This is a genomic window from Pseudalkalibacillus sp. NRS-1564 (assembly GCF_050467905.1).
GTDB lineage: Bacteria > Bacillota > Bacilli > Bacillales > Guptibacillaceae > Guptibacillus > Guptibacillus hwajinpoensis_B.
The window spans coordinates 1-55,603 of the sequence record NZ_JBITPM010000041.1 but is presented as its reverse complement, the minus strand read 5'-3'; the positions used below and the strand labels follow the sequence as shown (position 1 = coordinate 55,603).

Sequence of the window (55,603 nt, the reverse complement as noted above, 5' to 3'; positions counted from 1 at the left end):
AATGAAAGCTCTTCTTCTAGTCATCAAGCTGGAGGAGCGAGCGCAAATACTCCTACACTAGATAGTCTTGCAAGAGATCTTACTGTGATCGCTCGAGACAACGGACTGGATCCTGTTATTGGTCGAAGCAAAGAAATTGAGCGAGTGATTGAAGTGCTTAGCCGACGTACAAAGAATAACCCTGTCCTAATCGGAGAGCCAGGAGTTGGTAAAACTGCAATTGCAGAAGGCCTTGCTCAGCAAATTATTAACAATGAAGTACCTGAAACGCTTCGTGATAAGCGCGTTATGACGCTAGATATGGGTACTGTCGTTGCAGGTACGAAATACCGCGGTGAATTTGAAGACCGTTTGAAGAAAGTAATGGATGAAATTCGTCAGGCAGGTAACATTATTCTGTTTATTGATGAACTTCATACACTAATTGGCGCTGGTGGTGCAGAAGGAGCAATTGATGCTTCAAATATTCTTAAACCTGCACTAGCAAGAGGAGAACTTCAATGTATTGGTGCTACTACTCTTGATGAGTATCGTAAATACATTGAGAAGGATGCTGCACTTGAACGTCGCTTCCAACCAATTCAAGTTAACGAACCGACAAGTGATGAGTCCGCTCTTATTTTAAAGGGACTTAGAGATCGTTATGAAGCTCATCACCGCGTTACGATTACTGACGATGCGATCGAAGCCGCGGTTAAACTTTCAGATCGTTACATTTCGGATCGTTTCTTACCGGATAAAGCAATTGATTTAATTGACGAAGCCGCTTCGAAAGTTCGCCTTCGTTCTTATACTGCACCACCAAATTTAAAAGAACTTGATAAGAAGCTTGAAGAGGTTCGAAAAGAAAAGGATGCTTCTGTTCAAAGCCAGGAGTTTGAGAAAGCCGCTTCTCTTCGTGATTCTGAACAACGCTTACGCGAGCAGCTAGAGCAGACGAAGAAAGAATGGAAAGAAAAGCAAGGAAAAGAGAATCAAGAGGTTACACCGGAGGATATTGCGATTGTCGTTGCCAATTGGACCGGTATCCCGGTTTCCAAGCTAGAAGAGCAGGAAACAGAACGTCTATTGAAAATGGAAGAGATTCTTCATAATCGCCTGATCGGTCAAGAAGAAGCCGTAAAATCTATTTCAAAAGCAGTACGACGTGCTCGTGCTGGATTGAAGGATCCTAAGCGCCCAATTGGTTCATTTATTTTCCTTGGGCCAACAGGGGTAGGTAAAACTGAACTAGCTCGTGCTGTTGCTGAAACACTATTCGGTGAAGAAGATTCTGTTATCCGAATTGATATGTCTGAGTACATGGAGAAACACTCAACGTCACGTCTTGTTGGTTCACCTCCAGGTTACGTTGGATATGAAGAAGGCGGCCAGTTAACTGAGAAGGTAAGACGCAAACCTTATTCTGTTATCTTGCTAGATGAAATTGAGAAAGCACATCCAGATGTCTTTAATATTCTTCTTCAAGTACTAGAAGATGGACGATTGACTGATTCTAAAGGTCGCGTAGTCGATTTCCGTAATACTGTCGTTATTATGACTTCAAACGTTGGAGCTAGCACGCTTAAACGTAATAAATACGTTGGCTTTTCGACAGGCTCTGAAGGTCAGGAATATAGCGATATGAAAGGTAAAGTGATGGATGATCTTAAGAAGACTTTCCGTCCAGAGTTCCTAAACCGAATTGATGAGACGATTGTATTCCATTCGCTTGAAAAGAAACACTTGAAGGAAATCATTGTTCTGATGGCCAACCAGCTTAAAGCTCGTCTATCAGATCATGGTATTGATTTTGAATTAACGGATACGGCTCTCGATAAGATCTCTGAAGAAGGTTATGATCCAGAGTATGGTGCTCGACCGCTTAGAAGAGCTCTACAGCGCCATATTGAAGATCGCCTTTCTGAAGAGTTGCTTAGAGGTAACATCGAAAAAGGCCAACGAGTGAAAATCGATTATAAAGAAAATGATTTTGTTGTCGAGACCCTTTCTGAAGCAACTTCATCTTAAGAATAACAACCGGAAGGCAAATGTCTTCCGGTTTTTTTATATTTGAGGAGTGGTTTGAGATACTTAAGGGAAAGGTATTGAGATAATGACTATGTCTTATTTCGGAATGCTAGTGTAAAAGAGTTGAAAAGCAGGTTATTTCAATAAACAGGACGGTTTATTTGTCCTAGAAAACTTTTTGAATCTGCCAATCATTATGAGTTCATAGGAACTTATAAGTTGTGATAAAATAAAGACAGTAATTTGTTCGGTTGATCGTGAAGGTGAGGATGTTAAATGGCAAAGAAAAAAACGAAATTTATGTGTCAGGATTGTGGCTATGAATCTGCAAAATGGATGGGGAAATGTCCGGGGTGCCATCAATGGAATACTATGGTGGAAGAGGTTGTACCAGGTGACAATGACCGAAGACGCTTTGTTACTTCAAGTAATGAAACTGCAAGTAAACCGACGTCCATACGACGTATTCAAAAAGAAATGGAGCCTAGGATTTTAACTCATATTACAGAGCTTGATCGCGTGTTAGGCGGCGGAGTAGTACCAGGCTCCCTCGTGCTTGTTGGAGGGGACCCAGGCATTGGTAAGTCAACTCTTTTGCTCCAAACGTCATCAAAGCTTGCTGACCAAGATCATCCGGTTCTTTATATCTCTGGTGAAGAGTCGGTCAAGCAGACGAAGCTTCGTGCAGATCGTCTAGGGGTCGATGCAGAAAAATTATATGTATTAGCAGAGACTGATCTTGAGTATATTAGTAAAGCAATTGAAGAAATAAACCCCCAGCTTGTGATCATCGATTCGATTCAAACCATTTTCAGGTCAGAAGTTACGTCTGCACCAGGTAGTGTTTCACAAGTGCGGGAATGTACTTCTCAACTTATGCGTATAGCTAAAACAAGAGGAATAGCTATTTTCATTGTTGGACATGTGACAAAAGAGGGATCAATTGCTGGTCCGAGACTTTTAGAACATATGGTTGACGCTGTGCTTTATTTTGAAGGGGAACGTCATCATACGTTTCGAATTCTACGCGGAGTAAAGAACCGTTTTGGGTCAACAAATGAAATAGGTGTTTTTGAGATGAAGGAAGAGGGGCTTGAAGAAGTACTTAACCCTTCAGAAATCTTTCTAGAAGAACGATCATCTGGATCAGCTGGTTCAACAGTTGTTGCATCTATGGAGGGAACGAGAACTGTTCTAGTTGAGATCCAGGCATTAATATCACCAACAAGCTTTGGGAATCCACGAAGAACTGCGACAGGAATTGATCATAACCGCGTTTCTCTATTGATGGCAGTTCTTGAGAAAAGAGTAGGACTTCTCCTGCAAAATCAGGATGCCTATTTAAATGTTGCAGGTGGTGTGCGACTTGATGAGCCGGCAATTGATCTTGCTATTGCAGTATCAATCGCGTCCAGTTTTAGAGATCAACCAACACGTCCATCAGATATTGTGGTAGGAGAAATTGGACTAACAGGAGAAATCAGAAGGGTATCACGGATCGAACAACGAGTGATTGAAGCTGCCGAACTTGGTTTTGAGCGGGCTATTATTCCAAAGAAAAATATAGGTGGTTGGACTTTCCCTGAAGGTATTCAGGTTATTGGCGTTCAAACCGTAGATGAAGCATTAAATGAAGCGCTAGGAGGGTAGAAGATGGAGATCGATAAGCAGCAGGAAATCATAAATGAAATTCTAAAAATCGTTGCACCCGGTACGCAGTTAAGGCATGGAATCGATAATATACTACGAGCCAATACTGGCGGTTTAATCGTTGTGGGGTATGATGGGAAATTGCAGGATATTGTTGATGGTGGATTTTCAATAGAGTGTCGGTTTACCCCTGCTTACCTGTATGAGCTTGCGAAAATGGATGGAGCCATTATTTTGAACAAAGAAGCTTCTAAAATCCTTTATGCTAATACACAGTTAATACCTGAGACTTCGATCCCGTCTACAGAGACGGGTATCCGACATCGAACAGCGGAACGCGTCGCCAAGCGAACAGGTAATCTAGTGATCTCGATCTCACAACGTCGCAACGTTATTACACTTTATCAAGGAAGTATTCGTTATTCATTAAAGGAAATCGGCGTTATACTGACAAAAGCGAATCAGGCGATGCAAACACTTGAAAAATACAAATCAGTTCTTGATCAAGGGATTACCGATCTCGGAGCTCTTGAGTTTGAAGAACTCGTAACCCTTCAGGAAGTTGCTCAAGTTATCCATCGTATTGAGATGGTTTTGCGCATCAAAAAAGAGATCCTTAACTACATTAATGAGCTTGGTACGGAAGGTCGACTGATTAGTATGCAGATGGAAGAGCTTGTTTCGAATCTTGAATCGGAAGCAAAGTGGCTGATTGGAGATTACGTAAAAGATGTGGATGAATCTCCAGCTGATGTTATGAAACGTTTAAAGAAGCTTTCAAGTGATGATTTACTAGAAGACAATGCCATTATGAGAATTCTGGGTTATCATGATCAAAATGAGAATGTAGCACCGAGAGGGTATCGGATCTTGCATAAAATTCCGAGACTGCCATCAAATATAATTGAGAACTTGGTAGATAGTTTTGAAAACCTTAACGCTATTTCTAAAGCCTCTATTGAAGAACTCGATCATGTAGATGGAATTGGGGCCATTCGAGCTAAGAAAATTAAAGATGGATTGAAACGAATTCAGGAGCAACTCTTTGTAGATCGCCACATATAGGGCTGTGAAATAGACATTCCATAGGGGGTGTGCTAATCTATAATTAATTTATAGTCATGCAAGCTAACCTATAATCATACTATAAAATTCACAAACTTCAAGGATTTATGTTTCAATTCTGAGAATTTGTTTATAATGTTAAAAGGAGGTGAAAACGTCAATGATAAAGTGGATTGTACAGTTATTTTTTATCATTTTAGGCGGAGCACTGGGATTAGTATACTTACCAGATTTAATACAATTACTCAATATAGGGGACCTTCCAGCAGTATTTACTAATTCTTATGCAGGTGCTGTCATAGGAGCGGTGTTATTCTTTTTAGCAACTTTTTGGGTGACAGATTATATTGTCGATTTCATTCGTCTGGTTGAAGAAAAGGTTGTTAGTGCACCGGTTGGAGACGTACTATTTGGGGCAATTGGACTGATTATTGGACTTATAATTGCATTTTTACTAACCGTACCTCTGGCTGAGATTAACTTTCCAGTTGTGAGTAACATTCTGCCGATTTTCATTACCATTTTGCTTGGGTATTTTGGATTCCAGGTTGGATTTAAAAAGCGTGATGAGCTTATTAATCTTTTCTCGAACACCAAAGGAAAAGATAAGAAAAAGGATAACGATGAGGATGAGATTGATTCTGGTTCATCCAAATTGAAGATCCTTGATACAAGCGTAATTATTGATGGAAGAATTGCTGATATCTGTCAAACTGGTTTTCTTGAAGGAACACTCGTTATACCACAATTTGTACTAGAGGAATTGCAGCATATTGCTGATTCATCAGACGTTTTGAAACGAAACCGTGGTCGTCGAGGTCTTGATATACTAAACAAGATACAAAAAGAGCTTGCGGTGAATGTGGAAATATACGAAGGTGATTTTGAAGAAATTCAAGAAGTTGATAGTAAACTGGTTAAGCTTGCCAAGCTTGTTAATGGCATGGTTGTTACAAACGACTTTAACTTAAATAAAGTATGCGAACTTCAAAAGGTTCAAGTGTTGAACATCAACGATTTAGCCAATGCGGTTAAACCAGTCGTTCTCCCTGGTGAAGAGCTTAATGTTCAAGTCATCAAAGATGGAAAAGAATATAATCAGGGCGTAGCCTATCTAGACGATGGTACAATGATAGTAGTGGAAGAAGGTAGGAATTATATTGGTAAAACGATTGATGTTCTTGTAACGAGCGTATTGCAGACATCAGCTGGACGCATGATTTTTGCCAAACCCAAACTACTCGAAAAAGCACTTTAAGTGATAGGCGACGGGGGTTCTAGCTTTGAAATATTCAGTAGTCATTCCTGCTGCCGGACAGGGGAAAAGGATGAACGCAGGGAAAAACAAACAATTTATTATGCTTGAAGGAAAACCGATTATCGTTCATACGATATCGGTTTTTCAGAGTGACCCACATTGCGAGGAGATCGTGCTCGCTGTAAATGAACGTGAGCATGAAGATTTTCACTCGCTTATTCAGGAATATGGACTAACAAAGGTAAGTCATGTCGTAACAGGTGGCTATGAACGTCAGCAAAGTGTTTATGAAGGACTTAAAGCATTGCAAGGGGATAAAATTGTTTTAATTCACGATGGTGCCCGTCCATTTTTTACACATGAAGTTGCAAATCAAGCGGCGACAGCAGCTAAAGATTACGATGGTGCGATTGTAGCTGTTCCAGTTAAGGACACAGTGAAGCAAGTGGATGAACTGAAGGTGCAGAAAACCATTGATCGCTCAAGCTTGTGGGCCGTGCAAACTCCACAGGCTTTTCGTCTTTCGGTCATCAAAGGAGTTCATAAATGGGCTGAGGAGAACGGTGTGATTGGAACTGATGACGCCAGTTTAGTAGAGATGAATGGACGCTCAGTCCAAGTGATCCCGGGGGATTATTGGAATGTGAAATTAACAACACCTGAAGATTTAATTTTTGCGAGAGCGATCTTGCGAGAGAAGAGGGAGAGTGGAGTTTAATGCGAGTTGGTCATGGCTTTGATGTACATAAGTTAGTGGAAGACCGTCCGTGTATTATTGGAGGGGTTACCATTCCATTTGAGAAAGGTTTGCTTGGTCATTCCGATGCTGACGTACTCCTACATTCCGTTGCGGATGCTTGTCTTGGGGCTATTGGAGAAGGCGATATAGGAAAACATTTTCCCGATACAGATGAAGCTTTTAAAGATGCTGATTCAAAGGAACTTCTTCGACATGTATTTGGAATTGTGAAGGAAAAAGGCTTTACGCTCGGTAATGTGGATTGCACAATTATTGCGCAGCTTCCCAAAATGGCTCCTCATATTTCAGCTATGCGTGAAGTGATTGCTCATTTACTTGAGTGTGACATTAGCCAGGTAAATGTGAAGGCTACTACTTCAGAGAAGCTTGGATTTACTGGTAGAGGGGAAGGAATTGCGGCTGAAGTTGTCGTGTTGCTTCAAAAAGCTTGACCGATAATTTGACGGTAATGGTAAAATAATAAGACAGTTAAAGATAATAATTAATGGTGGTGGATATAATGGGAAACGAAGTACGCGTACGTTATGCGCCGAGCCCAACAGGTTATTTACATATTGGGAATGCAAGAACGGCGTTATTTAATTATTTGTTTGCTAGAAATCAAGGCGGTAAGTTCATCATTCGTATTGAAGATACGGACCAGTCTCGTAATGTTGAAGGTGGCGTTGAGAATCAGCTTGATTACTTAAAGTGGCTAGGAATGGATTGGGATGAGAGTATCGATAAAGAGGGAGAATACGGTCCATATACTCAAATGGAACGTCTAGATATTTATACTGAACATACAAAAGAGCTTTTGAATAAAGAACTTGCATATAAATGTTATTGTACAGAAGATGAGCTTGAGGCAGAGCGAGAAGCACAGCGTGCGCGAGGAGAAATGCCGCGATATTCTGGAAAATGTCGACATCTTACAGAAGACCAGCGTGAAAAGTTAGAAGCAGAAGGTAGAGAACCGAGCATTCGTTTTGCAGTTCCACGTGATAAAGAATATTCGTTTGACGATGTTGTAAAAGACCGCGTATCCTTTGAATCGAATGGAATTGGCGACTTTGTTATCGTTAAGAAGAACGGTATTCCGACTTACAACTATGCCGTTGCTCTCGATGATCACCATATGAAGATTTCTCACGTTCTTCGTGGGGATGATCATATCTCAAACACACCTAAGCAGTTAATGATCTACGAAGCATTTGGTTTTGAACCACCTAAATTTGGTCATATGACACTGATCGTTAATGATCAGAAGAAGAAGCTTAGTAAGCGGGATAAATCAATTGTGCAGTATATTGAACAGTACCATGACTTAGGTTTTCTTCCAGAAGCGTTATTTAATTTTGTGACACTACTTGGTTGGTCGCCTAAGGGAGAAGAAGAGCTGTTTACGAAAGAGCAATTGATCGAAATCTTTGATCCAGAACGCTTGTCCACTTCGCCGGCAGTTTTTGATTCACAAAAACTCTACTGGATGAATAATCAATATATTAAACAGGCGAGTCTTGATCGAGTGGTTGAACTGACTCTTCCACATCTTGTTGAAGCAGGAAGGTTCCCTCTTGAAATGACAGCGGAACAAAAGGAATGGGCTCAAGAACTAATCGCCCTTTATCAAGAACAACTTCACTATGGTAGAGAAATTGTTGAGCTTACTGAGTTGTTCTTTAAGCAAGAAATTCAGTATAATGAAGAGGCAATGACAGTACTAAACGAAGAGCAAATTCCTGAAGTGATGCAAGGATTCTTAGACCAACTTAAAGAAGTTGAAGAATTTGAGCCAGCTGCAATTAAATCAGCTATCAAGGCTACTCAAAAGGCAACTGGTCATAAAGGGAAGAAACTCTTTATGCCAATCCGTGTGGCTACGACAGGTGAAACACATGGTCCTGAACTTCCACAGGCGATTGCCTTACTTGGAAGGGAAGCAGTTAATGCTCGTTTGAATCAAGTTCTTGCGATGAGTAAAGCATAATAATAAGCGAATTGACAACAAACGTTGAAGAGGAAAAGTAAATGAGTGTAATTCTTTATAGAGAGAGCTGTCCTCGGCTGAAAGCAGCTTAAGTATTTACTCATTGAAATGCCCCTCTGAGTCTTCTACAGAAAGCCTTTATGGTTATTAGGTAGGAGCGGTGCCGCCGTTATCGGTGATAGGAACATTTGTAAAAATGTTCGAAGCAGAGTGGAACCACGCAAATAGCGTCTCTGTGTGATGGAGTCATCACACAGGGGCGCTTTTTTTAATAATTATTATTCTTTGGAACGCAGAGATGGTGAACCTACATTCTAGTTGATCTTATGGGAGTATACGGAGAGAGGTGAAGACATGTGGAAGACGTTGAAGCAGGATATCGATGTGGTCTTTGATCAAGATCCAGCAGCACGAAGTTATTTTGAGGTTATTCTAACTTATGCTGGCCTTCACGCAATATGGTCACATCGAGTGGCACACTGGTTTTGGAAAAAGAAGTTTTTCTTTCTTGCTAGAGCAGTATCGCAAATCAGTCGATTTTTCACAGGTATCGAAATTCATCCAGGAGCAACAATTGGAGAACGTTGTTTTATTGATCACGGTATGGGTGTTGTTATTGGAGAAACATGTGAGATTGGAAATAATGTGACGTTATTCCAAGGCGTAACACTTGGGGGAACTGGTAAAGAAAAAGGGAAACGTCATCCAACTCTTGGGGATAATACGCTTGTTGCGACGGGAGCGAAGGTGCTAGGCTCCATCACGATAGGAGAGAATTCCAAAGTAGGTGCCGGGTCAGTTGTTTTGCAGGATGTGCCTGTTAATTCAACTGTGGTAGGTATACCTGGAAGAGTCGTTATCCAAAATGGAGTGAAAGTTCCACATAATCTTGACCATCATAAGATGCCGGATCCAGTGGCTGATAAATTTAAGCAAATGGAACAAGAATTGCGAGAGTTAACAGAGGAAGTCCGAACGTTAAGGAAGAGGAGTGAAAGTTATGGCGATTAAGCTATATAATACATTGACACAGAAAAAAGAAACGTTTCAACCAATTGAAGAAGGTAAAGTACGGATGTACGTGTGCGGTCCGACCGTATACAACTATATTCATATTGGTAACGCGCGCCCTGCTATTGTCTTTGATGTTGTCCGTCGTTATCTTCAATACAGAGATTATGATGTGCAGTATGTTTCTAACTTTACGGATGTAGATGATAAATTGATTCGAGCGGCCAATGAATTGGGTGAAGATGTACCGGCAGTGGCTGAACGATTTATCGGTGCTTATCATGAAGATACGGGTGCGCTTGGCGTTAAGAAAGCAGACGAACATCCAAGAGTAACAGAGAACATGCAGGAAATCATTGATTTTATCACAGCTCTTATTGAAAAGAACTACGCATATGAGTCTGAAGGAGATGTGTACTTTAGAACTCGTCAATTCGAAGGTTATGGAAAACTTTCACACCAGTCCATCGATGAGCTTAAGCTCGGTTCTCGAATTGTGGTGGGTGAAAAGAAAGAAGACCCTCTTGATTTTACACTTTGGAAATCTGCAAAAGAAGGTGAAATTTCATGGGCGAGTCCATGGGGAGAGGGGCGACCAGGCTGGCACATTGAATGCTCGGCGATGGCGAAGAAATATTTAGGAGATACAATTGATATTCATGCGGGAGGAAAAGATCTGGCATTCCCTCACCATGAAAATGAAGTAGCGCAAACGGAAGCGTTAACTGGGCATACTTTTGCGAATTATTGGCTTCACAACGGGTATATCAATATTAACAACGAGAAAATGTCTAAATCACTAGGTAATTTTGTCCTTGTTCATGACTTGATTAAACAGCATGACCCAGAAGCGATTCGATTCTTTATGTTGTCTGTTCATTATCGTAATCCCATTAACTTTGACCATGAGCTCTTGGCAAGTGCTAAAACAGGACTTGATCGCATTAAGGATACGGTAGAAAACCTTGAGCACCGCCTTCAACACAGTGCTGACCTTGATGGAGAAGTTGAGAAATGGCAAGAGAGAATTGAGGGATATCGTGAACGCTTCGTTACAGAAATGGACGATGATTTTAATACGGCGAATGCGATCTCCATTTTATTTGAACTTTCTAAAGAAGCTAATCTCTACCTCCAGGGGACAAATTCATCCATGGAGATTCTTGAACTATTTATGGAGCGCTTTGAAGACTTTGGTTCCGTTCTTGGCATTTCCTTCAAAAGAGAAAAAGCTCTACTTGATGAAGATGTGGATCAACTGATAGAAGAACGAAATGAAGCAAGGAAGCAACGTGATTTTGGAAGAGCAGATGAAATTCGTGATGAATTAAAAGAACAGGGAATTCTTCTTGAGGATACACCTCAAGGCGTTCGCTGGAAAAGGATGTAGCGCATGAAGGAAATCGATGCAAAACAACTTAATTCACTTGCACTTGCTTATATGGGAGATTCTGTTATTGAAATTAACGTTCGGAAGCGGCTGCTTTCACTTGGTCACATTCGACCTAATCAGCTGCACCGAACAGCAACGACGTATGTTTCTGCAAAAGCACAGGCAGCGTTCCTGCACCATGTATTAAACAAAGAATGGCTGACAGAGGAAGAAGCTGGTGTTGTGCGCCGAGGAAGAAATGCTAAATCGGGAACTGTCCCAAAGAATACGAGCGTAAGTACGTACAAATATTCAACAGCCCTTGAAGCTTTGTTTGGGTACCATCATTTGAAGGGGAATGAAGAGAGAGTAAATGAATTGTTACAAAAGCTTTATGAATTCGTAGAACAACCGAAGAAAGAAGTGAAGTCAGATGGATAAAGAATTTATTGTAGGACGAAATTCGGTTCTTGAAGCATTACGATCGGGACACGAAATCAATAAAATTTGGATAAATGAAGGGTCTCAAAAAGGCCCTCTTCAAAACTTGATACAAAAAGCAAAGGAACAAAATGTACTCGTGCAGTTCGTGCCGAAACGAAAGCTAGAACAACTATCCGGGGAAAGTAACCATCAAGGTGTTGTCGCTTCAATTGCGGCTTATGAATATGCTGATCTTGAGGATTTATTTAAGAAAGCAGAGGATTCTGGGAAGCCGCCGTTTTTCCTTATTCTTGATGAAATTGAAGATCCTCATAATCTAGGATCTATATTAAGAACAGCGGATTCTGCAGGAGCTCATGGAGTTATTATTCCAAAAAGAAGAGCGGTTGGTTTAACTTCTACCGTTGCCAAATCTTCTACAGGAGCGATTGAGTATATCCCGGTTGCGCGAGTAACGAACCTTGCTAGAACAATGGACGAGTTGAAAGACCACGGCTTGTGGTTTGTGGGCACTGATGCAACCGGGGGACAGGACTATCGTCAGGCAGACTATGATATGGGGATCGGACTTGTCATCGGAAGTGAAGGTAAAGGGATGGGACGTCTTATTAAGGATAAATGTGATTTCTTAGTAAGTCTTCCAATGGCCGGAAAAGTAACCTCTCTCAACGCTTCAGTTGCTGCAGGGTTAATGATGTATGAGGTATACCGACAACGTCATCCTTTGGGGGAGTAAATAATGGACGTGCTGTTAGTTGATGGCTATAACATTATTGGTGCATGGCCAGAATTGCGAACACTTAAAGAGAGAGATTTCAGTAAAGCACGTGAGCTTCTAATTGAAAAAATGGCCGAATATCAAGCTTATACCGGGTATCAGGTGATCGTCGTTTTTGACGCTCACCTCTCTCATGGTATTGAAAAACGTCATAGCCAATACAGAATTGATGTTATTTATACGAGAGAAAATGAAACAGCAGATGAGCGGATTGAGAAAATGGCGAGGGAACTGAAGGGTATAAGAACGCAAATACATGTGGCAACATCAGATTTTACAGAGCAATGGGCTATCTTTGGCCAAGGTGCACTTAGGAAATCTGCGCGTGAACTTTACAACGAAATGCAAGGAATTGAAAAAGGAATTGAAAAAAGTGTAAATACTGAAAATCGTCGCAATCGTTCTGGTGGCCTGCATTTATCAGAAGAAATTAGCGAAATATTTGAAAAATGGCGAAGAGGCGGTAAATAGGCGGTTGACGATTTTTCGACACGTACTGTATAATATTTCTATATAGCGTACTGGTCGGGGGGAACGCATATTGAGTACAGTAGACCTCAAAGAAAGCACGGTAAATCAAGAACAACTGTCAGTAGACCAAAGACACCTGGAACACGTAGCATTCGATCAACTTGATGATGAAATGCTCGTCATCATGGTTCATGAAGGTCACAGTAGAGCGTTGGAACATTTGATTACGAAGTACAAAAATTTCGTACGCGCTAAGGCGAGGTCGTATTTTCTCATTGGAGCAGACCGAGAAGATATCATCCAAGAAGGGATGATCGGTCTCTACAAAGCCATTCGTGATTTTAGAGGAGACAAGTTCTCATCTTTTAAAGCGTTTGCCGAATTATGCATCACCCGGCAGATGATTACAGCTATCAAAACCGCTACAAGACAGAAGCATATTCCGCTTAACTCTTACGTATCGCTTGATAAGCCAATTTACGATGAAGAGTCTGATCGTACGCTTCTAGACGTTATATGCGGCACGAAAGTAACAGATCCTGAGGAATTAATTATTAATCAGGAAGAATTTGATGACATCGAACTTAAAATGTCAGAAATTTTGAGCGATTTAGAGAGAAAGGTGCTAATGCTCTATCTCGATGGACGTTCATACCAAGAAATTTCGGTTGATCTAAACCGTCACGTCAAGTCAATTGATAACGCATTGCAACGAGTGAAACGCAAGTTAGAGCGTTATCTCGAACTACGTGAAGTCAGCCTTTAATATGGACAAACCTAAGATGGTTAGGGAAAAGAACAGGGGCGAGTTCCCTGTTCTTTTCTTATGAGTACCTATCCGACGCTTTATTGACATGCTGAAACACGCTGTGATAAAGTGATAAAAGTAAGAATGTCAATTTTTTGTTAGGTTTGTAAGAACGTCACAGGGTAGCTGAACGTTTTTTTATTTTGCTCTTTTTTGAAATAATATAGCTTATATAAATTACAAACTTCACTACTGCGCGGCTTAGGAAGGTGTCATTATGCGAAAAAAGGCAGTACTAGCATGTGTTCAATGCAATAGCCGAAACTATACAACTATGAAAAACTCACAGACGAGCCCGGCCCGCATGGAAGTTAAGAAGTATTGCAAATACTGCGATGTTCACACTGTCCATCGTGAAACAAAGTAATGCCTCGAAGGGTGTTTGCTTCTTGAGGCAAACCTTATCAAAATAGATTCTCGGGGGAGTTTTCCACCAGATTAATTGGGGGTAACAAGTAATGGCAAGTATTGTTCAACGTTCTGGTAAGTTCTTTCGTAATGTCGCAAGTGAAATGAAGCGGGTAAGTTGGCCAACGCGTAAGGAATTAACACGCTATACGATTGTAACTGTTACAACGGTTATTTTTATAGCTGTTTTCTTCGCATTGATTGACCAGGGTATTTCCTCGATAATCCGCCTCATTTTAGGATAATTCGTTATAAATTTTCATTCAGAAGGTTAGAATGAGAGAGTAAATGAGCTGGGGAGGGAAGGACGCAGTCCTGCAAATATGGAAAAAAGATGGTATGTTGTTCATACGTACTCGGGGTATGAAAACAAAGTAAAAACCAACCTTGAGAAAAGGGTTGAGACAATGGGCATGACGGATAAGATCTTTCGTGTTCTCGTCCCGGTAGAAGAAGAAACAGAAGAGAAGAACGGCAAGAAAAAGACAGTTATGAAAAAAGTCTTTCTTGGCTATGTTATTACAGAAATGGTCATGACAGATGATTCATGGTATGTCGTTCGGAATACACCAGGTGTTACTGGATTCGTAGGGTCTAGTGGTGCTGGGTCTAAACCGACTGCATTGCTTCCGGAAGAAGTGGAATCACTTCTTAAGCAAATGGGTATGGAGCAACCAAAAGTAGATGTAGACTTTGAACTTAAAGAGAAAGTTAAAGTGAAAGAAGGTCCATTTGCTGATTTCGTAGGTTCTGTTGAAGGGATCGATACGGACAAAGGAAAGGTCAAAGTGCACGTAAATATGTTCGGCAGAGAAACGCCTGTTGAACTTAATTTCGGACAAGTTGAGAAGTTCTAATTGAAAAGTCCTTGCTTAACTTTTCGATTAATGATAGAATTTTAATGTTTCATGAGTCTCATACTAATCGAGACATTCAATTGATATATAAGGTGGGAGGGTGTAAAACACCCAAATACCACATCACGGACTTAAGGAGGTGTGTCGCGTGGCTAAAAAGGTAATCAAGGTTGTTAAATTGCAAATCCCGGCTGGGAAGGCGAATCCTGCACCGCCAGTAGGACCTGCACTAGGTCAAGCTGGAGTTAACATTATGGGATTCTGTAAAGAGTTTAATGCTCGTACTTCTGACCAAGCTGGTATGATCATTCCAGTAGAAATTACGGTTTTTGAAGACCGTTCATTTACATTTATCACTAAAACTCCACCAGCTGCAGTTCTTCTTAAGAAAGCAGCAGGTATCGAGTCAGGTTCTGGTGAACCAAACCGCAACAAAGTTGCGACTGTGAAGCGTGATAAAGTGCGTGAAATCGCTGAAACAAAAATGCCAGACCTTAACGCAGCGAATGTTGATTCTGCAATGCGTATGGTTGAAGGTACTGCACGTAGCATGGGAATTACGATCGAAGATTAATGTTACACAAGCCGTTGCGATTAAAAGGGATTCCTGCCTGTGTTATACAGGTTCGCAACTTTTATTATGATGTCGACATTTTGGCGTCATAAATAGTGGGAGGTTAATCCGCTAAACCACATTCAAGGAGGAACACAAAATGGCAAAAAGAGGTAAGAGATACCAGGAGGCTGCCAAGCTAGTTGAACGTACAACTTTCTATGAGCCTCAAGAAGCAGTTGAACTTGTGAAAAAGACATCTGTAGGAAACTTTGATGGAACAGTTGAAGCAGCAGTTCGTCTTGGAGTAGACCCTAAGAAAAACGACCAGCAGGTTCGTGGCGCGGTTGTACTTCCAAACGGAACTGGTAAAACACAACGCGTTCTTGTTTTCGCTAAAGGTGAAAAGGCTAAAGAAGCTGAAGCAGCTGGCGCTGACTATGTAGGAGAAGCAGACTATATCGCTAAAATCAACGAAGGTTGGTTTGAGTTTGACGTAATCGTTGCAACTCCAGACATGATGGGCGAAGTTGGTAAACTAGGTCGTGTACTTGGACCAAAAGGTTTAATGCCGAACCCGAAAACTGGAACAGTAACGTTCGACGTTGAAAAAGCTGTTAACGAAATCAAAGCTGGTAAAGTAGAGTACCGCGTTGATCGTGCTGGTAACGTCCATGCACCAATCGGTAAAGTATCTTTCGAAGCTGACAAGCTTGTTGAAAACTTAAACACACTTGTAGAAACACTTGTGAAAGTTAAGCCAGCAGCAGCTAAAGGTACGTACCTTAAAAACATTTCGGTTACATCTACAATGGGACCTGGTGTTAAAGTTAACGCATCAACTTACCGCTAATTAAATTAGCTGTTGACATTTGCGTAGCTATTAAATATACTTGTAAATGTTGTTTGATAAATTAATACTTTCTGTACCGTAGACAGCAGGGGTGTTCTTGCACTTAATATCCTGCCGAGGTGTGAAGTGATTCGATACGTATGTAATCGTAAAGCCTTCATGTCTTCGGATGTGAAGGCTTTTTATATGACCTCATATTCCAGGGCGGTATAGATACATCTCTTTAGGAGGCGGAACTATGAGCAGTATAGTTGAACAGAAGAAGCAACTAGTTACGGAAATTGCAGACAAACTACGTGATAGCCAATCAACAATTTTTGTTGATTATCGTGGACTTGATGTTTCTGAAGTAACTGAGCTTCGTAAGCAATTGCGTGATGCAAACGTTGAGTTCCGTGTTTACAAGAACACAATGACTCGTCGCGCGGCAGAAGAGCTTGAACTTACTGATTTGAATGAACACCTTGTCGGACCTACGGCAATCGCGTTCAGCAATGAAGATGTTGTTGCTCCTGCTAAAATTTTGAACAACTTCGCTAAGAATCACGAAGCTCTTGAAATCAAGACTGGCGTAATCGAAGGCGGCGTTGTATCAGTAGAAAAGATCAAAGAACTTGCGGACCTACCAAACCGCGATGGACTACTTTCTATGTTGCTATCTGTGCTTCAAGCACCTATGCGCAATATGGCACTTGCTACAAAAGCTGTGGCTGATCAAAAGGAAGAACAAGGCGCGTAAACGCACGGCCTATCAATTGGTATAAATAAAACAAAAATTAAGGAGGATTTACTCATGGGTAACGAGCAAATCATTGAAGCAATCAAAGAAATGACAGTTCTTGAGCTTAACGACCTAGTTAAAGCAATCGAAGAAGAATTTGGTGTAACTGCAGCAGCTCCAGTAGCAGCAGCAGGTGGCGCAGCAGAAGGTGCTGCTGAAGAGCAATCTGAATTTGACGTAGTTCTTGAAAGTGCTGGAAGCAGCAAAATCAAGGTCATCAAAGTTGTTCGCGAAATCACTGGTCTTGGCTTGAAAGAAGCTAAAGAACTAGTTGATGGCGCACCAAGCCCGATTAAAGAAGGCATTGCTAAAGAAGAAGCTGAAGAGCTTAAAGGCAAGCTTGAAGAAGTTGGCGCAGTAATCGAAGTTAAGTAGTCGTTTGAAACAAAAGCTCGCTTTTAAAAGCGAGCTTTTTGTTATTTGACGCTATTATTTTTGGTTTGGTTATAGGGGTTAGGCTTATAGAAATGACGTTGAAAAGAGGGAAAGCAATGGGTGAACATTATTATACGAAGAATCCGGGTGTGAAAAGCAGTCCGAACAAAATTGTTGCGGATTTACGGGGAAGTAAATTTCAATTCACGACTGATTCTGGTGTTTTTTCAAAGAAGGAAATCGATTTTGGGAGTAAACTTCTAATCGAATCATTTGAAGAACCTGAACTTGAAGGGGATATTGTTGATGTTGGATGTGGCTATGGCCCGATCGGCATTTCACTTGCTTCTGAATTTTCAAATCGTTATTTTTATATGCTAGACATAAATGAACGCGCAACAGAGCTTGCGATGAGCAATGCCATTAAGAATCGCGTTCATAATTTGAGCGTTATGGCAAGTGATCAGTTGAATGCCGTAAAAGATAAAACGTTCGCGTCTGTCCTTACGAACCCTCCTATACGTGCAGGTAAACAAGTTGTTCATGGAATTCTTGAAGAGGCCTATGACGTTTTAAAAAAAGGTGGGACGCTTTGGGTAGTGATCCAAAAGAAGCAAGGGGCCCCATCTGCAATAACCAGACTCGAAGAAATGTTTGAGCATGTTGAAACCGTCGTGAAAAAGAAAGGATACTATATTCTTAAAGCAGTCAAGTAAAATATGAAAATATCCTTTGACTTCATGGATGGCCTATGCTAATATAATATAATGCCAATGATGGATTTTCCAGGCCTTTTTCACATTCGTTTGCAAAGAGGTATAAAATGCCGTCGTCTGGAAAAACTAATATAATCGCTTATAGTTAAGGGGAATTTTTATCAATGCCCTTTTTCTTTTTTTGTCCAACGATAGATTCTTTTTAAAACAGAATATCATTGGGCTAAGAAAATAAATACGCTGGATTTGAGGGGTGAATCATTTGACAGGCCAACTAGTTCAGTATGGACGCCACCGCCAAAGAAGAAGCTACGCGCGAATCAAAGAAGTGTTGGATTTGCCAAATCTAATTGAGATTCAAACGGCTTCTTATCAATGGTTTCTTGATGAGGGTTTACGAGAAATGTTTCAGGATATTTCTCCAATCGAAGATTTCACTGGTAATCTTGTGCTGGAATTTATTGATTACAGCCTCGGTGAACCTAAGTATCCCGTGGAAGAAACCAAAGAGCGAGATGTGACCTATTCTGCGCCTTTACGTGTAAAAGTACGCTTGATCAATAAAGAAACAGGCGAAGTAAAGGAACAGGAAGTGTTCATGGGTGACTTCCCATTAATGACTGAAACAGGTACGTTTATTATTAATGGGGCAGAACGCGTAATCGTATCTCAGCTCGTGCGTTCTCCAAGTGTCTACTATAGTGAAAAGATCGATAAGAACGGCAAAAAAGGATATACAGCTACTGTCATTCCAAACCGAGGAGCATGGCTGGAATTTGAAACTGATGCCAAAGATATTGTCTATGTACGAATTGATCGTACTAGAAAGCTACCAATTACGGTGCTGCTCAGAGCGTTAGGGTTTGGGTCTGATCAAGAAATCATAGATCTCCTAGGTGAAGATGAGTATCTTCGCAATACCCTGGAAAAAGACAACACGGACGGCACGGAAAAAGCGCTTCTAGAAATCTACGAACGCTTACGTCCTGGCGAGCCTCCGACTGTCGATAACGCCAAAAGCTTACTTGATTCTCGCTTTTTTGATCCAAAGCGCTATGATCTTGCGAACGTAGGACGTTACAAGATTAACAAGAAGCTTCATATTAAAAATCGTCTATTCAATCAACGTCTTGCGGAAACGCTTGTTGATCCTGAAACAGGCGAAGTGATTGCAGAAGAAGGCGCGATCCTTGATCGTCGTCTACTGGACAGAATCCTTCCTGCTCTAGAGACTAACGTTGGATTTAAAGACGTTGAACCTCACGGTGGAGTAATTGAAGATGAGTCTATCGGTCTGCAATCCATTAAGGTATACGCACCTGATGATCCAGAAGGGGAAAGAGTCATTAATGTAATTGGTAATGGTGGAGTTGAAACAGGCGTGAAGAATATCACACCTGGCGACATCATTTCTTCTATTAACTATTTCTTTAACCTTCTACATCAAGTAGGTAACACAGATGACATTGATCACCTAGGTAACCGTCGTCTTCGTTCTGTAGGTGAACTACTTCAGAACCAATTCCGTATCGGTTTATCTCGTATGGAACGTGTCGTTCGTGAACGTATGTCTATTCAGGATACGAACGTTATTACGCCTCAGGCGCTTATCAACATTCGTCCTGTTATCGCTTCTATTAAAGAATTCTTTGGTAGCTCTCAGTTGTCCCAGTTTATGGATCAGACAAACCCGCTAGCTGAGTTAACTCACAAGCGTCGTTTATCTGCTCTAGGACCTGGTGGTTTAACACGTGAGCGTGCTGGCTTTGAAGTTCGTGACGTACATTACTCCCACTATGGCAGAATGTGTCCGATCGAAACTCCAGAGGGACCAAACATCGGACTTATTAACTCATTGTCTTCTTATGCGAGAGTTAATAAATTTGGCTTTATTGAAACGCCATACCGCAGAGTAGATCCTGAAACAGGTAAAGTGACGGAGTTTATTGACTACCTAACTGCTGATGAACAGGATAACTACGTTGTGGCACAGGCAAATGCTAAGCTACACGATGATGGTTCATTCCAAGACGAAGATATTGTTGCTCGTTTCCGTAGCGAAAACATTATCATCGCTCGTGAAAAAATTGATTACATGGACGTATCACCGAAACAGGTAGTTTCGGCCGCAACGGCTTGTATTCCGTTCCTTGAGAATGATGACTCCAACCGTGCGCTTATGGGTGCGAACATGCAGCGTCAAGCTGTACCTTTGATGGTTCCTGAAGCACCAATTGTCGGAACAGGTATGGAGCATGTTAACGGAAAAGATTCCGGTGCTGCTGTTATTTGTAAGCATGACGGTCTAGTCGAGTTTGCATCTGCTGCAGAAATTCATGTTCGTCGTATCTCCGTCATTGATGGACAGGAAGTGAAAGGCGATCTTGATCGTTACAAATTGCTTAAATTCATTCGTTCCAACCAGGGAACGTGCTATAACCAAAAGCCTATTGTTGTTGAAGGCGATCGCGTTGTAAAAGGAGAAATCCTTGGCGACGGACCTTCAATGGAAAAAGGTGAAATGGCCCTTGGGCGTAACGTCCTAGTCGGGTTTATGACATGGGAAGGTTACAACTACGAGGATGCTATTATTATGAGCGAACGTCTTGTAAAAGATGACGTTTATACCTCAATTCACATCGAAGAGTACGAATCAGAAGCTCGCGATACAAAGCTAGGACCTGAAGAAATCACTCGTGACATTCCGAATGTTGGGGAAGACGCATTGCGTAACCTTGATGAACGCGGAATTATTCGCATGGGTGCTGAAGTGAAAGACGGAGATATCCTTGTAGGTAAAGTTACTCCTAAAGGTGTAACAGAGCTAACTGCTGAAGAACGTCTACTTCATGCAATCTTTGGAGAAAAAGCTCGTGAAGTTCGTGATACTTCTCTACGTGTACCTCACGGCGGAGATGGTATTGTACTTGATGTGAAGATCTTTAACCGTGAAGACGGCGATGAGCTTCCTCCGGGAGTAAATCAACTTGTTCGTGTTTATATTGTACAGAAGCGTAAGATTCATGAAGGAGATAAAATGGCGGGACGTCATGGTAACAAAGGTGTAATCTCTAGGATTCTTCCTGAAGAAGATATGCCATACTTGCCTGATGGAACTCCGATCGATATCATGTTGAACCCTCTAGGTGTTCCTTCTCGTATGAACATTGGACAGGTACTAGAGTTGCATATCGGTATGGCCGCACGTGCACTTGGAATTCACGTAGCAACACCGGTATTTGATGGAGCTCGTGAAGAAGACGTATGGGAAACACTAGAAGAAGCAGGAATGCCACGTGATGGTAAAACTGTTCTTTACGATGGTCGCACAGGCGAACCATTTGATAACCGCATTTCTGTCGGTGTCATGTATATGATCAAACTTGCTCACATGGTCGATGACAAGCTTCACGCACGTTCTACTGGACCATATTCACTTGTTACGCAGCAACCGCTTGGTGGTAAAGCACAATTCGGTGGACAGCGTTTCGGTGAGATGGAAGTATGGGCACTCGAAGCATATGGTGCTGCATATACCCTTCAAGAGATTTTGACTGTGAAGTCGGATGATGTTGTTGGACGTGTTAAGACTTACGAAGCAATCGTAAAAGGTGAAAATGTTCCTGAGCCTGGTATTCCAGAATCGTTTAAAGTTCTAATCAAAGAATTGCAGTCGCTTGGTATGGATGTCAAAATGCTAGCAAGTGATGAGCAAGAAATTGAAATGAAAGAGTTAGACGATGAAGAAGACCAATCCAGTGAGAAATTAAACTTGAATGTTGGGTCAAATCAGGCGAGTGAGTAAGGGTTAAACCTGAATTCTAAAGGGAGGTAGGCCCCTTGATAGATGTCAATAAATTTGAGTATATGAAAATCGGTCTGGCGTCACCGGCTAAAATCCGCTCTTGGTCAAGAGGAGAAGTTAAGAAGCCAGAAACCATTAACTACCGTACCTTGAAGCCAGAGAAAGATGGTCTTTTCTGTGAGCGAATCTTTGGACCCACAAAAGACTGGGAATGTCATTGTGGGAAATACAAACGTATCCGTTATAAAGGAGTCGTTTGTGATCGCTGCGGTGTTGAAGTAACACGTGCAAAAGTCCGTCGTGAGAGAATGGGGCACATCGAGCTTGCTGCTCCTGTCTCTCACATCTGGTACTTTAAAGGCATTCCAAGTCGTATGGGACTTGTTCTCGACATGTCTCCGCGTGCACTAGAAGAAGTTATTTATTTTGCTTCTTATGTTGTCACTGAAGCTGGAGACACACCGCTTGAGAAGAAACAACTTCTTTCTGAAAAAGAATACCGTGCATACCGTGAAAAGTATGGTAAAACATTCTCTGCAGAAATGGGTGCGGAAGCAATCCGCAGACTACTGTTTGATATCGACCTTGATAAAGAAGTAGATATCCTTAAAGAAGAGCTTAAAACTGCACAAGGTCAACGTAGAACTCGTGCGATTAAACGTCTTGAAGTACTTGAGGCATTTCGTGGTTCAGGAAATAACCCGTCATGGATGATCTTAGATGTTCTTCCGGTTATTCCTCCAGAGCTTCGTCCTATGGTACAGCTTGACGGCGGACGATTTGCGACATCGGATTTAAACGATCTGTATCGTCGTGTAATTAACCGCAATAATCGTTTGAAACGTTTGTTAGATCTTGGTGCTCCTAGTATTATCGTGCAGAATGAGAAGCGTATGCTTCAAGAAGCTGTCGATGCCCTTATTGATAACGGCCGTCGTGGTCGTCCAGTAACAGGTCCTGGTAACCGTCCTTTGAAATCTCTTTCTCACATGCTGAAAGGGAAACAAGGTCGTTTCCGTCAGAATCTACTAGGTAAGCGTGTTGACTATTCAGGTCGTTCCGTTATCGTTGTAGGTCCTCACTTGAAGATGTATCAATGTGGACTTCCAAAAGAAATGGCGCTTGAATTGTTCAAACCTTTCGTAATGAAGGAGCTTGTATCAAAAGGTCTTGCACACAACATTAAGAGTGCGAAACGTAAAGTAGAAAAAGTTCACCCTGAAGTTTGGGACGTTTTGGAAAACGTAATTAAAGAACATCCAGTTCTTTTAAACCGTGCACCAACGCTTCACAGACTTGGAATTCAGGCGTTTGAACCCATTCTAGTTGAAGGGCGCGCGATTCGTCTTCACCCACTCGTATGTACAGCTTACAATGCTGACTTCGATGGTGACCAAATGGCCGTCCACGTACCGTTATCTGCTGAAGCACAAGCTGAAGCACGTATCTTAATGCTTGCAGCACAGAACATCCTTAACCCGAAAGATGGTAAACCAGTTGTTACGCCGTCACAGGATATGGTTCTAGGTAACTACTACCTTACTATGGAACGTGAAGGAGCAATCGGTGAGGGTTCTGTTTACAAAGATACAAATGAAGCATTAATTGCTTACCAGAATGGATTTGCACATCTTCATTCTCGCGTAGCAATCCCTGCTGCATCATTGAATAAATCTGCCTTTACTGAAGAGCAGAACAAGCAATTGCTTGTGACAACGGTTGGTAAGTTGATTTTCAACGAAATTCTTCCGGAGTCATTCCCATATATTAATGAACCGACGACAAATAACCTTGAAATCGCCACACCGGAAAATTACTTCCTTCCTCACGGAGTGAATGTGAAAGAAGAAATTGCTCAGCGCGAATTGATTTCACCATTTAAGAAAGGTATTCTTGGTAAAATCATCGCCGAGGTGTTTAAGCGATTCAAAGTGACTGAAACGTCTCGTATGCTTGACCGCATGAAAGATCTTGGTTTCAAATTCTCAACTAAAGCTGGTATTACCGTTGGTGTAGCTGACGTAGTGGTACTTGCTGAGAAACAAGAAATTGTTCATGAGGCTGAAGAGAAAGTCGAAAAAGTTCTTAAGCAATTCCGTCGTGGTCTTATTACTGACGACGAGCGATATGATCGTGTTATTGCGATTTGGAGTAGTGCGAAAGATCGTATCCAGGAAAAACTAATGAATCGACTCGAAAAAGATAACCCAATCTTTATGATGAGTGATTCAGGTGCTCGTGGTAACGCATCTAACTTTACTCAGCTCGCAGGTATGCGTGGATTGATGGCAAACCCATCTGGACAGATCATTGAACTTCCAATCAAATCCAGCTTCCGCGAAGGTCTAACAGTGCTTGAGTACTTTATTTCAACACACGGTGCTCGTAAAGGTCTTGCCGATACGGCCCTTAAAACAGCTGACTCAGGTTACCTTACTCGTCGTCTTGTTGACGTGGCACAGGATGTTATTGTTCGTGAAGACGATTGTGGTACGGATCGCGGCCTTGAAGTTAGTGCGATTAAGAATGGAAATGAATTAATCGAAGGGTTGTTTGACCGTCTTGTTGGCCGTGTTGCCTTTAAGAAAGTTAGACATCCTGAGACGAACGAAGTTCTTGTTGAGAAAAATAACCTAATTACAGAAGACATTGCTACTGAAATCGTAGAAGCTGGTATTGAGAACGTCTATATCCGCTCTGCCTTTACTTGTAGCACTAGTCATGGCGTTTGTAAGAAGTGTTATGGACGTAACCTTGCAACTGGTACTCGTGTAGAAGTTGGTGAAGCAGTTGGAATTATCGCTGCTCAATCAATCGGTGAACCAGGTACACAGTTGACAATGCGTACATTCCACACAGGTGGTGTTGCCGGAGACGATATTACTCAGGGTCTTCCTCGTATCCAGGAGCTATTTGAAGCACGTAACCCTAAAGGTCAGGCTGTTGTGTCTGAACTTGATGGTAAAGTGATTGATTTAGCTGAGGTGAAAGAGAAGAAAGAGATTGTCGTTCAAGGTGAAACTGAAACAAGAAACTACCCTGTTCCATACGGCGCTCGTTTGAAAATAGTTGTAGGAGATGAAGTGAAGGCTGGTCAACCTCTAACTGAAGGTTCGATTGACCCTAAACAACTTCTAACAATTAGTGGTATTGACGGCGTTCAAGAATACCTACTTGCAGAAGTGCAAAAGGTTTACCGTATGCAGGGTGTTGAAATTGGCGATAAACACGTTGAAGTTATGGTTCGTCAGATGATGCGTAAGATTCGTGTTATTGATGCGGGCGATACTGAAGTGTTGCCAGGATCCCTTATCGATATTCACCAGTTTAAAGGTGTTAACCGTAAAGTTCTTAAACAAGGTGGCTTACCTGCAACTGGTCGTCCGGTTCTTCTTGGTATTACTAAAGCGTCTCTTGAAACTGAATCATTCTTATCAGCAGCATCCTTCCAGGAAACAACTCGTGTCCTAACTGATGCAGCTATCAAAGGTAAGCGTGATGAGCTACTTGGTCTTAAGGAAAATGTTATTATCGGTAAACTTGTTCCGGCAGGTACTGGTATGCAACGTTACCGTAGAATCAACGTAGCAGGTGAAGCACAAGAGGCTGAAGAGCTTTTAGAACAAGAAGAAAGTGCGTTAGTTAGTCAAGAATAAACAGGGGAAGTGTTGACATCGGAAGTACAGGGTGATATTATATCCAAGGTGCTTCCGATAATCCTGTTACTTTGGAGGATATGTTCTTGTCTTATGAAAAAGTATCACAGGCAGATGAATTGATTATCGGAACGAAACAAACTCTAAAGGCCCTCCAGATTGGAGAAGCGAAGGAAGTTTTCATCGCTGACGACGCTGATCGCAGGGTAACTTCTAAAGTTGTTGCACTCGCCGAAGAGAAAAGCATACCAGTTTACCGAGTGGATTCTATGAAGAAGCTAGGTAAGGCATGTGGAATCGAAGTAGGCGCAGCAACAGTTACGATAAAAGCATAACCGTTTTTGCCGGGCAAGGCATGCCCTGTCAGGCAAAAACTTTCCTTTTATCTATACATGAACCACCTGGATGTGTGGGCTTGCTATTAACAAAAGAAGGGAGGAAAACAAAATGCCAACTATTAACCAACTTGTTCGCAAGGGACGCGTTTCTAGAACAAAGAAATCCGATTCTCCAGCATTGAACAAAGGATATAATAGCTTCAAAAAGTCTCATACTGATCTTTCATCTCCACAAAAACGTGGTGTGTGTACTCGTGTAGGTACGATGACTCCTAAGAAGCCGAACTCCGCATTGCGTAAATACGCTCGTGTTCGTCTTACTAACGGAATTGAAGTAACTGCTTATATCCCAGGTATCGGTCACAACCTTCAGGAGCACAGTGTAGTGCTAATCCGCGGAGGACGTGTTAAAGATTTACCAGGTGTACGTTACCACATTGTTCGTGGTGCGCTTGACACTGCAGGTGTTAACGATCGTAGACAAGGTCGTTCTAAATACGGTACTAAGAGACCGAAACCAGCTAAGAAATAATAGCTATTAATTAACTAAAACATGAAAGGGGGTTAACCCATGCCACGTAAAGGTCCAGTAGAACGTCGTGACGTATTACCAGATCCAATTTACAAATCCAAGCTAGTTACTCGCCTGATCAACCGCCTTATGGTAGACGGTCAGAAAGGTAAAGCTCAACAGGTGCTATACAAAGCATTTGATCTTATTCAGGAACGCACAAACACAGAGGCTATGGAAGTATTTGACCAAGCGATGAAGAACGTTATGCCAGTACTTGAAGTACGCGCTCGTCGTGTTGGTGGTGCAAACTACCAGGTTCCAGTTGAAGTACGTCCAGATCGTCGTACAACTCTAGGTCTTCGCTATCTTGTGAACTATTCCCGTCTTCGCGGTGAAAAGACAATGGTAGAAAGACTTGCTAACGAAATTATGGATGCTGCTAACAACACAGGTGCTTCTGTTAAGAAGCGTGAAGAACAGCACAAAATGGCTGAAGCTAACAAAGCGTTTGCTCACTACCGTTGGTAATCAGCACACAACCCAAATCCCTTTATAAAAGGAAGGAGAAATACTAATGGCAAGAGAATTCTCCTTAAGAGATACACGTAATATCGGTATCATGGCTCACATCGATGCTGGTAAAACAACAACTACTGAGCGTATTCTTTTCTACTCAGGGCGTATCCACAAAATCGGTGAAACTCACGAGGGTGGATCACAGATGGACTGGATGGAGCAGGAGCAGGAGCGTGGAATCACGATCACTTCTGCTGCTACCACTGCCCAGTGGAAAGACCACCGTGTTAACATCATTGACACGCCTGGTCACGTAGACTTCACAGTAGAAGTTGAACGTTCATTGCGTGTATTGGATGGAGCAGTTGCAGTACTTGATGCACAATCTGGTGTTGAACCACAAACAGAAACTGTTTGGCGTCAGGCTACTAACTACGGCGTACCGCGTATCGTATTCATTAACAAAATGGATAAACTCGGAGCAGACTTCCTATACTCCACAGGTACACTAACTGAGCGTTTACAAGCTAATGCACACCCTATTCAGCTACCAATCGGTGCTGAAGATGACTTCGAAGGAATCATTGATCTCATCACAATGGAAGCTTTCTATTATCTTGATGATCTTGGTTCACGTACAGAATCACGCGAAATTCCTGCTGAATACAAGGAACAAGCTGAAGAGTATCGCACGAAGCTTATTGAGGCTGTAGCTGAGCTTGAAGAAGACCTTATGATGAAATATCTTGAAGGTGAAGAATTGACAGTTGAAGAAATCAAAGCTGCAATCCGTAAAGGAACTTGTAACGTTGAATTCTATCCTGTACTTTGTGGTTCTGCATTTAAGAACAAAGGCGTTCAGCTTGTTCTTGATGCTGTACTTGACTACCTGCCTTCACCACTTGATGTTCCAGCAATTAAAGGTCATCTAAAAGATTCTGAAGAAGAAGTAATTCGCACAGCTGACGATAATGGTCCTTTCTCTGCACTTGCATTTAAAGTAATGACTGACCCTTACGTTGGTAAGCTTACATTCTTCCGTGTTTACTCAGGAACGCTTTCTTCTGGTTCTTATGTTAAGAACTCGACTAAAGATAAGCGCGAACGTGTAGGCCGTATTCTTCAGATGCACGCTAACTCCCGTGAAGAAATCTCAACTGTTTACGCAGGAGATATCGCAGCGGCAGTTGGTCTGAAAGATACTTCTACTGGTGACACTCTATGTGATGAAAAGGATACTGTTATCCTTGAGTCTATGGACTTCCCAGATCCGGTTATCTCAGTAGCAATCGAGCCTAAGACTAAGAGTGACCAGGATAAAATGGCTGTTGCTCTAGCTAAGCTTGCTGAAGAGGATCCAACTTTCAAAACTGAAACAAACGAAGAAACTGGCCAAACGATCATTTCTGGAATGGGTGAACTTCACCTTGATATCATCGTTGACCGTTTACGTCGTGAGTTTAAAGTTGAAGCAACTGTTGGTGCACCTCAGGTTGCTTATCGCGAATCAATCCGTAAAGCCGGTAAGGTTGAAGGTAAATTCGTACGTCAGTCCGGTGGTCGTGGACAATTCGGACACGTATGGGTTGAATTTGAACCTAACGAAGAAGGCGCTGGATTTGAATTTGAAAACAAAATTGTCGGTGGTGTTGTTCCACGTGAATATATCCCTGCAGTTGAAGCAGGACTTCGCGATTCAATGGCCAACGGTCTGCTTGCAGGCTACCCACTAATCGACGTGAAAGCTCGTCTTGTTGATGGATCTTACCATGACGTTGACTCAAACGAAATGGCATTTAAGATCGCAGCATCTATGGCTTTGAAAAAAGCTAAGACTGTTTGTGACCCTGCTCTTCTTGAGCCTATGATGAAAGTTGAAGTTGTAGTTCCAGAAGAATACTTGGGAGACATCATGGGCGATGTAACTAGCCGTCGTGGACGTGTTGAAGGTATGACTGCACGCGGAAACGCTCAGGTTATCAACGCGTTCGTACCACTATCAGAAATGTTTGGTTATGCAACTACGCTTCGCTCACGTACACAAGGTCGTGGTACTTATACAATGACTTTCGATCACTACGAGCAAGTACCTAAATCTATTTCTGAAGAAATCATTAAAAAAGCTACAGGCGAATAATTGTAGCAAACCAACTTTTGTTGTAATCTAAGATAGGCGAGATTGATTCATTCATACGCCTATCTTGGCATAGATAATTTCTTGGTAATCAAAGGAGGAAACACTAATGTCTAAAGAAAAATTCGACCGCTCCAAGCCCCATGTTAACGTTGGTACAGTTGGACACGTTGACCATGGTAAAACAACTCTAACAGCTGCGATCACTTCAGTGCTTCATAAGCGTTCAGGTAGCGGTACTGCTATGGCTTATGATCAAATTGATGGTGCTCCTGAAGAGCGCGAACGTGGAATTACAATCTCAACTGCACACGTTGAGTACGAAACTGAAAACCGTCACTATGCACACGTTGACTGCCCAGGTCACGCTGACTATGTTAAAAACATGATCACTGGTGCTGCACAAATGGACGGAGGAATCCTAGTAGTTTCTGCTGCTGACGGTCCAATGCCACAAACTCGTGAACACATCCTTCTTGCTCGTCAAGTTGGTGTACCAACTCTAGTTGTATTCTTGAACAAATGCGACATGGTTGACGACGAAGAACTACTTGAACTAGTTGAAATGGAAGTTCGTGATCTTCTTTCTGAATACGACTTCGATGGCGATGAAGTTCCAGTAATCAAAGGTTCTGCTCTTAAAGCTCTAGAAGGCGACGCTGACTACGAAGCTAAGATTTATGAACTTATGGACGCTGTTGATGAGTATATCCCAACTCCAACACGTGACACTGACAAGCCATTCATGATGCCAGTTGAGGACGTATTCTCAATCACTGGTCGTGGTACAGTAGCAACTGGCCGTGTTGAGCGTGGACAAATCAAAGTCGGTGACGAAGTTGAAATTCTTGGTCTTGCTGAAGAGAACAAGAAAACAACAGTTACTGGTGTTGAAATGTTCCGTAAGCTTCTTGACTATGCTGAAGCTGGTGACAACATTGGTGCACTTCTTCGTGGTGTATCCCGCGACGACATTCAGCGTGGACAAGTTCTTGTTAAGCCAGGAACTGTAAAAGCTCACACTAAGTTCCAAGCTGAAGTTTACGTTCTTTCTAAAGAAGAGGGTGGACGTCACACTCCATTCTTCGCTAACTACCGTCCTCAGTTCTACTTCCGTACAACTGACGTAACTGGTACAATCGCTCTTCCTGAAGGCGTAGAAATGGTTATGCCTGGAGACAACATCGAAATGACAGTTGAACTTATCGCTCCAATCGCAATCGAAGATGGAACTAAGTTCTCTATCCGTGAAGGTGGACGTACTGTAGGCGCAGGCGTTGTAGCAACAATCACTGAGTAATCTCATTGATTTAACAAAACACCCGGATTTTTCCGGGTGTTTTTTATTTTGAATCTATGTTAGATTAGACAAATGGGTTCGATCAGAACCATTTGAAATTACAACCGATTCATTGAATAGTCTGAAATTGCTTTTAGACCTTGCATTTTTCGGCGCAGGCCGTTATACTATCAAGAGTGTGCGATCGACATACTTTTCTAATTGAGCTTAACCTTGCATATAGGCGCTTAATTTAGTATAATAAGAATGTTGGTCATAAACAGCGATGATGTGGAAGGTTGCTGACACACCCGGCCCCTTTGCCATGGCGAGTGTGTTGGGTTTATTTTCACGGAGAACTGTCTATAACAATATGGGCGATAAAGGAGGGGAAATAATGGCAAAGCAAAAGATTCGTATTCGTTTAAAAGCATATGATCACCGTATTCTAGATCAGTCTGCTGAGAAAATTGTAGAAACAGCAAAACGTTCAGGTGCTCAAGTATCCGGACCAATCCCGTTGCCGACGGAAAAATCTGTTTACACAATTCTACGTGCTGTACACAAGTACAAAGATTCTCGTGAGCAGTTTGAAATGCGTACGCATAAGCGTCTTATCGACATCATCGAGCCTACACCACAAACGGTTGACTCGTTAATGCGTTTGGACCTACCGTCTGGCGTTGACATCGAAATTAAACTTTAATATAACGCTAAATAAATCATTTAAAAACAATTAGGAGGTGTGACGAATGACCAAAGGAATCTTAGGAAGAAAAGTAGGCATGACACAAGTTTTTGCTGACAACGGAGATATTATCCCGGTAACTGTTATTGAAGCAGAACCAAACGTTGTCCTTCAAAAGAAATTGGTTGATACAGACGGCTACGAAGCAATCCAAGTTGGTTTTGCTGACAAGAAGAAGTCTCGCTTCAACAAGCCTGAAGAAGGCCATGCTACAAAAGCTAGCACAACACCTAAGCGCTTCGTGAAAGAAATTCGTAACGCAGAAGGTAGTTACGAAATTGGTCAGGAAGTCAAGGTAGATATCTTTAACGAAGGTGACGTAGTTGATGTAACTGGTACGTCTAAAGGGAAAGGTTTCCAAGGTGCAATTAAGCGCCACAACCAATCTCGCGGACCAATGACTCACGGTTCTCGTTATCACCGTCGTCCAGGTTCAATGGGACCTATCGATCCAATGCGTGTTATGAAAGGTAAACTTCTACCTGGTCGCATGGGTGGCGAACGTGTAACTGTACAAAACCTTGAGATCGTTAAAGTAGATTTAGAACGTAACGTCATTCTAGTAAAAGGTAATGTACCTGGAGCTAAGAAGAGCTACGTAACTATCCAAAGCGCGGTTAAAGCAAAAGAAGCTAAGTAAGAAGGGAGGATATCCAAGTGCCTAAAGTAACAATGTTCAACCAAACCGGAGCACAGGTCGGCGACATCGAACTCGCTGAAGCAATCTTCGGCATCGAACCAAACGAAAGTGTTATGTATGATGCGGTTATCATGCAACAAGCATCTATGCGTCAAGGTAATCATGACGTAAAAAATCGTTCAGAAGTACGCGGTGGTGGAGCTAAACCATGGCGCCAAAAAGGAACAGGTCGTGCTCGTCGGGGCTCAATCCGTTCACCACAATGGGTTGGCGGTGGAGTAGTATTTGGTCCGACACCAAGAAGCTATTCTTACAAGCTACCTAAAAAAGTTCGCCGTTTGGCAATCCGTTCTGCTTTGTCTTCTAAAGTACAAACAGAGGATATGGTCATCGTGGACAGCATTTCTTTTGATGCTCCAAAAACAAAAGAAATGAAATCAGTACTATCAAGCTTATCTGCAGAAAACAAGGCGCTTATCGTTACAGGAGACTATAACGAAGCAGTTGCATTATCTGCACGCAATATTCCTGGTGTTACTGTTGTAACTTCAGCTGGACTTAACATCCTTGATGTCCTTAAAGCTGACAAACTAGTTATGACAAAAGACGCTGTGGAACAAGTAGAGGAGGTGCTAGCGTAATGAACGCTCGTGATATCATCAAGCGCCCCGTTATTACAGAAGCTACTACAGATGTAATGGCAGACAAAAAGTATACTTTCGAAGTTGATACTCGTGCTAACAAAACTCAAATCAAGAGTGCTCTAGAAGAAATCTTCGGAGTTAAAGTTGCAGGAGTTAACACTCAGAACTATATGGGTAAAAAGAAACGTGTTGGCCGCCACAGCGGATTTACACCACGTCGCAAAAAAGCTATCGTGACGCTTACACCAGAAAGCAAAGAATTGGACTTCTTTGAAGGCTAAAAATTAATAGTGAAGGAGGGAAATAAGAATGGCGATTAAAAAGTATAAACCGACCACAAACGGTCGTCGTGGTATGTCAGTATCTGATTTTGCTGAAATCACAACAGACCAGCCGGAAAAATCGTTGCTTGCACCGATTCATAGAAAAGGCGGTCGTAACAACCAAGGTCGCTTGACAGTTCGTCACCAAGGTGGCGGTCACAAGCGTAAATACCGTGTTATCGACTTTAAACGAGACAAAGATGGAATACCAGGACGCGTTGCTACGATCGAGTACGATCCAAACCGCTCTGCTAACATCGCTCTTATCAACTATGCTGATGGAGAGAAGCGTTACATTCTTGCTCCAAAAGGAATTAAAGTAGGAACTGAAATCATGTCTGGCGCTGAAGCTGACATTAAAGTAGGAAACGCTCTTCCACTAATCAACATCCCAGTTGGTACTACTATTCACAACATCGAACTTAAACCAGGCCGCGGCGGACAGCTTGTTCGTTCTGCTGGCGCAGAAGCTCAGCTTCTTGGTAAAGAAGGCAGATACGTACTAGTGCGTCTTCGTTCTGGAGAAACTCGTATGATTCTATCTACTTGCCGCGCTACTATCGGTCAGGTTGGTAACCTTGAGCACGAGCTTATCAATATTGGTAAAGCTGGTCGTTCTCGCTGGTTGGGCATTCGTCCTACAGTTCGTGGTTCTGTAATGAACCCAGTTGATCACCCACACGGTGGTGGTGAAGGTCGTGCGCCGATCGGACGTAAATCACCAATGTCACCATGGGGCAAACCAACCCTTGGATTTAAGACACGTAAGAAAAACAAAGACTCTGACAAGTACATTGTACGACGTCGTAAAAAATAACGAGATTTTCCTACGGTTCCATGGAGCCGTAGCATAATCTCAAAAGGGAGGTTCACAAATGGGTCGTAGTTTGAAAAAAGGACCTTTTGTCGACGATCATTTAATGAAAAAGGTCGAAGACTTAAATGAAAAGAGCGACAAAAAAGTTATCAAAACTTGGTCTCGTCGTTCAACAGTATTCCCAGAATTTATTGGACACACTTTTGCAGTATATGATGGACGCAAGCATGTACCGGTTTATGTTACTGAAGACATGGTCGGCCACAAACTTGGTGAATTTGCTCCAACTCGCACATATCGCGGGCACGCTGCAGATGACAAAAAAACTAGACGTTAATTTGAGGGGAGGTACAACGAATGCAAGCTAAAGCTGTTGCAAAACACGTGCGTATTGCTCCTCGTAAAGCACGCTTAGTCGTAGATCTCATTCGAGGAAAGCAAGTCGGTGAAGCTATTGCGATTTTGCGCAACACAAACAAAGCTGCTTCTCCAGTAGTTGAGAAAGTGCTTAACTCTGCGATCGCTAATGCAGAGCATAATCTTGAGCTAGAACCGAACAATCTTACGGTTTCTCAAGTGTTTGTGGACGAAGGAGTAACAATGAAACGTTTCCGCCCACGCGCTATGGGTAGAGCTAGCCGCATTAACAAGCGTACTAGCCATATCACAGTCGTGGTATCAGAAAAGAAGGAGGGATAACGAGTGGGTCAGAAAATTAATCCGGTAGGACTTCGAATTGGTGTCATTCGTGATTGGGAGTCTAAATGGTACGCAGACAAAGATTACGCTAACCTTTTACACGAAGATATTAAAATTCGTGAATATATTGAAAAACGTTTGAAAGATGCATCTGTTTCAGCTGTTGAAATCGAACGTGCAGCAAACCGAGTGAATGTTACAGTGAAAACTGCTAAACCTGGTATGGTAATCGGTAAAGGTGGTTCTGAAGTTGAGTCTCTTCGTAAGTCTCTCGCGGAACTAACAGGTAAGAAAGTTCACGTTAACATTTTCGAAATCAAACAAGCTGACATCGACGCAACTCTAGTTGCTGATAACGTCGCTCGTCAACTTGAAAACCGCGTTTCATTCCGTCGCGCTATGAAGCAAACAATTCAGCGTGCAATGAGATCCGGAGCAAAAGGTATTAAAACGCAAGTATCTGGCCGTCTAAACGGTGCTGATATTGCTCGTTCTGAATCATACAGTGAAGGTACTGTACCTCTTCACACACTTCGTGCTGACATCGATTATGGTACTGCAGAAGCAGATACTACTTACGGTAAGCTTGGTGTGAAGATTTGGATCTATCGTGGTGAAGTCCTTCCAACGAAAGGAACGCAAAAAGAGGAAGGGGGAAAATAAATCATGTTGTTACCTAAACGTGTTAAATACCGCAGAGAACATCGCGGAAAAATGCGCGGACGTGCTAAAGGTGGCACTGAAGTAGCATTTGGTGAATATGGTCTACAAGCTCTTGAAGCTAGCTGGATCACTAACCGTCAAATCGAAGCAGCTCGTATCGCTATGACTCGTTACATGAAACGTGGCGGTAAAGTTTGGATTAAAATTTTCCCATCAAAGCCTTACACTGCTAAACCACTTGAAGTACGAATGGGTTCCGGTAAAGGTGCTCCTGAAGGTTGGGTAGCTGTAGTAAAGCCAGGGAAAATCTGTTTTGAAATTGCAGGCGTATCTGAAGAAGTAGCGCGCGAAGCACTTCGTCTTGCTTCTCACAAATTGCCTATTAAAACTAAGTTCGTAAAACGCGAAGAAGTGGGTGGTGACACAAATGAAAGCTGAGGAAATTCGTAACTTGACCACTGCCGAAATCGAGCAGAAAGCGAAATCTTTTAAAGAAGAACTTTTCAATCTTCGCTTTCAACTTGCTACAGGTCAACTGGAAAACCCAGCCCGCATTCGTGAAGTCCGTAAATCAATCGCTCGCGCAAACACTGTTTTGCGTGAAAGAGAGTTAGGAATCACAAACGGTTAATATGAGGGGAGGTTTGCAAAATGAGCGAACGCAATAATCGCAAAGTATACACTGGGCGTGTAGTCTCTGACAAAATGGATAAGACAATTACTGTTATGGTTGAGACATACAAAATGCACCCGTTATACGGTAAACGCGTTAAGTATTCTAAGAAGTTTAAAGCACATGATGAAAACAACACTGCAAAAATCAACGACGTGGTAACTATCATGGAAACTCGTCCAGTTTCTAAAGATAAGCGTTTCCGTCTTATGGAAGTAGTTGTAGAAGCAGTTATTATCTAAATGAACTCGGATCATTGAATAATGTCCGAAGGGAGGTCTTTCTAGATGATTCAACAGGAATCTCGTTTGAAATCAGCAGACAACTCTGGTGCACGCGAATTGCTATGTATCAAAGTTCTTGGTGGCTCCGGTCGCAAAACTGCTAATATCGGTGACGTAATTGTTTGTTCGGTGAAACAGGCAACACCTGGAGGCGTTGTTAAGAAGGGTGAAGTCGTAAGAGCTGTTATTGTACGCAGTAAATCTGGCGTTCGTCGTCAAGATGGTTCATATATCAAATTTGACGAAAACGCAGCGGTTGTTATCCGTGATGACAAAGGACCGCGCGGAACACGTATTTTCGGACCAGTTGCTCGCGAACTACGCGACAACCAGTTCATGAAAATCGTTTCTCTTGCTCCAGAAGTTCTTTAATCATTTGAAAATAGATGCCTTGTAAGGAGGTGCGCGACCTTATGCACGTAAAAAAGGGAGATAAAGTAAAAGTTATTTCTGGTAAGGATAAAGGTAAACAAGGTGTGATCCTTGAAGCTTACCCGAAAAAAGATAGAGTTATCGTTGAAGGTGTCAACCTTGTTAAGAAACATTCGAAACCATCCCAGGCTAATCCTCAAGGTGGAATCATCGAACAGGAAGCTGCGGTTCATGTTTCTAACGTAATGGCGCTTGATCCGAAGTCTGGTGAACCTACTCGCGTTGGATACAAAGTAGACAACGGGAAGAAAGTTCGTATCTCAAAAAAATCCGGTGAAGTACTCGATAAGTAGTTCGTAGCGAAAGGAGGTCAATCCGATGAATCGTTTCCAAGAAAAGTATCAAAATGAAACTAAACCTGCATTGATGGAGAAATTTAACTATTCCTCTGTTATGGAAGTTCCAAAACTTGAGAAAATCGTAATCAACATGGGTGTTGGTGATGCTGTACAGAACCCGAAAGCTCTTGATACAGCTGTTGAAGAACTTGAGTTAATCTCAGGTCAAAAACCACTTATCACTCGTGCTAAGAAGTCTATCGCTGGCTTTAAGCTTCGTGAAGACATGCCGATTGGTGCAAAAGTTACATTGCGCGGAACTCGTATGTTTGAATTCCTAGATAAACTTATTTCTGTATCACTACCACGTGTACGTGACTTCAGAGGTATTTCTAAGAAAGCATTCGATGGTCGTGGTAACTACACACTTGGTATTAAAGAGCAGTTGATTTTCCCTGAAATTGATTACGATAAAGTAAATAAAGTACGCGGAATGGACATCGTTATCGTAACAACAGCTAATACGGACGAAGAGAGCCGTGAAATGTTGACTAACCTAGGTATGCCATTTCAAAAGTAAGTAAGGAGGGAAAATTGTGGCGAAAAAATCAATGATCGCGAAACAACAGCGTCAAGCTAAGTTTAAAGTTCAAGAATACACTCGTTGTGAACGTTGCGGACGTCCTCACTCTGTTATTCGTAAATTTAAACTTTGCCGTATTTGTTTCCGGGAACTTGCACACAAAGGTCAAATCCCAGGCGTTAAAAAGGCTAGCTGGTAAACCCGAAATAGGGAAGGAGGTAATTACTAATGGTCATGACTGATCCAATCGCAGATATGCTTACAAGAATTCGTAATGCGAACACTGTTCGTCACGAAAAACTTGAGTTTCCTGCATCTAATTCGAAAAGAAGCATCGCTGAAATCCTCAAACGTGAAGGTTTTGTGCGTGATGTTGAAATGATCGAAGACAGCAAACAAGGAATCATCCGTATCTTCTTAAAATACGGTTCAAATAACGAACGAGTTATCACTGGATTAAAGCGAATCAGTAAACCTGGTCTTCGCGTATACGCTAAAGCAGACGAAGTACCACGTGTACTTGGCGGTCTAGGAATCGCTCTTGTTTCTACTTCTAAAGGAATTATGACGGACAAAGAAGCTCGTCAACAGCAAGTAGGCGGAGAAGTTCTAGCGTACGTTTGGTAATTCTTAAAGCAGAATGGAGGTGTAATTATGTCACGTGTCGGACTTAAACCGATTGAAATCCCAAGTGGTGTAACAATTGATATCAAAGAAGACGTTGTAACGGTTAAAGGACCTAAAGGGGAACTTTCTCGTTCATTCAGCTCTGATATCAAAGTAAACATTGAAGAGAACGTGCTAACAGTAGCTCGTCCTTCAGATCATAAAGAGCACCGTGCACTTCACGGTACAACTCGCAGCCTGATCGCTAACATGGTTGAAGGTGTGACTAAAGGCTTTGAAAAAGGTCTTGAAATCATCGGGGTTGGTTACCGTGCTAGTAAATCCGGTCAGAAACTAATCCTTAACGTAGGGTACTCTCACCCAGTTGAGATGGTACCTGAAGAAGGTATTGACATTGAAGTTCCTTCAAACACAAAAGTTGTTGTTAAAGGAATCGATAAAGAACGCGTTGGAGCTGTTGCAGCAAACATCCGCGCTGTCCGTACTCCAGAACCTTATAAAGGCAAAGGAATTCGTTACGAAGGCGAATATGTACGTCGTAAAGAAGGTAAAACAGGTAAATAGGTAAAAACCTAGCGGAAAGGAGTGACTTTAATGATCACTAAGGCCGATAAAAACAAAGCGCGTCAAAAAAGACACGCTCGTGTTCGTCGCACAGTTACCGGTACTACTGAACGTCCGCGTCTAAACGTATTCCGTTCTAACAAGAACATCTATGCTCAGCTTATCGATGACACTAAAGGTGTTACAATCGTTGGAGCTTCAAGTATGGAAGAAGGAATTGACGTTAAACACGGCGGTAACACAGAAGCAGCTGTGAAGGTCGGAGAAACAATTGCAAAGCGTGCTGTAGAAGCAGGTTATTCTGTAGTGGTTTTCGACCGCGGAGGATACCTCTATCACGGACGTGTGAAAGCTCTTGCAGACGCAGCGCGTGAAGCAGGACTGAAATTTTAATAAAAAGGAGGTTAACTCATGCCTAGCATTGATGCTAACAAACTAGAACTTGAAGAACGCGTAGTTACCGTTAACCGCGTAGCGAAGGTTGTAAAAGGTGGACGTCGTTTCCGCTTTGCAGCAATCGTAGTTGTCGGAGATAAAAACGGTCACGTTGGATTCGGAACTGGTAAAGCACAGGAAGTTCCTGAAGCTATTCGCAAAGCTATTGAAGATGCGAAAAAGAACTTAATTACTGTTCCAGTCGTTGGAACAACAATTCCTCACCAAATCACAGGCCACTTCGGAGCTGGTAACGTATTATTGAAGCCTGCTTCTGAAGGTACAGGAGTTATCGCTGGCGGACCTGTTCGTGCGGTACTTGAACTCGCTGGTGTAGGTGACATTCTATCGAAGTCTCTTGGATCTAACAATCCGATTAACATGGTGCGTGCAACTCTTAATGGCCTTGAAAACCTTAAGCGTGCTGAAGACGTTGCGAAGCTTCGTGGAAAATCTGTAGAAGAGCTACTAGGTTAAGGGAGGGAAATTAGATGGCTAAGCAATTAGAAATCACCCTCACACGTAGTGTGATTGGTCGCCCTCAAGACCAACGCGTGACGGTAAAAACACTTGGACTTAAAAAGATGCATCACACGGTTGTTCATAGCGACAATCCTGCGATTCGCGGTATGATCAACAAGGTATCTCACCTTGTAACTGTTAACGAAATTGATGCGTAAAAAATCTATACATTGAGGAGGTGCCCACAATGAAACTACACGAACTAAAACCATCTGAAGGTTCTCGTAAAGAACGCAACAGACTTGGTCGCGGTATTGCTACTGGTAACGGTAAGACATCTGGCCGTGGTCAAAAGGGTCAAAAAGCTCGTTCTGGCGGCGGTGTACGCGTCGGTTTCGAAGGAGGACAGCTTCCAATCTTTAAACGTCTACCGAAACGTGGATTTACAAACATGAACCGTAAAGAGTTCGCGATTGTTAATCTTGATTCGTTGAACCGTTTTGAAGATGGAACTGAAGTCTCTCCAGAGCTTCTTTTAGAATCTGGCGTAGTTAGCAAAGAAAAAGCTGGAATTAAGATTCTGGGTAATGGTAAGCTTGAGAAAAAGCTTACCGTGAAAGCCCACAAGTTCTCTGCTTCTGCAAAAGAGGCGATTGAAGCGGCAGGCGGAAATACTGAGGTGATCTAATGTTCCAAGCAATCTCCAACATTATGCGCGTAGGTGATATTAGAAATAAAGTTATTTTCACCCTACTCATGCTTGTCGTGTTCCGTATCGGAACATTCATACCGGTTCCTGGTGTGAACAGAGATGTACTTCAATTTCAAGATCAAATGAGTCTCTTCGGAGTTCTCAACACCTTTGGCGGTGGAGCGTTGCAAAACTTCTCCATCTTTGCCATGGGAATTATGCCTTACATCACTGCTTCTATCATTGTGCAGCTTTTACAAATGGACGTCGTTCCTAAGTTTACCGAATGGTCTAAACAGGGCGAAGCCGGACGTAAAAAGCTAACACAAGTTACTCGTTATGGAACGATCGCACTTGGACTTGTCCAAGGTGTTGGACTTTCCATCGGGTTTAACAATATTGTTGGAGGTCAGTTGATTAGTAATCCCGGTGTACTAACGTATCTTAATATTTCTCTTGTTTTAACAGCCGGAACGGCTTTTTTGATGTGGTTAGGCGAACAAATCACTGCAAAAGGCGTTGGAAACGGAATTTCAATCATCATCTTTGCTGGGATTGTAGCTGCAATTCCTCCAGGGCTTAATCAGCTTTATGCTCAGATGTTTGAGGGTTCTCAGGATGAGTTGTTCATTAACATCGTTACACTTGTTATTATTGCACTAGCTGCACTTGCAATTGTTGTCGCTGTTATCTTTGTTCAACAAGGTCTTCGTAAAATTCCAATTCAATATGCAAAAAGAACTGTTAACCGCAGACAAGTTGGTGGTCAATCCACACACTTACCGATTAAAGTTAATGCAGCAGGTGTTATTCCAGTTATTTTTGCGATATCACTGATCATTACTCCACCAACGATCGCCAGGTTGTTCGGAGATAATTCGGTAACGGAATGGATCGTAAGGGTGTTTGACTATACACAGCCTATTGGTATGGTCGTGTATGCGTTACTCATCATTGGATTTACGTATTTTTATACGTTCGTCCAGGTAAATCCGGAGAAAATGGCTGAGAATCTGAAAAAACAGGGTGGATACATTCCTGGTATTCGTCCGGGTAATGCTACTGAAACGTACATTACACGAATTCTCTACCGTTTAACGTTTGTAGGAGCACTTTTCCTTGCTGTTATATCGATTATTCCGGTATTTTTCACAACCGTAGCAGGACTGCCGCAGACGCTGCAAATCGGCGGAACAAGCTTGCTGATCGTTGTTGGGGTAGCGCTTGATACGATGAAGCAAATTGAAAGTCAATTAATTAAACGTCATTATAAAGGCTTTATTAAATCTTGAGGATAAACCGGGAAGAGCTTTCTTCCCCTCCTTCATCCTCGATTGGGTGACGTGCGGAGGGATTAGATGAATCTAGTATTAATGGGGCTTCCGGGTGTCGGAAAAGGAACCCAGGCAGAAAAGATTGTCGAAAAGTATGGTATCCCTCATATCTCTACTGGAGATATGTTCCGAGCAGCGATCAAAGAAGGAACGCCTCTTGGTCTAAAAGCAAAAGAGTACATGGATTCTGGAAACCTCGTACCTGATGAAGTAACTATCGGTATAGTACGGGAGCGTTTAGGAAAAGATGATTGCGAAAAAGGATTTCTCCTCGATGGTTTTCCAAGAACCGTCGCACAGGCTGATGCGCTTGAAACGATCTTAGCCGATCTTGGTAAAAAACTTGACTACGTGGTAAACATTGCAGTCGAGGAAGATCAACTCATGCAGCGTTTGACTGGACGTCGCGTTTGCCGAAATTGTGGAGCAACCTATCACGTAATCTTTAATCCACCTAAAGAAGATGGAATTTGTGATAAGTGCGGTGGAGAACTTTATCAACGTGATGATGATAAGGAAGAAACTGTGCGAACTCGCCTCGAAGTCAACAAGCAGCAACAGCAGCCATTGTTGACCTTTTATGAAGGCAAGGGCTATCTTAAAACGATTGATGGCAACAGAGACATCAATGAGGTGTTTGAAGATGTCGACCAACTCCTAAAAGGGTTGTCGTAATGATTATTTGCAAGACTCCTCGTGAACTTGATATCATGCGAGAAGCAGGCAAAATTGTCGCGTTAACACATCAAGAACTACAGAAGCACATCAAGCCTGGAGTTACGACAAAAGAGCTGGATACGATTGCCGATCGGTTTATTCGTCAGCTTGGTGCAATTCCTTCCTTTAAGGGTTACAATGGATTTACTGGAAGTATATGCGCTTCAGTCAATGAAGAGCTTGTACATGGTATTCCAGGAGATCGCGTGTTGGCGGAGGGAGATATAATTAGCATTGATATTGGTGCTAAGTATAATGGTTATCATGGCGATTCAGCCTGGACCTATCCTGTTGGCACTATCTCAGAAGAAGACGAACGGTTGTTAAAAGTTACCGAGGAATCGTTATATAAAGGGTTGAATGAGACGAAGGCCGGTAGGAGGCTTTCTGATATTTCTCATGCGATCCAAGCATATGCCGAAGCTGAGGGTTTTTCGATTGTACGAGAATATGTTGGTCATGGTGTAGGTCAGGACCTTCATGAAGATCCTCAAATTCCCCATTACGGTCCTCCAGGAAAAGGACCGAGGCTTAAGCAGGGGATGGTCCTTGCAGTAGAGCCAATGGTGAATCTGGGCTCTCGCTACGTTCGAACACTTTCGGATAATTGGACTGTAGTAACAACTGACGGTAAGAACTGTGCTCATTTCGAGCATACGATTGCCGTTACAGAAGAAGGATATGAAATACTAACAAAAGCCTAAGTGAAGGTGATGGTTCGTGAAAGAGTCGGATACCGTTCCCGAGATCGGTCAGATCGTTTGGAATAGACGGGGAAGAGACGCTGATCAATATAGCGTGATTGTAGGGATTGTTGATGAACGTTATGTTTTCTTAGCCGATGGTGACAAACGAAAGTTTGATCGTCCTAAGCGGAAGAACCTCGCACACCTTGAGCTGGTAGAGTATATATCTCCTGAGGTAAAGCGAAGTCTTGAAGAAACGGGCCGTGTCACAAATGGCAAGCTACGTTTCGCGATCTCAAAGTATATGAATGAACACGTCATTGATTTAAAGGAGGGAGAGCAAGTAGATGGCTAAAGAAGAAGTAATTGAAATGGAAGGCACGGTTATCGAACCTCTACCGAATGCAATGTTTCGAGTAGAACTCGAAAACGGTCATAAGATTCTTGCTCACGTATCCGGAAAGATACGTATGCATTACATCCGTATTCTACCAGGTGACAAAGTAACTGTTGAGCTTTCTCCATATGACTTATCACGTGGTCGTATCACGTATCGATATAAATAAGAAATTAATCTCCGAATATAAGGAGGGTTAAAATAATGAAAGTAAGACCGTCAGTAAAACCAATGTGTGAAAAATGTAAAGTTATTCGCCGTAAAGGGAAAGTCATGGTTATCTGTGAAAATCCAAAGCATAAGCAAAAACAAGGCTAATATATAAGGAGGTGCAACGTAATGGCACGTATTGCTGGTATTGATGTTCCACGCGAAAAGCGCATCGTAATCGCGTTAACTTACGTTTATGGAATCGGTAAAACAACTGCGAAACAAGTTCTAGTTGACGCTGGTGTTTCTGAAGACACTCGTGTACGCGACTTAACTGAAGAAGAGCTCGGAAAAATCCGTGAAGTAGTAGACAAAATTAAGGTTGAGGGTGATCTTCGTCGTGAAATCTCACTTAACATTAAACGTCTAATTGAAATCGGTTCTTATCGTGGTATCCGCCACCGTCGTGGTCTTCCTGTGCGAGGTCAACATACGAAGAACAACTCTCGTACTCGTAAAGGCCCTCGCCGTACAGTAGCTAACAAGAAGAAGTAAGGGAGGTAATTAACAAATGGCTAAACAACGTAAAGCAAATACACGTAAAAAGCGCGTGAAAAAGAATGTTGAGAGTGGAGTAGCTCATATCCGTTCCACTTTTAACAACACAATCATTACGATTACTGATACTCACGGAAATGCGATTTCTTGGGCAACTTCCGGAAACATGGGCTTCAAAGGTTCTCGTAAGTCTACTCCATTCGCTGCTCAAATGGCTGCTGAAACTGCAGGTAAAACTGCACAGGAGCACGGCATGAAAACTGTAGAAGTTTCTGTTAAAGGCCCTGGTGCTGGTCGTGAAGCTGCAATTCGTGCACTTCAAGCTGTAGGTCTAGAGGTTACTGCGATCCGTGACGTAACTCCAGTACCTCATAACGGCTGCCGTCCGCCAAAACGTCGTAGAGTCTAAGGTAGTAGAGAGTTCAAAAACGTAGATGTTCCCTTCGGGAGAATGCCTGGTTTTGAACAATCTCTTATGGAAAGATTCAATCTATCGGTATACAATTGATGAACATGTCAATAATGATAATGTATAAATTGTTGACGGTTGACGAATCATAATTAGGTTGTTGGTATTTGAACCACCTAAGGGGATTATTCGGTTAGACAGCATGTCTAACCGAAGTTCGACGTTTTGAAGGAGGGTTTGTTGGATGATCGAAATCGAAAAGCCAAAAATTGAAGCGGTAGCTATCAACGAGGATGCAAAATACGGTAAGTTTGTTGTAGAACCATTAGAGCGTGGTTATGGAACTACCCTGGGTAACTCCCTTCGTCGTATCCTGTTATCTTCACTTCCTGGTGCTGCTGTCACATCCGTACAAATTGAAGGAGTACTCCATGAGTTCTCTACAATTGAAGGCGTACATGAAGATGTAACAACTATCATTCTCAATCTTAAGAAGTTAGCTATGAAAGTTTACTCTGAAGAAGAGAAGACATTGGTTGTTGATGTACAAGGACCAGGAACGGTAACAGCAGGAGATATTACTCATGACAGCGACGTGGAGATCTTAAACCCTGACCTTCATATTGCTACCCTTTCTGCTAGTGCGCGTTTCCAGATGCGAGTTACTGCAATTCGTGGAAGAGGCTATGTACAAGCGGAAGGAAACAAAAATGATGAACAGCCAATCGGTGTAATTCCGGTTGACTCGATCTTCACACCTGTTTCTCGTGTTAACTACCAGGTTGAAAACACTCGCGTTGGCCAGGTAACAAATTATGACAAACTAACCCTTGATGTTTGGACAGATGGAAGCATTCGTCCTGAAGAAGCTGTTTCGTTAGGTGCAAAGATTTTAAATGAACATTTAAACATTTTTGTTGGTTTAACGGACCAGGCTCAAAATGCTGAAATCATGGTCGAAAAAGAAGAGGATCAAAAAGAGAAAGTGCTTGAGATGACTATCGAAGAGCTTGATCTCTCAGTTCGTTCATACAATTGCCTGAAGCGTGCTGGCATTAATACAGTTCAAGAATTGACTCAGAAGTCTGAAGAAGACATGATGAAAGTTCGTAATCTTGGACGTAAGTCACTTGAAGAAGTACAAGAGAAGCTTGAAGAGCTTGGGCTTGGACTTCGTAACGAAGAATAGATATTTAAAGTTGTTGATTTTATAAACAACAAAGGAGGGAATACTTCATGGCATACCAAAAGTTAGGTCGTACTAGTGATACGCGTAAAGCGCTATTCCGTGACCTTGTTACAGATTTGATCATCAATGAACGTATTGAAACGACAGAATCAAAGGCGAAAGAACTTCGTTCTTTCATCGACAAAATGATTACGCTTGGTAAACGCGGAGATCTACACGCACGTCGTCAAGCAGCTTCTTTCATCCGTAACGAAGTAGCGGATCAAGAAAGCGGTCAAGATGCAGTTCAAAAACTATTCAGCGATATCGCTCCTCGTTATGCAGAGCGTCAAGGCGGTTACTCTCGTATCCGTAAACTTGGACCACGCCGCGGTGACGGTGCTGAAATGGTTATCATCGAGCTAGTATAAGACGCACTTGATTAAAAGGGCGGGACAGGATCTCGACATTGGATACTGATTCTATGCCCTTTTTTCGTGCGTTTTTTTATAGGATAAGTACAGTTAATATCACGCATTAAAAAGCTTATTATACTGATAGGAAAAAGCGGCGGTTCCATCTGCCCGCCTTTTTTTCGCACCAGTATATTGCCTGAAGCGATCACCGCTTGAAATTAGCAGAGGCAGGAGGAACGAGTATGGAAGAACTAATCACCGTTCAAAATGTATCCTTTCGGTATCAGGAAGAGCAACCCCATGTATTGCATGATGTTTCATTATCTGTTCATAAGGGTGAATGGCTAGCGATCGTAGGACATAATGGTTCTGGGAAGTCGACACTTGCAAAGCTTCTAAATGGGCTGCAACTTCCTGAAAAAGGCGACGTTACCGTAGAAGGATATAACAGTAGAGATGAGGAAAGTATTTGGGAAATTAGAAGAAGAGTGGGGATCGTATTTCAAAACCCAGACAATCAGTTTGTAGGTACGTCTGTGCGTGATGATGTAGCTTTTGGTCTTGAAAATAACGGAATGGCACGCGAAAAAATGTTGGAGCGCATCCATGAGAGTGTGAATAAGGTGCGGATGGCAGATTACCTTAATCAAGAGCCACACCGTCTCTCAGGTGGTCAAAAGCAACGTGTAGCGATTGCTGGGATTATTGCCTTAAGACCATCCATTGTCATCCTAGATGAAGCCACTTCTATGCTAGATCCAGCTGGTCGTAAAGAAGTGCTTCAAACGATGCGTGAGCTTAAAGACGAAGAAGGCATGACGGTGATCTCTATCACCCATGATCTCGAAGAAGCTGCACAAGCTGATCGATTGATCGTCATGAATGCAGGAGAGGTCATTGATGAAGGTCTTCCGGTTGATGTGTTTAAGAAAGGTGACATGCTTGAGCAAATTGGTTTAGATTTGCCGTTTCCACTTCAGGTGCAGCGAGCACTCAGTGAGAAAGGCTATGATTTCTCAAAGCTTACTTTATCTCAAGAGGAACTGGTGAATGAGCTATGGACATTACAATCAAAGATTTAGAGCATTCTTATGGTAGAGGGACCCCTTTCGAAAGAAAAGCGCTCTCTGAAATATCGTTATCTATCCCAGCACGTACTTTCCAAACGATTATTGGGCATACAGGCTCAGGCAAATCAACGCTGATCCAGCATTTAAATGGGTTACTTAAACCTACAAAAGGAAGCATTCAGATTGGCGACTTTTTGATTCGAGCTGGCGAGAAAGAAAAACGCTTAAAAGCCCTAAGAGAGCATGTAGGGATCGTTTTTCAATATCCAGAACATCAGTTGTTTGAAGAGACTATAGAGAAAGATATTATCTTTGGTCCTCGTAATTTTGGAGTATCAGAAGAAGAAGCGAAACAGCGTGCAGCGAGGTTAATTGAACAAGTGGGACTTGATCAATCATACCTTAGCCGTTCACCGTTTGATTTGAGTGGTGGCCAAATGCGCAGAGTAGCTATTGCAGGAGTACTAGCGATGAAACCATCTATTCTAATTCTGGATGAACCTACTGCTGGACTAGATCCTAAAGGACGAAAGGAGATTATGAGTCTCTTCTATCGTTTACATCAGGAGGAGGGTCTCACTACGATTCTAGTGACCCATAGCATGGAAGATGCAGCGCAGTATTCCGATGAGATTGCCATAATGGAAAAGGGCGGTGTGGCACTTCAGGGTAAACCTGAGGAAATTTTCGCTAATTCCGATGCGTTAAAGAAACTAAGTCTCGATGTACCAGAAACTGTTAAGTTCATTCATCGGCTAGAAGAACGCTTTAATCTCAGTCTGCCAAAAAGTGTATTTACTCTTGACTCGGCAGTTGATGCAGCCCTGTCTATTTTGCAGAAAGGAGATGATTCTTGATGCAAAATATTATTATTGGTCAATACGTACCAGGTCAATCCTTTATTCATAAACTTGATCCAAGAGCGAAGTTGCTAACGGCGTTTCTATTTGTTATTATCGTTTTCTTGGCTAACAATTGGATTACCTACGCATTACTTGGTGGTTTTACACTTCTAGCGATCCTGGTATCCAAATTACCATTACGCTATATCTATAATGGTTTAAAACCAATTTTACTTGTTATCATTTTAACGTTTCTTCTTCATGTGTTTTTAACGAAAGAGGGACCGCTGCTGTTTGATTTTGGTTTTCTTGAAGTTTATGAAGGTGGCTTGAAGCAAGGTGTATTTATTTCACTCCGGCTATTGTTTTTAATCATGATTACTTCCTTGTTAACTCTGACGACAACGCCTATTGATATTACAGTAGGTATTGAAACGTTACTTGGGCCTATGAAAAAAATTGGTCTTCCTGTTCATGAGTTTGCTCTCATGATGTCTATTGCTCTTCGGTTTATTCCGACGCTTCTAGAAGAAACTGAGAAGATTATGAAAGCACAATCTGCACGAGGTGCGCAATTTTCTAGTGGACCAATTAAAGAACGATTGAAGAGCATTGTTCCTCTGCTAGTACCTCTCTTTGTAAGTGCATTTAAGCGTGCTGAAGATCTTGCTATGGCAATGGAAGCTAGAGGATATCGTGGGGGAGAAGGAAGAACCAGCATCCGATTACTGAAGTGGTCTGGAAAAGATACTGCCTTATTTCTTATCCTCCTCCTTCTATGTGTTAGTTTGCTGCTTCTAAGAAGTTAGGGGAGAATGTGATGCAACGAATAAAAATGACCCTCTCTTATGACGGGACGGCTTTTAATGGTTATCAAATTCAGCCAAATGGCCGCACAGTTCAAGAGGAAGTGCAGTGTGCCCTGAAGCAGATGCATAAGGGCGCATCTATTGGTATTACCGGATCAGGAAGAACGGATGCTCGGGTGCATGCTCACGGGCAGATTATTCATTTTGACACCCCGCTTTCGATTCCTTCTGATAATTGGACACGGGCATTAAACGCTCAGCTCCCACAGGATGTGAGGGTTTTACACACTGAAACCGCTCCAAGCGATTTCCATGCGAGGTATGATGTCGTTCGCAAAACCTATCAATATCGAGTGCATAATGGTGCAGCTTCAGATGTTTTTAGAAGAAACTATGCCGTACATGATCCTCATCCGCTCAATGTTAAAGAGATGAGGCGTGCAGCCGCTCACCTCATTGGGGAGCATGACTTTACATCCTTTTGTGCTAGTAAGACTGATGTGAAGAATAAAGTGAGGACCATCTACCGAATAGAAATTGAGCGAATTCAGGATGAACTCGTTTTTACCTTTGAAGGAAGCGGCTTCCTATACAATATGGTTCGCATTTTAATGGGGACATTCCTTGAGATAGGGAGAGGGCGGCGCTCAGCGAATGAAATGGTGACCATTTTAGAAGCAAAAGATCGAAACACTGCGGGAAAGACGGCACCACCACATGGGCTTTATTTATTGGAAGTCTCGTATAGGTGAAAAAGGAAAGAAAGTTCCCAAACACTTGACATTTTCGCCCCAGTATTATAAGATATTCTTTGGTATTTCTACATCCACTTGCCCCGGATTTAGAAATCTGACTGACAACTGACAATGAAAATTCTGTGCTAGTTTTAAAATAAATTGGATTGATTTTAGGAGGGAAACTCATGCGTACAACATTTATGGCTAAAGGCCACGAAGTAGAACGTAAATGGTATATCGTTGACGCTGAAGGTCAAACACTTGGCCGTCTAGCAAGTGAAGTAGCAGCGATCCTGCGCGGTAAAAACAAAGTAACTTTCACACCTCACGTTGACACTGGTGATCATGTGATCATCCTTAACGCTGAGAAAATTGAACTAACTGGTAACAAACTTAACGACAAGATGTACTACCGTCATAGTGGACACCCAGGTGGTTTGAAATCAAGAAATGCTCTTGAAATGCGTACTAACCGTTCTGAGCAAATGCTTGAACTTGCAATCAAAGGTATGCTTCCAAAGAACAGCCTTGGTCGCCAAATGATTAAAAAGCTTCATGTATTCGCTGGTAGCGAGCACAATCACCAGGCACAACAGCCTGAAAAATACGAACTAAGAGGATAATTAAAAGGAGGGAATTAACTTGGCACAAGTACAATACAACGGCACTGGCCGACGTAAAAACTCTGTAGCACGCGTACGTTTACTTCCTGGTAACGGACGTATGGTTATTAACAACCGTGAAATCGATGACTATTTCGATCTTGAAACACTTAAGCTTATCTCTAAGCAACCACTAGTAGAAACTGGTACTGAAGGCACTTACGATATTTTCGTAAATGTTAACGGTGGTGGATTCACTGGACAAGCAGGCGCAATTCGTCACGGTATCGCTCGTGCACTACTACAAGCTGATCCGGAATCACGCGCAACACTTAAGAGTGCTGGCTTCCTAACACGTGATGCTCGTATGAAAGAACGTAAAAAATACGGTCTTAAAGCAGCACGTCGCGCACCTCAGTTCTCAAAACGTTAATATGGTTTTCAAAACCTCTGGCCTATGGCCGGGGGTTTTTTTGTATTTAGAAAAGATTTTCTACTATGGTCTTTTTAACAAAAGACTTGAGAATTATTCATTATGAAGGCTGAATGAATTACCAATTTATTTGCTGTATACTCCCCAACTCTTGAGTGAGACTAAAACAATATGATTCGAGAGGATGGGTGAGACGGACAACGTTATTACTGTATTCAAGGAACGTCAGCGTCATAAACGCCTTGAATTCGAACGACGAGTGTTGATTGAAATTTCATTGAAAGAGTTATCGGATAACATAAGAGAACTGTTTTCTCCATTTTTCTCAGAGGCTATTCTGTATAAAGGTGATGTGGAGAATGTTTGTATGGACATTGCGATTGAAGCGTATTTACTTGGTGCTGAGTATAGCAAGTTTTCTTATTCTGGAGAATCAATGTCGACAGCGCATAAACGGTGCTTCAAATTAGAGAAAGCATTAATTGAAGCGTTGTTTGATTATTGGCTTTTCTGGAAAACGTCAGCGGTTTACGAAGAATCATTACATATTACGTGTGATGTATTTGTTTCGAATTGGTGGAAAGCAGGCTATGAAAAAGGAACGATGAGGCGTCGACTTCGATTACAATAAATTGCTTAAGTTCTATGACTAATTCAGCTACCCGTCCCATATAGATAAGATAGGACAAAATAAGGGGCGGTGTTAGTGGGATATGAAAAAGTGGTATAAGCGATTTGGCGTTGCCACTGGAATCATCGTGCTGTTATTTATTATTAATTACAAATTCGCTATTGATTCTTCTTGGGATGCCTGGCATCTTCCTTTATCAGGACAGGTCATTGTCATTGACCCTGGACATGGAGGGGCTGATGGAGGAGCTGTTGGTGATAACGTAGTTGAAAAAGATATTGCGTTAACGATCTCTCTTAAGTTAAGAGATTATCTCCAAGAAGCGGGAGCACTTGTTATTATGACACGTGAGACGGATACAGATTTAGCAGCAGATGGAACAAAGGGACTTAGCAATCGAAAAGCTGAAGATTTAAGAAAACGAGTTGAGTTGATTAATGAGGGAAGTAACGATCTTTTTGTGAGTATTCATCTAAACGCGATTCCATCTTCTAAATGGAGTGGCGCTCAAACGTTTTATAATCCTGTTAATGATGAGAGTCAGGCCATATCTCGTTTTATTCAGGCTGAAATTAAGCGAAACCTGGAAAACACGAATCGACTGGCTAAAAACATGGATAGTGTATATTTACTAAGAGAGGCTGAAATTCCAGGAGCTCTTGTTGAAGTTGGTTTCCTTTCTAATCCAACTGAGAGGGAGTTACTAAATACTGAAACTTATCAAAATAAAGTCGCAGCCTCTATTTATCAGGGCATTATTCGATATACGACAAATGAGCCAGTACCGGAGGAATAAAGAAAATACTGGCTCGTTTTACGTTCTATACTCTTCCGTTGATTTGGTATATCCTTCAAGCACCGAAGTCAAAACTCTCTGAATGATATGTTATACTAGCAATGTAATCGAATTCAGAGAAGGTGGTGCCTCCATGTTAACGAAAGATCAAGTCGTTGAATTACTACAAAAGGTGCAAGATCCTATTTTACATAAAAGTATCACGATTCGTGATGTGAAAACGAAAGAAGGCTATGTCAGTGTTAAGGTTGCTCTTGCTCAAACTGAATCAGCTGAGCAGATGAAGGTGCAGCAAGAAATCGTCAACACTTTAAAAGGCGAAGGGGCCGAATCTGTTGGATTGCGATTTGAACAGTTAGCGGATGAAGAGCTTCCTGAGGGAACGTCTGCTAATCCTGACCTCCCGTCGTTGCTTTCTCCAGAAAGTAAAACACAGTTTATCGCAGTGGCAAGTGGAAAAGGTGGCGTAGGTAAATCAACTGTTACCGTAAATCTTGCAACGTCACTTGCCCGTCTTGGAAAAAAGGTCGGCATTATCGATGCAGATATTTATGGATTTAGTGTACCGGATATGATGGGGATTGAAACAAGACCAAAAGTGGAAAACGAAAAAATCTATCCCGTTGAGCGGTTTGGCGTTAAAGTAATGTCTATGGCCTTTTTCGTAGAAGATAACGCTCCTGTTATTTGGCGTGGTCCTATGCTTGGGAAAATGCTGAACAACTTCTTTAGTGAAGTAGATTGGGGAGAGTTAGATTACCTGCTTCTAGATTTACCGCCAGGAACGGGAGATGTAGCACTTGATGTTCATACGATGCTTCCGGCTTCAAAAGAGATCATTGTGACCACTCCTCATGCCACAGCAGCTTTTGTAGCTGCGAGAGCGGGTGCTATGGCGCTTAAAACGAAACATGAAGTGCTTGGTGTTGTTGAAAACATGTCTTACTTTGAGAGTAAAGTAACAGGCGAGAAAGAATATGTGTTTGGTCAAGGTGGAGGCGATAAGTTAGCTTCCGAGTTAACAACTGACATTCTTGGTAGACTTCCTCTTGGGCAGCCAGATTTTAATGATGAAGAATTTGCACCTTCTGTTTATCAAGAAGATCATCCGATTGGACAGCAATATCTTCACATTGCACAAGAAATCTTAAAAAGAACAGCAAAATAATAATAAAAGGGCATGCGAGCGCATGTCCTTTTATTATGCAGATTATTTCTGACCAGAATTTGATCCTTCGCCACTATCTGATTCGGTATTGTCTGTGTTTTCTTCTTTCTTATTACCGCTCTCAGATGATTTTAGTTGTTCAGAAGTAATTCCAGTTAACATTTCCTGGATTTTGGCCTGGAATAACGGACTTTCAAATGTTTCGGATATAAGGTCTTTAATTTGCTGTCTCGATTGTTTACTTTCGAGTAGTTGTAAATAATGTTTTTCCATTACGGGATCTTGCAAGAGATCCATCATTTTTTCCTGGTATTCTGGATCATCCATCAGTGATTTAAATAATTTCTCATTTTCACTTTGAATGTTCTTGGCAAAGTTCTCAACGAACGCAGGATCTTTCAGCATTTCTTGCCAGTAATCTTTTCCTTCTTCAGTTGTTAGTACTTTTTGTATGGTTTCTTTCACAAATGGCTGTTCCATAACAAGTTGTTTTTTTATTTCTTCATCTGACATGACTTCTTGAATTGCTTTCTTGCCATCATCTGATTTAAGTAGATCGACAAGCATCTTTTTCGTTTCTTCGTAATTAGCCTGAGATCCTTCAGCAGAACCCGAGGCACATCCGGTTATTAAAAGAATAGTTAATCCAAGAGCAAGCAGTTTGAATCCATGACTCATAAGTCTGTGCTCCTTTCTCGAGGTGTTAACCTTAATATTAGGCGAAACTGTGAATTTATACCCGGTGAATAAAGGAAGGGTGGCAATTTAAAAGTGGCATTGGTACAATTCAACATAGAAGCACCATTAACGTTTACGGGGGTTTGATTTTGAAAACAAGAAATCTTGTTTACTTATTTTTTACAACCCTTCTGATTGGATCAACAGCAGGTATGCTCACAGGGATTGTTTTAGATTGGTCACAGTATTGGACGGATCTGAAAAATGGAGAATTTGTTTCGTTCCTCATTGTGATACTCTGGTTACTGGGAGTATCTAGTATCTTTAGTTTGATTAGTCAGATGGGATTCTTTGCCTATTTAACAATTCATCGTTTTGGTCTTGGTATCTTTAAATCAGTAAAGCTTTGGAATACGATACAAGTCGTACTTATTGCGGTCGCTCTATTCGATCTTGTCTACTTCCGCTATGCTGTTTTTGCTAAAAAAGGAGAGAGTATTCTAAGTTATATCTTGACCGCTCTTTTTATTTTGATTATTGGATTGGTAACAGCATATATTAAGCAAAAAGAAACGAATAAGCAGGCCTTTATTCCAGCTCTTTTCTTTATTGTTGTTGTAACCATTCTTGAGTGGATTCCTGGCCTGCAAAGTAATGATCCAAAATGGCTCTGGCTTATTTTGATTCCGCTATTGGTGAGTAATGTATGGCAATTGCTAACACTTCATCGATTAATTCGAAAAGAAGCTTAATACACAAAAGCAGCTCTCCTAATCGGAGGGCTGCTTATTTTACTTCCTTGGTATTTATTTTTGCATTAGATACGAGTTCACTGACTGTGACAAAAGAATAGCCTTCCTTTTTTAGAAGAGAGATCATTTCTGGAATGGCTTCAACTGTTTGTTTAGCGGAATCAGATGCATGCATAAGAATGATATCTCCCGGATCAGCTTGTGTTGTTACATTCTGAACAATTTTGTCTACTCCTGGGTTTTTCCAGTCTTCTGAATCGAGACTCCAATGAATGACTGTGTAATTAAACTTCTCAGATAGAATAAGAACACGTTTATCAAAGTTTCCATTTGGTGGTCTTAGTAATTCTGGTTGGTCATCTGTTACTTTTTTGATTGCTTCATTAGAACGAATAATGTCCTTTTTTATTTCCTCGTCTTTCATTGACGTATAGTTCTCATATCGATATCCAAGGTTCCCGATTTCGTGTCCATCTTTTGCAATTTGCTCGACAATTTCAGGGTGACGTTCAGCCCAGGCTCCCGAAATGAAGAATGAGGCTTTCACTTTATTTTGTTTTAGCTCTTCAAGAATAGGTAGAGCTTTTGTCTCGCCCCAACTAATATCAAAGGTTAATGCAAGACGTTTATCCTCGCTTTTCACGTGATCAATTGCGAGCGGGACGTTGTTATTTGTAAATACAGCGAGGTCCCCACCTTCAATAAAAAGAATAATTGCAGCAAAGAAAGCGGCTGTAACTATAATCAGTCCTTGCTTTATTCGCATGCCATTCCAAATCCAAAAAAACCTCATCATGCACCCCCTTTGTCCCATTCATATGCGAAAAGTTTCTTAACTATGTACAAACTCTAGAGGAGACACATATTTCTTAAAAGCTTAGGTCATACTGGTTTGAGGAAGGAGAGGTTCAGATGATTGGATTCTTAGTAAACTTTAAAGAGATGAAGGAAATCGAATACTTACTTAAAAGAGAAATGGAAGAGCTACTGTTAGATCTGGATAACAATCGAATCGATGGACTAATTAAAAGAGCGATGGAAGAACGATATCACCTTCTATTAGGTATCTATAAAAGAACGGCTACAGAAGCGGAGATTTCGAAGTATAGGCGGATTTTGAAAAAAAGTACAAATTAATTTAAAATACCCCTTGCCAAATAGTACAACTACCTGTATATTTATATAGGTCGCCGCAACAATGCGGTTGACGCCAAAAAGAATTTCAAAAAAGTTATTGACGCTGACGGAGTTAATATGGTATATTAATAAAGTCGCTGAAAACGACATTGAAAGAAACGAATTGATC

72 protein-coding genes and 2 other annotated features (1 of these 74 cut by a window edge) are annotated in these 55,603 nt (G+C 41.9%); of the genes, 70 read left to right on the top strand and 2 right to left on the bottom strand.

Annotation, left to right across the window (positions count from 1 at the left end):
- The 68 genes from clpC to ACIFPW_RS18820 form a co-directional block, all read left to right on the top strand.
- Positions 1-2,010, top strand: the 3' portion of a protein-coding gene (gene clpC, locus ACIFPW_RS19155; RefSeq protein ID WP_206759457.1) for an ATP-dependent protease ATP-binding subunit ClpC. 432 nt of this gene lie to the left of the window's left edge; only the last 2,010 of its 2,442 coding nucleotides appear in the window; the start codon falls outside the window, past its left edge; it ends in the stop codon at positions 2,008-2,010.
- A 276-nt stretch (positions 2,011-2,286) separates the two neighbouring features.
- Positions 2,287-3,660, top strand: a complete 1,374-nt coding sequence (gene radA / locus ACIFPW_RS19150) for a DNA repair protein RadA (protein ID WP_430246609.1) — start codon at positions 2,287-2,289, stop codon at positions 3,658-3,660.
- Between the two features lie 3 nt (positions 3,661-3,663).
- Positions 3,664-4,725, top strand: coding sequence for a DNA integrity scanning diadenylate cyclase DisA (disA, locus tag ACIFPW_RS19145; RefSeq protein ID WP_430246608.1), 1,062 nt, complete (start codon positions 3,664-3,666; stop codon positions 4,723-4,725).
- Positions 4,726-4,885: 160 nt separating this feature from the next.
- On the top strand, positions 4,886-5,983 hold the full coding sequence (locus ACIFPW_RS19140; RefSeq protein WP_194220272.1) for a PIN/TRAM domain-containing protein: 1,098 nt from the start codon (positions 4,886-4,888) through the stop codon (positions 5,981-5,983).
- A gap of 25 nt (positions 5,984-6,008) precedes the next feature.
- Positions 6,009-6,701 (top strand): 2-C-methyl-D-erythritol 4-phosphate cytidylyltransferase, encoded by a 693-nt coding sequence (gene ispD / locus ACIFPW_RS19135; RefSeq protein ID WP_404684292.1) that lies wholly within the window; start codon positions 6,009-6,011, stop codon positions 6,699-6,701.
- On the top strand, positions 6,701-7,174 hold the full coding sequence (gene ispF / locus ACIFPW_RS19130; RefSeq protein ID WP_430246607.1) for a 2-C-methyl-D-erythritol 2,4-cyclodiphosphate synthase: 474 nt from the start codon (positions 6,701-6,703) through the stop codon (positions 7,172-7,174). The genes ispD and ispF overlap by 1 nt, the downstream gene beginning before the upstream one ends.
- A 68-nt stretch (positions 7,175-7,242) precedes the next feature.
- Positions 7,243-8,712 (top strand): glutamate--tRNA ligase, encoded by a 1,470-nt coding sequence (gene gltX / locus ACIFPW_RS19125; protein WP_430246606.1) that lies wholly within the window; start codon positions 7,243-7,245, stop codon positions 8,710-8,712.
- A gap of 15 nt (positions 8,713-8,727) precedes the next feature.
- Positions 8,728-8,950 (top strand) — a binding site (T-box leader).
- Between the two features lie 116 nt (positions 8,951-9,066).
- On the top strand, positions 9,067-9,723 hold the full coding sequence (gene cysE, locus ACIFPW_RS19120; RefSeq protein WP_404684295.1) for a serine O-acetyltransferase: 657 nt from the start codon (positions 9,067-9,069) through the stop codon (positions 9,721-9,723).
- A complete protein-coding gene (gene cysS, locus ACIFPW_RS19115) occupies positions 9,713-11,113 on the top strand; it encodes a cysteine--tRNA ligase (RefSeq protein ID WP_430246605.1) in 1,401 nt (466 codons plus the stop codon). Before cysE ends, cysS begins: the two co-directional genes overlap by 11 nt.
- A 3-nt stretch (positions 11,114-11,116) precedes the next feature.
- Positions 11,117-11,536 carry a Mini-ribonuclease 3 gene (locus ACIFPW_RS19110; RefSeq protein WP_194220277.1) on the top strand — a complete coding sequence of 140 codons (420 nt, stop codon included), beginning with the start codon at positions 11,117-11,119 and terminating at the stop codon, positions 11,534-11,536.
- Entirely contained in the window at positions 11,529-12,275 is a 747-nt protein-coding gene (gene rlmB / locus ACIFPW_RS19105) for a 23S rRNA (guanosine(2251)-2'-O)-methyltransferase RlmB (RefSeq protein ID WP_430246604.1), read from the top strand. Before ACIFPW_RS19110 ends, rlmB begins: the two co-directional genes overlap by 8 nt.
- Positions 12,276-12,278: 3 nt before the next feature.
- Positions 12,279-12,788: an NYN domain-containing protein gene (locus tag ACIFPW_RS19100; protein ID WP_194220279.1), complete on the top strand. Its 510-nt coding sequence runs from the start codon at positions 12,279-12,281 to the stop codon at positions 12,786-12,788.
- Between the two features lie 115 nt (positions 12,789-12,903).
- On the top strand, positions 12,904-13,554 hold the full coding sequence (gene sigH / locus ACIFPW_RS19095; protein ID WP_194220319.1) for an RNA polymerase sporulation sigma factor SigH: 651 nt from the start codon (positions 12,904-12,906) through the stop codon (positions 13,552-13,554).
- Between the two features lie 259 nt (positions 13,555-13,813).
- Complete coding sequence (rpmG, locus tag ACIFPW_RS19090) at positions 13,814-13,963, top strand: 50S ribosomal protein L33 (protein WP_194220280.1); 150 nt, start codon at positions 13,814-13,816, stop codon at positions 13,961-13,963.
- A 91-nt stretch (positions 13,964-14,054) separates the two neighbouring features.
- On the top strand, positions 14,055-14,249 hold the full coding sequence (secE, locus tag ACIFPW_RS19085) for a preprotein translocase subunit SecE (RefSeq protein ID WP_098445961.1): 195 nt from the start codon (positions 14,055-14,057) through the stop codon (positions 14,247-14,249).
- Between the two features lie 78 nt (positions 14,250-14,327).
- Positions 14,328-14,861, top strand: a complete 534-nt coding sequence (nusG, locus tag ACIFPW_RS19080; protein WP_430246603.1) for a transcription termination/antitermination protein NusG — start codon at positions 14,328-14,330, stop codon at positions 14,859-14,861.
- 148 nt (positions 14,862-15,009) lie between these two features.
- A complete protein-coding gene (gene rplK, locus ACIFPW_RS19075; RefSeq protein ID WP_048313309.1) occupies positions 15,010-15,435 on the top strand; it encodes a 50S ribosomal protein L11 in 426 nt (141 codons plus the stop codon).
- 139 nt (positions 15,436-15,574) lie between these two features.
- Positions 15,575-16,267, top strand: coding sequence for a 50S ribosomal protein L1 (rplA, locus tag ACIFPW_RS19070; RefSeq protein ID WP_194220282.1), 693 nt, complete (start codon positions 15,575-15,577; stop codon positions 16,265-16,267).
- Positions 16,268-16,325: 58 nt separating this feature from the next.
- Positions 16,326-16,461 (top strand) — a sequence feature (ribosomal protein L10 leader region).
- A 44-nt stretch (positions 16,462-16,505) separates the two neighbouring features.
- Positions 16,506-17,006: a 50S ribosomal protein L10 gene (gene rplJ, locus ACIFPW_RS19065; RefSeq protein ID WP_160921565.1), complete on the top strand. Its 501-nt coding sequence runs from the start codon at positions 16,506-16,508 to the stop codon at positions 17,004-17,006.
- Positions 17,007-17,060: 54 nt separating this feature from the next.
- Complete coding sequence (rplL, locus tag ACIFPW_RS19060) at positions 17,061-17,423, top strand: 50S ribosomal protein L7/L12 (RefSeq protein ID WP_430246602.1); 363 nt, start codon at positions 17,061-17,063, stop codon at positions 17,421-17,423.
- 116 nt (positions 17,424-17,539) lie between these two features.
- Positions 17,540-18,139, top strand: a complete 600-nt coding sequence (locus ACIFPW_RS19055; RefSeq protein WP_430246601.1) for a class I SAM-dependent methyltransferase — start codon at positions 17,540-17,542, stop codon at positions 18,137-18,139.
- Positions 18,140-18,401: 262 nt separating this feature from the next.
- Positions 18,402-21,944, top strand: coding sequence for a DNA-directed RNA polymerase subunit beta (rpoB, locus tag ACIFPW_RS19050; protein ID WP_194220285.1), 3,543 nt, complete (start codon positions 18,402-18,404; stop codon positions 21,942-21,944).
- 35 nt (positions 21,945-21,979) lie between these two features.
- Positions 21,980-25,600 (top strand): DNA-directed RNA polymerase subunit beta', encoded by a 3,621-nt coding sequence (gene rpoC, locus ACIFPW_RS19045; protein ID WP_283153200.1) that lies wholly within the window; start codon positions 21,980-21,982, stop codon positions 25,598-25,600.
- Between the two features lie 86 nt (positions 25,601-25,686).
- On the top strand, positions 25,687-25,935 hold the full coding sequence (locus ACIFPW_RS19040) for a 50S ribosomal protein L7ae-like protein (RefSeq protein WP_194220287.1): 249 nt from the start codon (positions 25,687-25,689) through the stop codon (positions 25,933-25,935).
- Positions 25,936-26,047: 112 nt separating this feature from the next.
- A complete protein-coding gene (gene rpsL / locus ACIFPW_RS19035; RefSeq protein WP_283153199.1) occupies positions 26,048-26,470 on the top strand; it encodes a 30S ribosomal protein S12 in 423 nt (140 codons plus the stop codon).
- A gap of 39 nt (positions 26,471-26,509) precedes the next feature.
- Entirely contained in the window at positions 26,510-26,980 is a 471-nt protein-coding gene (gene rpsG, locus ACIFPW_RS19030; protein WP_194220289.1) for a 30S ribosomal protein S7, read from the top strand.
- A 46-nt stretch (positions 26,981-27,026) separates the two neighbouring features.
- On the top strand, positions 27,027-29,105 hold the full coding sequence (gene fusA / locus ACIFPW_RS19025) for an elongation factor G (protein ID WP_194220290.1): 2,079 nt from the start codon (positions 27,027-27,029) through the stop codon (positions 29,103-29,105).
- A 106-nt stretch (positions 29,106-29,211) separates the two neighbouring features.
- Positions 29,212-30,402: an elongation factor Tu gene (gene tuf / locus ACIFPW_RS19020; RefSeq protein ID WP_194220291.1), complete on the top strand. Its 1,191-nt coding sequence runs from the start codon at positions 29,212-29,214 to the stop codon at positions 30,400-30,402.
- 376 nt (positions 30,403-30,778) lie between these two features.
- Positions 30,779-31,087, top strand: a complete 309-nt coding sequence (rpsJ, locus tag ACIFPW_RS19015) for a 30S ribosomal protein S10 (protein WP_098445973.1) — start codon at positions 30,779-30,781, stop codon at positions 31,085-31,087.
- A 46-nt stretch (positions 31,088-31,133) separates the two neighbouring features.
- On the top strand, positions 31,134-31,769 hold the full coding sequence (rplC, locus tag ACIFPW_RS19010) for a 50S ribosomal protein L3 (RefSeq protein ID WP_430246599.1): 636 nt from the start codon (positions 31,134-31,136) through the stop codon (positions 31,767-31,769).
- Positions 31,770-31,786: 17 nt separating this feature from the next.
- Positions 31,787-32,410, top strand: a complete 624-nt coding sequence (gene rplD / locus ACIFPW_RS19005; protein ID WP_430246598.1) for a 50S ribosomal protein L4 — start codon at positions 31,787-31,789, stop codon at positions 32,408-32,410.
- Complete coding sequence (gene rplW, locus ACIFPW_RS19000) at positions 32,410-32,694, top strand: 50S ribosomal protein L23 (RefSeq protein WP_194220294.1); 285 nt, start codon at positions 32,410-32,412, stop codon at positions 32,692-32,694. Before rplD ends, rplW begins: the two co-directional genes overlap by 1 nt.
- Positions 32,695-32,722: 28 nt before the next feature.
- Positions 32,723-33,553, top strand: coding sequence for a 50S ribosomal protein L2 (gene rplB / locus ACIFPW_RS18995; RefSeq protein WP_194220295.1), 831 nt, complete (start codon positions 32,723-32,725; stop codon positions 33,551-33,553).
- Positions 33,554-33,611: 58 nt separating this feature from the next.
- Positions 33,612-33,890, top strand: a complete 279-nt coding sequence (gene rpsS / locus ACIFPW_RS18990) for a 30S ribosomal protein S19 (RefSeq protein ID WP_048313326.1) — start codon at positions 33,612-33,614, stop codon at positions 33,888-33,890.
- Positions 33,891-33,910: 20 nt separating this feature from the next.
- The gene (gene rplV, locus ACIFPW_RS18985) at positions 33,911-34,252 is read left to right on the top strand and encodes a 50S ribosomal protein L22 (RefSeq protein ID WP_048313327.1); all 342 of its coding nucleotides are present in this window, start codon (positions 33,911-33,913) and stop codon (positions 34,250-34,252) included.
- A gap of 3 nt (positions 34,253-34,255) precedes the next feature.
- Positions 34,256-34,915: a 30S ribosomal protein S3 gene (gene rpsC, locus ACIFPW_RS18980; RefSeq protein WP_430246596.1), complete on the top strand. Its 660-nt coding sequence runs from the start codon at positions 34,256-34,258 to the stop codon at positions 34,913-34,915.
- A 3-nt stretch (positions 34,916-34,918) separates the two neighbouring features.
- Positions 34,919-35,353: a 50S ribosomal protein L16 gene (rplP, locus tag ACIFPW_RS18975; RefSeq protein WP_048313329.1), complete on the top strand. Its 435-nt coding sequence runs from the start codon at positions 34,919-34,921 to the stop codon at positions 35,351-35,353.
- The gene (rpmC, locus tag ACIFPW_RS18970; protein ID WP_048313330.1) at positions 35,343-35,546 is read left to right on the top strand and encodes a 50S ribosomal protein L29; all 204 of its coding nucleotides are present in this window, start codon (positions 35,343-35,345) and stop codon (positions 35,544-35,546) included. The genes rplP and rpmC overlap by 11 nt, the downstream gene beginning before the upstream one ends.
- A 20-nt stretch (positions 35,547-35,566) precedes the next feature.
- The gene (gene rpsQ / locus ACIFPW_RS18965) at positions 35,567-35,830 is read left to right on the top strand and encodes a 30S ribosomal protein S17 (RefSeq protein ID WP_194220296.1); all 264 of its coding nucleotides are present in this window, start codon (positions 35,567-35,569) and stop codon (positions 35,828-35,830) included.
- A gap of 45 nt (positions 35,831-35,875) precedes the next feature.
- On the top strand, positions 35,876-36,244 hold the full coding sequence (gene rplN, locus ACIFPW_RS18960; protein WP_098445980.1) for a 50S ribosomal protein L14: 369 nt from the start codon (positions 35,876-35,878) through the stop codon (positions 36,242-36,244).
- A gap of 41 nt (positions 36,245-36,285) precedes the next feature.
- Entirely contained in the window at positions 36,286-36,597 is a 312-nt protein-coding gene (gene rplX, locus ACIFPW_RS18955) for a 50S ribosomal protein L24 (protein ID WP_404684302.1), read from the top strand.
- A gap of 25 nt (positions 36,598-36,622) precedes the next feature.
- A complete protein-coding gene (gene rplE, locus ACIFPW_RS18950; protein ID WP_194220298.1) occupies positions 36,623-37,162 on the top strand; it encodes a 50S ribosomal protein L5 in 540 nt (179 codons plus the stop codon).
- 16 nt (positions 37,163-37,178) lie between these two features.
- Positions 37,179-37,364 carry a 30S ribosomal protein S14 gene (gene rpsN / locus ACIFPW_RS18945; protein ID WP_098445982.1) on the top strand — a complete coding sequence of 62 codons (186 nt, stop codon included), beginning with the start codon at positions 37,179-37,181 and terminating at the stop codon, positions 37,362-37,364.
- A 29-nt stretch (positions 37,365-37,393) separates the two neighbouring features.
- On the top strand, positions 37,394-37,792 hold the full coding sequence (gene rpsH, locus ACIFPW_RS18940) for a 30S ribosomal protein S8 (protein WP_048313336.1): 399 nt from the start codon (positions 37,394-37,396) through the stop codon (positions 37,790-37,792).
- Between the two features lie 27 nt (positions 37,793-37,819).
- Positions 37,820-38,356 carry a 50S ribosomal protein L6 gene (rplF, locus tag ACIFPW_RS18935; protein WP_194220299.1) on the top strand — a complete coding sequence of 179 codons (537 nt, stop codon included), beginning with the start codon at positions 37,820-37,822 and terminating at the stop codon, positions 38,354-38,356.
- A gap of 30 nt (positions 38,357-38,386) precedes the next feature.
- Complete coding sequence (gene rplR / locus ACIFPW_RS18930; protein ID WP_430246595.1) at positions 38,387-38,749, top strand: 50S ribosomal protein L18; 363 nt, start codon at positions 38,387-38,389, stop codon at positions 38,747-38,749.
- Positions 38,750-38,767: 18 nt separating this feature from the next.
- Positions 38,768-39,268, top strand: coding sequence for a 30S ribosomal protein S5 (rpsE, locus tag ACIFPW_RS18925; protein ID WP_098445986.1), 501 nt, complete (start codon positions 38,768-38,770; stop codon positions 39,266-39,268).
- 14 nt (positions 39,269-39,282) lie between these two features.
- Entirely contained in the window at positions 39,283-39,471 is a 189-nt protein-coding gene (gene rpmD / locus ACIFPW_RS18920; protein WP_194220301.1) for a 50S ribosomal protein L30, read from the top strand.
- Between the two features lie 29 nt (positions 39,472-39,500).
- Positions 39,501-39,941 (top strand): 50S ribosomal protein L15, encoded by a 441-nt coding sequence (rplO, locus tag ACIFPW_RS18915; RefSeq protein WP_098445988.1) that lies wholly within the window; start codon positions 39,501-39,503, stop codon positions 39,939-39,941.
- Positions 39,941-41,236: a preprotein translocase subunit SecY gene (gene secY / locus ACIFPW_RS18910; protein ID WP_194220302.1), complete on the top strand. Its 1,296-nt coding sequence runs from the start codon at positions 39,941-39,943 to the stop codon at positions 41,234-41,236. Before rplO ends, secY begins: the two co-directional genes overlap by 1 nt.
- Positions 41,237-41,302: 66 nt before the next feature.
- Positions 41,303-41,953 carry an adenylate kinase gene (locus ACIFPW_RS18905; RefSeq protein ID WP_430246594.1) on the top strand — a complete coding sequence of 217 codons (651 nt, stop codon included), beginning with the start codon at positions 41,303-41,305 and terminating at the stop codon, positions 41,951-41,953.
- Positions 41,953-42,699 (top strand): type I methionyl aminopeptidase, encoded by a 747-nt coding sequence (gene map / locus ACIFPW_RS18900; RefSeq protein ID WP_194220304.1) that lies wholly within the window; start codon positions 41,953-41,955, stop codon positions 42,697-42,699. Before ACIFPW_RS18905 ends, map begins: the two co-directional genes overlap by 1 nt.
- 16 nt (positions 42,700-42,715) lie before the next feature.
- Positions 42,716-43,036: a KOW domain-containing RNA-binding protein gene (locus ACIFPW_RS18895; RefSeq protein ID WP_430246593.1), complete on the top strand. Its 321-nt coding sequence runs from the start codon at positions 42,716-42,718 to the stop codon at positions 43,034-43,036.
- Entirely contained in the window at positions 43,029-43,247 is a 219-nt protein-coding gene (infA, locus tag ACIFPW_RS18890) for a translation initiation factor IF-1 (protein WP_098445993.1), read from the top strand. Before ACIFPW_RS18895 ends, infA begins: the two co-directional genes overlap by 8 nt.
- Before the next feature lie 35 nt (positions 43,248-43,282).
- Positions 43,283-43,396 (top strand): 50S ribosomal protein L36, encoded by a 114-nt coding sequence (gene rpmJ / locus ACIFPW_RS18885; RefSeq protein WP_003720928.1) that lies wholly within the window; start codon positions 43,283-43,285, stop codon positions 43,394-43,396.
- Between the two features lie 21 nt (positions 43,397-43,417).
- Positions 43,418-43,783, top strand: coding sequence for a 30S ribosomal protein S13 (gene rpsM / locus ACIFPW_RS18880; protein ID WP_048313347.1), 366 nt, complete (start codon positions 43,418-43,420; stop codon positions 43,781-43,783).
- Between the two features lie 16 nt (positions 43,784-43,799).
- Entirely contained in the window at positions 43,800-44,195 is a 396-nt protein-coding gene (rpsK, locus tag ACIFPW_RS18875; protein WP_048313348.1) for a 30S ribosomal protein S11, read from the top strand.
- Positions 44,196-44,439: 244 nt separating this feature from the next.
- Entirely contained in the window at positions 44,440-45,384 is a 945-nt protein-coding gene (locus ACIFPW_RS18870) for a DNA-directed RNA polymerase subunit alpha (protein WP_194220306.1), read from the top strand.
- Positions 45,385-45,431: 47 nt separating this feature from the next.
- On the top strand, positions 45,432-45,794 hold the full coding sequence (gene rplQ, locus ACIFPW_RS18865) for a 50S ribosomal protein L17 (protein WP_098445995.1): 363 nt from the start codon (positions 45,432-45,434) through the stop codon (positions 45,792-45,794).
- 227 nt (positions 45,795-46,021) lie between these two features.
- A complete protein-coding gene (locus ACIFPW_RS18860; RefSeq protein ID WP_430246591.1) occupies positions 46,022-46,861 on the top strand; it encodes an energy-coupling factor ABC transporter ATP-binding protein in 840 nt (279 codons plus the stop codon).
- Complete coding sequence (locus tag ACIFPW_RS18855) at positions 46,837-47,706, top strand: energy-coupling factor ABC transporter ATP-binding protein (RefSeq protein ID WP_430246590.1); 870 nt, start codon at positions 46,837-46,839, stop codon at positions 47,704-47,706. The genes ACIFPW_RS18860 and ACIFPW_RS18855 overlap by 25 nt, the downstream gene beginning before the upstream one ends.
- Positions 47,703-48,500 (top strand): energy-coupling factor transporter transmembrane component T family protein, encoded by a 798-nt coding sequence (locus tag ACIFPW_RS18850; RefSeq protein WP_194220309.1) that lies wholly within the window; start codon positions 47,703-47,705, stop codon positions 48,498-48,500. Before ACIFPW_RS18855 ends, ACIFPW_RS18850 begins: the two co-directional genes overlap by 4 nt.
- An 11-nt stretch (positions 48,501-48,511) precedes the next feature.
- Positions 48,512-49,252 (top strand): tRNA pseudouridine(38-40) synthase TruA, encoded by a 741-nt coding sequence (gene truA, locus ACIFPW_RS18845; RefSeq protein ID WP_430246589.1) that lies wholly within the window; start codon positions 48,512-48,514, stop codon positions 49,250-49,252.
- A 170-nt stretch (positions 49,253-49,422) separates the two neighbouring features.
- Complete coding sequence (gene rplM / locus ACIFPW_RS18840) at positions 49,423-49,860, top strand: 50S ribosomal protein L13 (protein ID WP_048313355.1); 438 nt, start codon at positions 49,423-49,425, stop codon at positions 49,858-49,860.
- 19 nt (positions 49,861-49,879) lie between these two features.
- Positions 49,880-50,272 (top strand): 30S ribosomal protein S9, encoded by a 393-nt coding sequence (gene rpsI / locus ACIFPW_RS18835; protein WP_048313356.1) that lies wholly within the window; start codon positions 49,880-49,882, stop codon positions 50,270-50,272.
- Between the two features lie 184 nt (positions 50,273-50,456).
- Positions 50,457-50,903, top strand: a complete 447-nt coding sequence (locus tag ACIFPW_RS18830) for a DUF2521 family protein (RefSeq protein WP_430246587.1) — start codon at positions 50,457-50,459, stop codon at positions 50,901-50,903.
- 82 nt (positions 50,904-50,985) lie between these two features.
- Positions 50,986-51,699 (top strand): N-acetylmuramoyl-L-alanine amidase CwlD, encoded by a 714-nt coding sequence (gene cwlD / locus ACIFPW_RS18825; RefSeq protein ID WP_194220312.1) that lies wholly within the window; start codon positions 50,986-50,988, stop codon positions 51,697-51,699.
- Positions 51,700-51,832: 133 nt separating this feature from the next.
- Positions 51,833-52,867, top strand: coding sequence for an Mrp/NBP35 family ATP-binding protein (locus ACIFPW_RS18820; protein ID WP_194220313.1), 1,035 nt, complete (start codon positions 51,833-51,835; stop codon positions 52,865-52,867).
- Between the two features lie 42 nt (positions 52,868-52,909).
- Here the strand turns inward: ACIFPW_RS18820 and gerD are convergent, their stop codons facing one another.
- Positions 52,910-53,545, bottom strand: coding sequence for a spore germination lipoprotein GerD (gerD, locus tag ACIFPW_RS18815; protein WP_430246585.1), 636 nt, complete (start codon positions 53,543-53,545; stop codon positions 52,910-52,912).
- A gap of 149 nt (positions 53,546-53,694) precedes the next feature.
- Here gerD and ACIFPW_RS18810 point away from each other — a divergent pair, with 149 nt between their 5' ends.
- Entirely contained in the window at positions 53,695-54,297 is a 603-nt protein-coding gene (locus ACIFPW_RS18810) for a KinB-signaling pathway activation protein (protein WP_430246584.1), read from the top strand.
- Positions 54,298-54,331: 34 nt separating this feature from the next.
- On the opposite strand, the gene pdaB is transcribed toward ACIFPW_RS18810, so the two are convergent.
- Positions 54,332-55,090 (bottom strand): polysaccharide deacetylase family sporulation protein PdaB, encoded by a 759-nt coding sequence (gene pdaB / locus ACIFPW_RS18805; protein WP_194220316.1) that lies wholly within the window; start codon positions 55,088-55,090, stop codon positions 54,332-54,334.
- A 119-nt stretch (positions 55,091-55,209) separates the two neighbouring features.
- On the opposite strand from pdaB, the gene ACIFPW_RS18800 reads away from it, so the two are divergent.
- On the top strand, positions 55,210-55,434 hold the full coding sequence (locus ACIFPW_RS18800; RefSeq protein ID WP_194220317.1) for a hypothetical protein: 225 nt from the start codon (positions 55,210-55,212) through the stop codon (positions 55,432-55,434).
- The last annotated feature ends 169 nt before the right edge of the window (positions 55,435-55,603 follow it).

Coding starts and splice junctions, on each gene's coding strand:
- radA (WP_430246609.1), top strand. CDS start 2,287: ATGGCAAAGAAAAAAACGAAATTTATGTGTCAGGATTGTGGCTATGAA.
- disA (WP_430246608.1), top strand. CDS start 3,664: ATGGAGATCGATAAGCAGCAGGAAATCATAAATGAAATTCTAAAAATC.
- ACIFPW_RS19140 (WP_194220272.1), top strand. CDS start 4,886: ATGATAAAGTGGATTGTACAGTTATTTTTTATCATTTTAGGCGGAGCA.
- ispF (WP_430246607.1), top strand. CDS start 6,701: ATGCGAGTTGGTCATGGCTTTGATGTACATAAGTTAGTGGAAGACCGT.
- gltX (WP_430246606.1), top strand. CDS start 7,243: ATGGGAAACGAAGTACGCGTACGTTATGCGCCGAGCCCAACAGGTTAT.
- cysE (WP_404684295.1), top strand. CDS start 9,067: ATGTGGAAGACGTTGAAGCAGGATATCGATGTGGTCTTTGATCAAGAT.
- cysS (WP_430246605.1), top strand. CDS start 9,713: ATGGCGATTAAGCTATATAATACATTGACACAGAAAAAAGAAACGTTT.
- ACIFPW_RS19110 (WP_194220277.1), top strand. CDS start 11,117: ATGAAGGAAATCGATGCAAAACAACTTAATTCACTTGCACTTGCTTAT.
- rlmB (WP_430246604.1), top strand. CDS start 11,529: ATGGATAAAGAATTTATTGTAGGACGAAATTCGGTTCTTGAAGCATTA.
- ACIFPW_RS19100 (WP_194220279.1), top strand. CDS start 12,279: ATGGACGTGCTGTTAGTTGATGGCTATAACATTATTGGTGCATGGCCA.
- rpmG (WP_194220280.1), top strand. CDS start 13,814: ATGCGAAAAAAGGCAGTACTAGCATGTGTTCAATGCAATAGCCGAAAC.
- secE (WP_098445961.1), top strand. CDS start 14,055: ATGGCAAGTATTGTTCAACGTTCTGGTAAGTTCTTTCGTAATGTCGCA.
- nusG (WP_430246603.1), top strand. CDS start 14,328: ATGGAAAAAAGATGGTATGTTGTTCATACGTACTCGGGGTATGAAAAC.
- rplA (WP_194220282.1), top strand. CDS start 15,575: ATGGCAAAAAGAGGTAAGAGATACCAGGAGGCTGCCAAGCTAGTTGAA.
- rplJ (WP_160921565.1), top strand. CDS start 16,506: ATGAGCAGTATAGTTGAACAGAAGAAGCAACTAGTTACGGAAATTGCA.
- rplL (WP_430246602.1), top strand. CDS start 17,061: ATGGGTAACGAGCAAATCATTGAAGCAATCAAAGAAATGACAGTTCTT.
- ACIFPW_RS19055 (WP_430246601.1), top strand. CDS start 17,540: ATGGGTGAACATTATTATACGAAGAATCCGGGTGTGAAAAGCAGTCCG.
- rpsL (WP_283153199.1), top strand. CDS start 26,048: ATGCCAACTATTAACCAACTTGTTCGCAAGGGACGCGTTTCTAGAACA.
- rpsG (WP_194220289.1), top strand. CDS start 26,510: ATGCCACGTAAAGGTCCAGTAGAACGTCGTGACGTATTACCAGATCCA.
- fusA (WP_194220290.1), top strand. CDS start 27,027: ATGGCAAGAGAATTCTCCTTAAGAGATACACGTAATATCGGTATCATG.
- tuf (WP_194220291.1), top strand. CDS start 29,212: ATGTCTAAAGAAAAATTCGACCGCTCCAAGCCCCATGTTAACGTTGGT.
- rpsJ (WP_098445973.1), top strand. CDS start 30,779: ATGGCAAAGCAAAAGATTCGTATTCGTTTAAAAGCATATGATCACCGT.
- rplC (WP_430246599.1), top strand. CDS start 31,134: ATGACCAAAGGAATCTTAGGAAGAAAAGTAGGCATGACACAAGTTTTT.
- rplW (WP_194220294.1), top strand. CDS start 32,410: ATGAACGCTCGTGATATCATCAAGCGCCCCGTTATTACAGAAGCTACT.
- rplB (WP_194220295.1), top strand. CDS start 32,723: ATGGCGATTAAAAAGTATAAACCGACCACAAACGGTCGTCGTGGTATG.
- rpsS (WP_048313326.1), top strand. CDS start 33,612: ATGGGTCGTAGTTTGAAAAAAGGACCTTTTGTCGACGATCATTTAATG.
- rplV (WP_048313327.1), top strand. CDS start 33,911: ATGCAAGCTAAAGCTGTTGCAAAACACGTGCGTATTGCTCCTCGTAAA.
- rplP (WP_048313329.1), top strand. CDS start 34,919: ATGTTGTTACCTAAACGTGTTAAATACCGCAGAGAACATCGCGGAAAA.
- rpmC (WP_048313330.1), top strand. CDS start 35,343: ATGAAAGCTGAGGAAATTCGTAACTTGACCACTGCCGAAATCGAGCAG.
- rpsQ (WP_194220296.1), top strand. CDS start 35,567: ATGAGCGAACGCAATAATCGCAAAGTATACACTGGGCGTGTAGTCTCT.
- rplN (WP_098445980.1), top strand. CDS start 35,876: ATGATTCAACAGGAATCTCGTTTGAAATCAGCAGACAACTCTGGTGCA.
- rplX (WP_404684302.1), top strand. CDS start 36,286: ATGCACGTAAAAAAGGGAGATAAAGTAAAAGTTATTTCTGGTAAGGAT.
- rplE (WP_194220298.1), top strand. CDS start 36,623: ATGAATCGTTTCCAAGAAAAGTATCAAAATGAAACTAAACCTGCATTG.
- rpsH (WP_048313336.1), top strand. CDS start 37,394: ATGGTCATGACTGATCCAATCGCAGATATGCTTACAAGAATTCGTAAT.
- rplF (WP_194220299.1), top strand. CDS start 37,820: ATGTCACGTGTCGGACTTAAACCGATTGAAATCCCAAGTGGTGTAACA.
- rplR (WP_430246595.1), top strand. CDS start 38,387: ATGATCACTAAGGCCGATAAAAACAAAGCGCGTCAAAAAAGACACGCT.
- rpsE (WP_098445986.1), top strand. CDS start 38,768: ATGCCTAGCATTGATGCTAACAAACTAGAACTTGAAGAACGCGTAGTT.
- rpmD (WP_194220301.1), top strand. CDS start 39,283: ATGGCTAAGCAATTAGAAATCACCCTCACACGTAGTGTGATTGGTCGC.
- rplO (WP_098445988.1), top strand. CDS start 39,501: ATGAAACTACACGAACTAAAACCATCTGAAGGTTCTCGTAAAGAACGC.
- secY (WP_194220302.1), top strand. CDS start 39,941: ATGTTCCAAGCAATCTCCAACATTATGCGCGTAGGTGATATTAGAAAT.
- ACIFPW_RS18905 (WP_430246594.1), top strand. CDS start 41,303: ATGAATCTAGTATTAATGGGGCTTCCGGGTGTCGGAAAAGGAACCCAG.
- map (WP_194220304.1), top strand. CDS start 41,953: ATGATTATTTGCAAGACTCCTCGTGAACTTGATATCATGCGAGAAGCA.
- infA (WP_098445993.1), top strand. CDS start 43,029: ATGGCTAAAGAAGAAGTAATTGAAATGGAAGGCACGGTTATCGAACCT.
- rpmJ (WP_003720928.1), top strand. CDS start 43,283: ATGAAAGTAAGACCGTCAGTAAAACCAATGTGTGAAAAATGTAAAGTT.
- rpsM (WP_048313347.1), top strand. CDS start 43,418: ATGGCACGTATTGCTGGTATTGATGTTCCACGCGAAAAGCGCATCGTA.
- rpsK (WP_048313348.1), top strand. CDS start 43,800: ATGGCTAAACAACGTAAAGCAAATACACGTAAAAAGCGCGTGAAAAAG.
- ACIFPW_RS18870 (WP_194220306.1), top strand. CDS start 44,440: ATGATCGAAATCGAAAAGCCAAAAATTGAAGCGGTAGCTATCAACGAG.
- rplQ (WP_098445995.1), top strand. CDS start 45,432: ATGGCATACCAAAAGTTAGGTCGTACTAGTGATACGCGTAAAGCGCTA.
- ACIFPW_RS18860 (WP_430246591.1), top strand. CDS start 46,022: ATGGAAGAACTAATCACCGTTCAAAATGTATCCTTTCGGTATCAGGAA.
- ACIFPW_RS18855 (WP_430246590.1), top strand. CDS start 46,837: ATGGACATTACAATCAAAGATTTAGAGCATTCTTATGGTAGAGGGACC.
- truA (WP_430246589.1), top strand. CDS start 48,512: ATGCAACGAATAAAAATGACCCTCTCTTATGACGGGACGGCTTTTAAT.
- rplM (WP_048313355.1), top strand. CDS start 49,423: ATGCGTACAACATTTATGGCTAAAGGCCACGAAGTAGAACGTAAATGG.
- ACIFPW_RS18830 (WP_430246587.1), top strand. CDS start 50,457: ATGGGTGAGACGGACAACGTTATTACTGTATTCAAGGAACGTCAGCGT.
- cwlD (WP_194220312.1), top strand. CDS start 50,986: ATGAAAAAGTGGTATAAGCGATTTGGCGTTGCCACTGGAATCATCGTG.
- ACIFPW_RS18820 (WP_194220313.1), top strand. CDS start 51,833: ATGTTAACGAAAGATCAAGTCGTTGAATTACTACAAAAGGTGCAAGAT.
- gerD (WP_430246585.1), bottom strand. CDS start 53,545: ATGAGTCATGGATTCAAACTGCTTGCTCTTGGATTAACTATTCTTTTA.
- pdaB (WP_194220316.1), bottom strand. CDS start 55,090: ATGAGGTTTTTTTGGATTTGGAATGGCATGCGAATAAAGCAAGGACTG.
- ACIFPW_RS18800 (WP_194220317.1), top strand. CDS start 55,210: ATGATTGGATTCTTAGTAAACTTTAAAGAGATGAAGGAAATCGAATAC.